We start from the raw sequence: 55,613 nt of genomic DNA, 5'->3' as shown, positions 1-55,613 counted from the left end.
GGGAGTTATTGCTTGCAGGTGATTGTGTACCTGCCATATGTCCCCTAGTTTCGTGCGGGCAAGGGGGGAACCGGAGGAGCTACCCATGAACAAGCGTGAGCTGGTCGACGCGATCTCTGAGCGGCTCGGCAGCAAGAAGGCCGCAGTCGAGGCAGTCGATGCCCTGCTGGACACGATCCAGGCGACCGTGGCCAAGGGCGAGAAGGTCGCCATCACCGGATTCGGCTCGTTCGAGAAGGCCGACCGGCCTGCTCGTACGGCTCGTAACCCGGCAACCGGCAAGTCCATCGAGGTTCCCGCGACATCGGTGCCCAAGTTCAAGGCGGGCGCCGACTTCAAGAACCTGGTCGCCGGCAAGTAGCACCGCAACACCTACGGCGCCCGATGCACGTGCCCTGTGCACGCGCATCGGGCGCCGTCGTGTTCCCGGCCCCGGCCCGTCGCCCCCGCCGGGCGGCCTGGCGGGCGCCGGCGGACCGCTCGCGGAGCTCGTGAGTAGTCTCGGGGGCATGCAGGGAACGGTTCGCACGTACGACGCCGCGACACGGTCCGGCAGTGTCTTCCTCGACGACGGCACCCGGCTGGACTTCCAGGCCCCGGCGTTCGACGCCGGAGGGCTGCGGCTGCTCCGCCTCGGGCAGCGGGTCAACCTCGCGGTGGCGGAGGGCGAGATCATCGCCATCACCCTGTCCACGTTCCCGCTCCCTCCCGCCCCCGCTCCGTGATCGCGGAGTTCGTGCCGGGCAGGGACCAGCGGGGATCGGCGGGCGGGCGCGGACTGTCAGCCCGTGCACAGGGCGGGCAGCCGGGCCGCGACGGCGGCCGTACGGGGTCCCAGGCCGAGCGCGAGGGCCGCCCGCAGATCCTCGAGGGTGTCCACGTCCCGCCGTACGCTGGCGATGTCCGCCAGCGACGCGAGCTCGCGGGCCCCCTGCGCGCGGTGCGCGAGCCGGGAGTCGGTGCCGAACGCGGGGGAGAAGCCGGTGCCCGGCCGGGCCGCGTACAGTGTGGTGCCCACGCCGAGGGCGTCGGGGACGAACGACAGCGGAGCCCGCGCCGCGGCGTCCAGCACCCGGGTCAGCTCGGCGGGACGCAGCGCGGGCAGGTCGGCGGACAGGGCGCCGACACCCGCGTCGGGAAACGTCCGGCGGGCGACCGCGGCGCCGTGGCGGAGGGCGGGGTTGAGGCCGCAGTCCGGTTCGTCGGGCACGACCATCGCTCCGAGCGCGGCCAGCTCGCGGGCGGCGAGGGGATCGTCGGTGACGACGAGCACTCCCCGGACCCGGTCGGCGCGGAGCGCGGCCGCCACCGTGTCGGCGGCGACGGCGAGGGCCAGTGCCTCCCGGTGCGGCCCGGCGGCGGGTGCCATGCGGGATTTGGCCCTGGCCAGCATCTTGACCGGGACCACCAGTGACCACGAGAGCGGGGGAGTACTGGACATCGCAGCTCGACACTATGCGCACGTAACCGCGACACTTGAGGACACCCCCTCGCTGAGGGGTGTGGTGAGCGCTCGGTGACACGGGCGTCATGAGCCCGGGCAGGTCCGTCCGGGCGTTCTAGGGAGGAGGGGGCATGGCACACGGGTACTCGCCGGGCTGGCGCAGGTTCTCGATCGCCGTCCTGCGCCCGCTGCTGTTCGGGATGCTCAAGCGCGACTGGCGCGGCAAGGGGAACATCCCGCGGGCGGGTGGTGTGATCGTCGCGGCCAACCACATCTCGGAGGCCGACCCCCTCGCCCTGGCCCACTTCGTGTACGAGTCCGGCCGGTATCCCGTCTATCTCGCCAAGTCCACCCTCTTCGACGTCCGGTACCTGCGGCCGATCCTGCGCGGCACCGGCCAGATCCCCGTCTACCGCGACAGCTCCGACGCCTCGCTGGCGCTCCGGGACGCGGAGGCGGCCCTGCTGGCCGGCGAATGCCTGATGTTCTATCCCGAGGGCACCTGTACCCGGGATCCCGACCTGTGGCCGATGACCGGGCAGACCGGGGCGGCCAGGCTCGCCCTGGCCACCGGGGCCAAGGTCGTCCCGATGGCCAGCTGGGGCGCGCACGAGCTGCTGCCCTACACCAAGGTCGAGCGGCGCGGGCTGGCCGCCGGGCTGAAGAAGGGCTTCCACCCCTTCCCGCGCAAGACCATGCGCGTGATCGCCGGCCCCCCGCTGGACCTGTCGGCCTACGCGGGCTCCCCGCCGACGGCGGAGGCACTGCGGGACGCGACCGCCGAGATCATGCGGGCCATCGCCGAGCTCGTCGGTGAGCTCCGCGGTGAGCGGCCCCCGGCGGAGCTGTACGACCATCACAAGGCCATCGAGCAGCGACGACACAGAGACGAGGAGGCGCAGGCCTCGTGACCTTGCGAGCGGCGGTAATGGGAGCGGGTTCGTGGGGGACCGTGTTCGCCAAGGTGCTGGCCGACGCGGGCTGCGACGTCACCGTATGGGGACGCCGGCCCGAGATCGTCGAGTCGATCAACGAGCGGAGGGAGAACCCCGACTACCTGCCCGGGGTGGAGCTGCCCGCGGGTGTGCGGGCCACCACCGACCCGGGTGCGGCCCTCGACGGGGTGGAGTTCGTCGCGCTGGCCGTGCCGTCGCAGACGCTGCGGGCCAACCTGGCCGAGTGGACGCTGCCCGGCGACGCGGTCCTCATCAGCCTGATGAAGGGGATCGAGCTGGGCACCTGCCGGCGGATGTCGGAGGTCGTCCAGGAGGTCGGCGGCGTGCCCGAGAGCCGCATCGCGGTGCTGTGCGGGCCCAACCTGGCCCGCGAGATCGCCGCGGGCCAGCCCGGTGCGGCGGTGGCCGCCTGCGCCGACGAGGAGACGGCCCGGCGCGTCCAGATGGCCTGCATGACCCCGTACTTCCGGGTCTACACCAACCCCGACGTGGTCGGCTGCGAGCTGGGCGGCACGGTGAAGAACGTCGTCGCGCTGTGCGTCGGCATCGCCGTCGGGCTCGGGTTCGGGGACAGCACCCGGGCGCTGCTGATCACCCGGGGCCTGGCCGAGATCGCCCGGCTGGGCGCGGCGCTCGGAGCCGACGAGCACACCTTCGCCGGGCTGGCCGGGCTGGGCGACCTGGTGGCGACCTGCAGTTCGCCGCTGTCGCGCAACCGTACCTTCGGGGAGAACCTCGGCCGGGGCATGACCCTGGAGCAGGTCATCGCGGTCACCAAGCAGACCGCCGAGGGCGTGAAGTCCTCCGAGGCCGTGCTCGAGCTCGCCCGCAAGCACAACGTGGAGATGCCGATCACCGAGATGGTGGCGGCCGTCATGCACCACGGGATGTCCATCGAAGAGGCGATGCTCAAGCTCATGTCGCGCACCCCCAAGCCGGAGCGCTACGGGGTGTGAGGCGGCCGGTCCCCCGCCGCGGGGGCCGGTGGGAGATCAGGCCTCGTCACGGGCGTGTCTGCGCATGGGTGGTTCGCGTAGTTCAAACGGTAGGGTCGTTCATCATGTTCGAGCGCCTTGCTGAGCCCAGCACCAAGATTCGCGTCGCCGTCGTGTTCGGCGGGCGCAGTTCCGAGCACGCCATCTCCTGCGTCACCGCAGGTAGCGTGATGGCAGCCATCGACCGGGACCGCTACGAGGTCATCCCGGTCGGTATCGCCCGTGACGGCCGCTGGGTGCTCGCCTCCGGCGATCAGCGCCTGGCCATCGAGGACGGCCGGCTGCCGGAGGTCTCCGGGGACGGCGCCGCGCTGGCGCTGCCCTTCGACCCGTCGGCCCGCGGGCTGGTGGCCCTGGAGCCGGGGGCCGTCCCCCGTGCCCTCGGCGAGGTCGATGTCGTGCTGCCCCTGCTGCACGGCCCCTACGGCGAGGACGGCACCATCCAGGGCATGTTCGACCTGGCCGGGATCCGCTATGTGGGCGCCGGAGTGCTGTCCAGCGCCGTCGGCATGGACAAGGCCTTCATGAAGATGGTCTGGCAGGCGCGCGGGCTGCCGGTCGGGCCGTACGTGATCGTCACCGAGCGGGAATGGCGGCGCGAGCGCAGGCGGAAGCTGGACGAGATCAAGACACTCGGCCGCCCGGTCTTCGTCAAGCCTGCCCGCGCCGGGTCCAGCATGGGCATCACCCGCGTCGACGGCGACTCCGACGAGGTGCTGGAGGCGGCGGTCGAGGCCGCCCGCGAGCACGACCCCAAGGTCATCGTCGAGGCGGGCATCGACGGGCGCGAGATCGAGTGCGGCGTCCTGCAGGGCCTGGACGACGGCCCGCCGGAGGCCAGCCTGCCCGCCGAGATCATCATGGCCGGGAAGCACGACTTCTACGACTTCGAGACCAAGTACCTCGACGGGGCCACCTCGCTGGCGATCCCGGCGAAGCTGCCCGACGCGGTGATCGAGGAGATCCGCCGGCTCGCCGTACGGGCCTTCGAGGCGCTCGACGGGGAGGGCCTCAGCCGGGTCGACTTCTTCTACACCAGCGACTCGCGGCTGCTGCTCAACGAGATCAACACCATGCCCGGGTTCACCCCGACCTCGGCGTTCCCCCAGATGTGGGCCGCCACCGGCGTGGACTACCCGGCGCTGGTCGACCGCCTCATCCAGACGGCGCTGCAGCGGCCGCTGGGCCTGCGCTAGCCGTACCGCCCGCCGAGAAGGCCGGGACCGGGTTCGTACCGGTCCCGGCCCCGGCGTATGTCCGGGCGGTGACGGCTCGCGCCTCCCGATCCGGCGTTGGATGTCCTCGGGCGGATGAAAGTTCGCGGATGGCCCGATCAGGCCACATTCCCATCCATTTGGCGAGCAGCTTCGAAATGCGGGCGACAGCGGTGTCCGGGCATGGACACCCACCGACTCGCCAAAGGAAGCCACGATGTCACCACTCGCATCGGCCCGGTTCCGGGCCACCGCGCTGGTCGCCGCGGGCGTCGCGCTCGTCGCCGGGGGACTCACCGGAGCCACCGCCGGCCTGGCCCCGGGCCACGCCGGCGCCTCCAGCCACCGCGAGGCGCCGCTCATCTCCGGGCAGCCGCAGTACGACAACACCGACGTCTACGCCTTCGTCAGCCCCGACAAGCCGGACACCACCACGCTGGTCGCGAACTGGATCCCGTTCGAGGACCCGGCCGGGGGGCCGAACTTCTACAAGTTCGCCACCGACGCCCGCTACGACATCAACATCGACAGCGACGGCGACTCGCAGACCGACCTGACCTACCGCTGGACCTTCAAGGACAACTACCGCAACCAGAAGACCTTCCTCTACAACACCGGCCCGGTGAAGAGCCTGGACGATCCCAACCTCAACTTCTTCCAGACCTACGACCTGACGCTGATCCACCGGGTGAACGGCACCGCGACGTCGCTGCGGACGCTCGCGCAGAACGTGCCGGTCGCCCCCTCCAACGTCGGCAAGGCCTCGATGCCCGACTACGGGACGTTGCGGGCCCAGGCGCTCAAGCAGCTCAGCACCGGCGGCCAGGTCTTCGCCGGCCAGGCCGAGGACCCGTTCTTCCTCGACCTGCGGGTCTTCGACCTGCTGTACGGCGGTGACCTGTCGGAGGTCGGCAACGACACGTTGCGCGGCTACAACGTCAACACCGTCGCGCTCCAGGTTCCCACCAAGGTCCTCGCGCCGAACCAGCCGATCATCGGGGTCTGGTCGAGCACCCAGCGGCGCACCGCCGCCGGCTGGTCCACGCAGGTGTCCCGGCTGGGCATGCCGCTGGTCAACGAGGTCGTCATCCCGCTCAAGGACAAGGACAAGTTCAACGCCTCCATCCCCTGGCACGACGCCCAGTTCGGCCAGTACGTCACCGACCCCGAGCTGCCCAAGCTCATCCAGGGCGTCTACAAGATCCCCGCACCCCCGGCACCGCGCAACGACCTGGTCCAGGTCTTCCTGACCGGGGTTCCCGGGCTGAACCAGCCGCCGAACGTGCGGCCGGCCGAGCTGATGCGGCTCAACACCTCGATCCCGCCGAGCAAGGACCCCAAGCGGCTCGGTGTGCTCGCGGGTGACAAGGCGGGCTACCCGAACGGCCGCCGGCTCGCCGACGACGTGGTCGACATCTCGCTGCAGGTCGTCGAGGGCAAGCTGCTGGGCAAGAAGACCGACCTCGGCGACGGCGTGGACGTCAACGACCAGCGTTTCGGCACCACGTTCCCGTACGTCGCGCTGCCGAACTCCGGCTCGGGTGTGCGTGGCGCGACCAAGCCGGCCTCGTTCAAGAGCGGCGCCGGTGGGATCAACGCCGGTCCGGTGGCCGACAACCGGGCCGCGGGCGGGTCCCCGATCCTGCCGATCCTCGCCATCGGCGCGGGCGCGGTCTTCCTCGGCGGCAGCGGCGCCATCTGGTGGCGGCGGCGCCGGTCCCTGTCCAGCTGATCCCCATCCCCCCGGCCCGGCCGCGCGCTTCGACCAGGCGCGGCCGGCGCCGACACCACGGAGGTGAAACACCATGGGCCACCTGACGCGGGGACGCCCCGCCAGGCCCCGGCCGACCGTGCGGCGCCGCGTGACGCGGCGCCTGCCGGCCGCCGGCCTGGTGGTCGCGCTGGCCGCCGGGCTGACGCTGATCGCCACCGCGACGCTCGGCGCGAAACCCGGCCCGCCGGCGGGGACCGGGCCGGTCACCGCCGCCGCGTTCCAGCAGGCGGCGGCCACGAGCGCCGGTGCCGAGCGGCTGCAACGGCATCTGCGCGAGCAGCCGCGCGACCACACCGGCTGGGCGACGCTCGGGCTGGTCTACGTCGAGCGGGCCCGGCTGACCGCCGACCCGGCGTACTACCCCAAGGCCGCCGCCGCCCTCGACCGGGCCCTGCGGCTGCGCCCCGTGGACAACGACGCCGCCCACGCGGGGCTGGCCGCGCTCGCCGCCGCCCGCCACGACTTCGGCACGGCCCTGGCCGAGGCCGACCGGGCGCTGGCCGTCAACCCCTACGGTGCCCGCGCGCTGGCCGTGCGCGTCGACGCCCTCGTCGAGCTCGGGCGTTACCCCGAGGCGATGCGCGCGGCCCGGCACGCCGACTCCGTCGCACCGGGGATCCCGGTGTTCACCCGGCTGGCCTACGTGAACGAGCTGTACGGGCGGACCGCCGAGGCCCGCCGGGTCCTGCGGCTCGCCGCCGAGTCGGCCACCGACCCGGGCGACCTCGCGTACGTCCACACCCAGCTCGGCGACCTCGCCTGGAACCAGGGCGACTACCCCGCGGCGGACCGCGACTTCGCCGCCGCGCTGCGGGCCGACCCCGCCTACCTGGCTGCGCTCGACGGTCGGGCCCGGGTCCGGGAGGCCCGCGGCGACGTTGCGGGCGCACTCGCGGACCGGCGGACCGTGGTGGCGAAACTGCCGCTGCCGGGCTACCTGACCGGGCTCGGTGACCTGCTGCAGGCGCAGGGGAGGACAGAGGAGGCCCGCGCGCAGTACGCCGTCGCCGGCGTCTGGGCCCGGCTGGCCAGGACCGGCGGCGTGGCGACCGATCTGGAGACCGCGCTGTTCGCGGCCGACCACGGCGACCGGGCGGAGTCGCTGCGCGCGGCGCGGGCCGAGTGGGCCAGGCGGCACAGCGTGCACGTCGCCGACGCGCTCGCCTGGGCACTGCACGTCAACGGCCGCGACGCGGAGGCCCTCGGCTACGCGCGCCGGGCGGCCGCCGGGCCCGGTACCGGCTACCGCAACGCGGCCTTCCTCTACCACCTGGGCATGATCGAGAAGGCGCTCGGCAGGCGGACCGACGCCCGGCGCGACCTGACGGCGGCGCTCCGCCGCAACCCGCACTTCTCACCCCTGTACGTCCCCCAGGCGAAGAGCGCCCTGGCCGCCTTGGGAGCCGGATCATGATCGGATCGGTGGTGATGGCGGGGGTGCTCGCCGGTACGGCGCTCGCGCCGCAGCATCCGCTGGGCAACTTCACGGTGAACCGCTACGACGGGCTCGTGGTCGCGCCGCACGAACTGCGGATCGACCACGTCCAGGACCTCGCCGAGATCCCGGCGGCGCAGGTCGCGCAGGACGGGGCCGGCCTGACGGCGTGGGGCGCCAGGACCTGTGGCCAGGTGGCCGCGGCCTTCCAGATCACGGTGGACGGGCGGGCCGCCGCCGCGACGGTGCGCGCCTCGTCCGCCCGGATCCGGCCGGGACAGGCCGGGCTGCCCACAGTGCGGCTGGAGTGCGGGATCGGCGCGCCGCTCGCGGTGGCCCCCGGCGGTTCGGTCGTCGTGTTCCGCGACCCCGGGGCGGCGGATCGGATCGGCTGGCACGAGATCACCGCGAACGGCGACCGGATGACCGTGGACGCCGGGGGCGTGCCCCGGTCGTCGCGGAGCGGCCGGCTGACCGCCTACCCGCAGGACCTGCTGGACTCGCCGCTCGACCAGCGTGCCGCGACGCTCAAGGTGACGCCCGGCGGGCCGCCGCTGGCGGCCGGTCCCGGCGGTCCCGGCGCGGCGGGCGGCTCCGGCGGGGGCGCGCAGCGGGTGCTGCCGCGCGGCGTGGACCGGCTCACCGAGGCCTTCACCGGCCTGGTCGGCCGCCGCGACCTGACCCCGGGCTTCGCGCTGCTGGCCCTGCTCATCGCGGTGGCCCTCGGGGCGGTGCACGCCCTGGCGCCCGGGCACGGCAAGACCATCATGGCGGCGCAGGCGGTGAGCCGCGGCCGCCGCTCGCTGCGGGACGTCCTCGTCCTGGGCCTCACCGTCACCCTGACCCACACCGCGGGAGTGCTCGTCCTCGGACTGCTGGTGGCGAGCGGGTCCGCCCTGGCGACCCCGGCGGTGTTCCCCTGGCTCGGTGCCGCCAGCGGTGCACTGGTCACGGTGGCCGGGCTGTCCCTGCTGCGCCGCGCCCTCCGCCATGGCCACGGTCACGGGCATGGGCACGGCCACGGTCATGCGCACGGGCACGGCCACGGCCATGCGCACGGGCATGGGCATGGGCACGGCCATGCGCACGGCCATGGGCACGGTACGGAATCGAAAGGCGGGGAGGGGGGAGCACCCGATCCGGGGGTACCGAGACGCGGGACGGTGCTGCTCATGGGGTTCGCCGGTGGCCTGCTGCCGAGCCCTTCCGCGGTCGTGGTGCTGCTCGGCGCCGGTGCGCTCGGGCACGCCTGGTTCGGGGTGCTGCTCGTGCTGGCCTACGGGATCGGGCTCGCGCTCACCCTGACCTCGATCGGCGTGTTCATCACCGGCTCGGGTCGCTGGCTCGCCGTACGGCTGCCCACGATGCGGTTCCGGGCGGGCCGGACCGCCACGGCACTGCTTCCGGCGGGTTCGGCGGCCCTGGTCATGCTGCTCGGCCTCGGCCTGGCGATGCGCAGCCTGACGACGGCGCTCGGGTGACTGGCCCCCGTTTCCAGAAAGGGTTCCCCAGGATGCTGAGCCGTGCGTACGATCCCGGAAAGGCGACCCGCGGGGGGCCAGCGATGCCAGTGCCGCGCAAGCCCGGATCGGCGCAGCGTGCGACGACCCGGGCCGCGGATCTCGACGCCCTGCTCGGCCGGGTCGCCGACGGCGACACCCGGGCGTTCGAGCAGCTCTACGACGAGACCGCGGCCGGCGTCTTCGGCATGGCGGTCCGCGTGCTGCGCGACCGCGCCCAGGCCGAGGAGGTCGCGCAGGAGGTCCTGGTCGAGGTCTGGCGGACGGCCGCCCGCTACGATCCGGCCCGCGGCGGTGCGATGTCCTGGATCATGACGCTCGCGCATCGCCGCGCTGTCGACCGGGTGCGTGCCGCCCAGGCGTCGGCCGACCGGGAGGACCGGGCGGCCCGGCGGGACGCGCCCGCCCCGTCCGACTCGGTCGCCGACCTCGTCCTGGACCGGCTGGACCGGCAGCGCGTGCGGGACTGCCTCGGCAACCTCACCGGCCCGCAACGCGAGTCCATCACGCTGGCCTATTACGACGGGTACACCTACCGTGAGGTCGCGGAGCGGGTCGGCAGCCCGCTCGGCACCATCAAGGCCCGTATGCGCGACGGCCTGATCCGGCTCCGGGACTGCCTGGGGGAGGTGTGATGAGCGACGACGACCACGCCCTCGCGGGTCCGTACGCGCTCGGCGCGCTCGCCGACGAGACGGAACGGCTCGCGTTCGAGGAGCATCTCGCCCGCTGTGAGGTGTGCGCCGAGGAGGTGGGCGGGCTGCTGGCCACGTCCGCGGTGCTCGGCCGCGCGGTCGCGCTCCCCCCGCCGGCCGCCCTGCGCGATCGGGTCCTCGCCGAGATCGGCCGGGTCCCGCAGGCCCCGCGGGCATCGGCCCGGCCCGCCCCGGCTTCGCCCGGTCAGGCCCCGCCCGACTCCGCGCACCGTCCCGCTCGACCCGAAACCGCGCGGCCGGGCGGCACCGGCCCGGCGCGGCGTCCGGTCCGGCGGCTGGTCCGGCTGCCGTCGGGACGGTCCCGGCTCGCCGCTGCGGGGCTGGCCGCCGGCCTGCTGGTGGCGGTGGGCGCCGGGGCCGTCGCGGTCCGCGCCCAGCAGCGGCTGGACGAGGTGCGGGCCGCCGACCGGTCCATCGCTGCGGTGCTGTCCGCTCCGGACGCCCGTACCAGGACCGGGGCGGCGCCGGGCGGCGGCACCGTCACCATGGTGGTGTCGGCCTCCCGGCAGCGGGTCGTCGTCGCGTCGACCGGGCTGCTCGCGCTGCCGGCTTCGAAGACCTACGAGCTGTGGACGATGGGCGCGTCCGGGGTCCGGCCGGCCGGGCTGTTGCGCGCGGATGCCACCGGTCACATCCGTCCTTCGGTGGCGAGCGTGCCTCCCGGAGCCGACCGGGTGGGCATGACCGTGGAGCCCGCCGGTGGCTCGCCGCAGCCCACCACCCAGCCGATCGTCGTGCTGACGATCTAGGTGACCGCCCGTGGCCGCCGCGTGGTCCCGGGCCCGGGACAGACCTGACGGGAGTGTGGTCCATGAACGGCCGGCTGGAGGGACAGCCCGTCCATGACGTACGGCCGCAGCCGCTCACTGAGGACGATCCGGTGGCCGTCGGGCCCTACGAGATCGTCGGGCGGCTGGGCGAGGGCGGGATGGGCTCGGTCTACCTGGGCCGGTCACCCGTGGGGGTCGCCGCCGCGGTCAAGCTCATCCGCCCGGAGCTGGCCCAGGACGAGGGGTTCCGGCGGCGCTTCGCCGCGGAGGTGGACAACGCCCAGCGGGTCGCGTCGTTCTGCACGGCCGCGGTGCTCGGGCACGGGCGACACGGCGACCGCCCCTATCTGGCCACCGAGTACATCGAGGGCCCGACGCTGCGGGCCTACGTCGCCGAGCAGGGCGCGTTGCCGCCGAGCACGCTGCAGAGCTTCGCGGTCGGGGTGGCCGCCGCGCTCACCGCGATCCACGCGGCCGGCCTGGTCCATCGTGATCTCAAGCCCTCCAACGTGATCCTGTCGGTCACCGGCCCGCGCGTCATCGACTTCGGCATCGCGAGGGCACTGGACGACTCGTCCTCGATGCTGACCGCCTCCGGGGAGGTGGTCGGCAGCCCGGGCTGGCTCGCTCCTGAACAACTGCTGCGGGACGTGACGCATCCCGCGGCGGACATCTACACCTGGGGATGCCTGGTCGCCTACGCGGGGAGGGCACGGCACCCGTACGGCTCGGGTGACGTGGCGGCGATGTCCAGCCGGGCGCTGCACGCGGAGCCGGCGCTGGACGGGCTGCCCGAGCCGATCGCGCGGCTCGTCGAGACCGCGATGGCCAAGGATCCCCGGCTGCGGCCCACGGCCCGGCAGTTGCTGCTCACGCTGGTCGGAGGCTCGGTGCCGGCCGCCGACGCGGTCTCCGGCCCGCCCTCCGAGGCGGACCCCACGGCTCTCCTGGCCGCCGCGACCCGGCTCGACCTCGCGCCCCCGGCGGGCTTCGCTCCCGCACCGGACGAGCCGGGACTCACCGCGGTCGCGCCCTCTCCCGACCCCGTCGAGCCCGGCCGCGGCCGCAGGCTCCTGCTCGGTGGGCTGATCTTCGTGCTGGGTCTGGCCCTGCTGGTGGCCGGAGCCCTGGCGCTGCCCCGCTGACCGCGACCGCCCGCTCAAATAAACGGTTAGATGTATCGTGAGGGCATGTCACGCCCGACTTCCACGCCCCGGATCCGCGACGCGGAAGCCACCAAGGCCCGGCTTCTGCAGGCCGCGACCGACGAGTTCGCCGCCTACGGCATCGCCGGTGCCCGGGTGGACCGCATCGGGGCGGCGGCGAAGGCCAACAAGGCGCTGATCTACTCCTACTTCGGCAACAAGGACCAGCTCTTCGACGTGGTCATGGACACCCATGTCGCGAGGGTCCTCGACCAGGTGCCCTTCACCGCCGAGGATCTGCCCGGTTACGCCGGCCGGCTCTTCGACTTCCTCGCAGCCAACCCCCACCAGCTGCGGCTGGCCACCTGGCAGCGGCTCGAACGCGCCGGCACCGGCCACGATCCGGCGGGGCTGAGCGCGTCCATGCGCCGCAAGACCGAAGCGATCGCCCAGGCCCAGGCCCGGGGGCTGGTGGAGCCGGCCTTCGCCCCGGAGGACCTGGTGGCCTTCACGCTGGCCCTCGCCAACGCCTGGATGCCGACCAGCCCCACGGCGCCCACCGGGCTCGGTGAGGATCAGTACGACGCGCGCCGCGCCGCGGTCGTCGAGGCCGTACGCCGCCTCACCACGCCCCCGCCGCGCTGACCGGCGGTTTTCCGAGCTACGCGCCGGCCGGGAAGTCGGTGGACCGGCTGACCTCCGCCCACTGCCCGGCCTCCGCGGCGCGGGCGGCGGAGGATTCGCATGCGATCCGGACCGCGTCCGAGCCGAGCAGGAGGCGCAGCGGCGGCTCGTCGAGCCGGACGAGGCCGACGATGACCGCGGCCGCGCGGGCCGGATCTCCCGGTTGCCTGCCGTCGGTGGCCAGCCGGTAGTCGTTGATCGCGCCGACGGTCTGCGCGTAGTCGTCGCCCACCGGGGCGATGCGCATGGAGGACCCGCCCCAGTCGGTGCGGAACGCGCCGGGCTCGATGATGGTGACCTTGATGCCCAGCGGCCTGACCTCGTTGGCGAGGACCTCGGAGAAGCCCTCGACCGCGTACTTCGCGGTCTGGTAGGCGCCCATGCCGGGGGTGCCGCCGACGCGCCCGCCGATGGAGGAGAACTGCAGGAAGTGACCGGAGCGGCGCCCGCGCAGCACCGGCAGGGCGGCCTTGGTGACGTTGACGACGCCGAACAGGTTCGTCTCGATCTGCGCCCGGAAGTCCTCGTCCGTGGTCTCCTCGATCGCCGCGCTGTCGGCGTAGCCGGCGTTGTTGGCGACCACGTCGAGCGCGCCGAACTCGTCGACGGCGGTCCGGACCGCCGCGCGGGCGGCCTCGGGGTCGGTGACGTCGAGTGCCACCGCACGCACGCGGTCGCCGTACTTCTGCACGAGGGGATCCAGCTGCTCCGGGCGGCGGGCGGTCGCGACGACCGTGTCCCCGCTCTCCAGCACGGCCTGGGCGAGCTCCCGGCCGAGGCCGCGGGAACTGCCGGTGATGAGCCAGGTCTTCGTCATGAGATACCTCGGGACTTCGAAGGGTTGCCGTGCTCCGCAGCCTACAGTATCTAACTGTTTATTTGGTTAGCTGCTCGGTGAGCGGAGAATTACGCACCCTTAAGGGCCGCGAAACCGGACCGAAACAGGCCCGGCGGCACTATCTCCGTAGCTGTTCTCCTAGAAGGGACCTCCGTTGGTGCTGTCACTAGCCGCGCCGCCTGCCTCATCCGCGTGGCTGCGTCCGACCGTTCCCCAGCGGGACGCCCGCGCCGTGCCAGGCCACAACCGCTGGCATCCCGACATCCCGGCCGTCGCCGAGGTGATCTCCGGTGGGTCGGTACGGATGGAATGCCAGAGCCGCTGGGATCTCGACGAGCGCGATCCCAATGCCGACGCGATCCTGTGTGGCCCGCTCTCGGTCGTGGGAGCGCAGCCGGGCGATGTGATCGTGGTCGACATTCTGGCTCTCGGCCGCTCCGACGGCCGCTACGCGGGCGCCGCACATCCCGGCATCATCGGCTGCGCCCCCGGCGCCGAGTCCCTGAGGTCGGAGGAGACCGGGCTGGAACGGGCCGGGCTGGTGGAGTCCAGCTGGGTGGCGAACGGGCGGGGCGGAGAGACCGGCCCGATCGAGGACGGTTCGGACGGGGTGCTGCTCGGTCATGTCCGGCCGGGCCTGGCCGCGTACGAGCCCCTCGCCGCGCAGGCCGTACGGTCGGTGGAACGCGGACGTCAGATCGGCGGCTGCTCCATCGCCCGGCTCACCGCCGGATCGCGGATCATGCTGCCGGTGCACGCGCTCGGCGCCAAGCTCTCGGTCGGTGACCTGCACTTTCCCGAGGTGGAAACCGGGGACTGCCTCGACTCCGCCCGGGCCGGCTGGATCGACCTGCGGATCAACCTCACCAAACGCGGCGTCGAGCGTTTCCGGATCACCGGTCCGATGCTGATGCCCGACCCCAACCGGGCGGCCTAGTCCGGCACGCCCTGGGGCCGTTCGGGCCACGCCCACGACCTCGAACCAGGTCGCCTTGCCGGTCGGGGTCGGGAAGGTGCCGTGATCATCAGCCCCGCCCTCGTCTTCCCCCACGCGACCTGGCGCCGCTTCACCACCCAGGTCAAGACCGGGGCGGCCTGACCCCTAGCGCGATCCGCGGTGGGCCGGCCCCACCTCGCGAATGCCTATCCGTCTGTTCCAGAGCGGCCGGTCGGTGCCGTCTTCGAATCGCATTGCCCTGACCACCGATACGCGGCCGGGGGCGTGTGGTCGGAAGGTCGCCCGGGTTTCGAGCGGTGGGGTTGTCGTGACCACTGGTAGGCGGCTCGGGGTCGTGTGGTCCGGAGGTCGCCCGGGTGTTGATCGGCGCGTTCGCCGTGACCACCGATACGCGGCTTGGGGTCGCGTGGTCGCTCGGGTTCGTGTGGTCGCTCGGGTTCGGCCGTGTGGGTTTGCCGTGACCACCGATATGCGGCCTCGGGGCGCTCGGCCGGCAGGCCGCGCCAGGGTGGTCACGGCAAAGCGATGGGAGAACAGCACCCGCCCCGCCACCGGGCGCGAGAGCATGCACCACGACCTTGGCAGGGCCGTGGCCTTGATCTTTAAGGGTCAGTTCCAGTGCGCGGGTCGCTTGTAGACCAGCCCTGAAGGGCCCGGGACAGAGTCCGGCAGTTGCGACTGGCGAAGCGTCGCCTCGTCCAGGTGGCGTACTCCGTCGCACGCCCTGCGCAGCGCGTCCGACCTGCGCCCGGGCGGGAAGACGGTGATGATCCTTCGCTGCGGGGTGAGCCGCCGCATCGCCCGGATCCCCGGGCACAGATCGCTGTCGGCCGAGATCAGGACGGCGGTGTCGAAGAGATCGTTGACGCTGTCCTCGACCAGTGCCACCGCGATCGACACGTCCGTCTCCTTCTCCTCGTAACTCGTCCAGGTCGCACCACAAGATCGGCAATAGGGATGCTTTTGCTGGAAGCGGCCCAGGGTGACGTCGACGGTCGGACGCGTCCTCAGTGCTCTCAGGTAAAGCTTCTGGCGTGCGGCCGACTCCGGGTCATTGCGGACCGGAGCACTGAAGTAGCGGGCGGCGACGAGCGACTGTGGCGGCCGGATCAGCCGATGGCCCAGTGCTTCGAGGTCGAGCCACAGATATTTGCGGCCCCAGCGCCCGTGGATGCCGTGGTAGAGGTTGAAGCCGTCCACGTAGACCGCGACGCGGGTGGATTCTGAGTTCTGGTTGTTGGACACGGAGACCCTGGCCTATCCTGGTTGCATACCCCGCCAGGGACTACCCTCCCTGGCCCGACGGCCCCTCTTCGGAGGGGCCGTCCCATTTACCGGGCCTTTACTCTGCCAGAATCCTGTAGCAGAGTAGTCACGTTCCGTGATATTCCCGCTCGAAGGCTGCGGCATGGAGGCTCACTACGGGCCGAGGCCGAACGGACGGGCTCAGTGCTGCTTCTTCTCGTGCTTGGCGATGTACCGCTCGACCTGGGTGTTGAGCTTGGCGCCGAGCGGCCAGCCGATGTAGTGGGTGAGGAAGATGACGATCTCCCGGAGCTCGTCCGCGTCGAGTTCGCCGTTGTCCAGGGCCGCTGGGAGCTGGAGGTCCAGGACGTCGTTGAGCCCCTGACCGGCCAGCACTCCGATCAGCAGCAGTCGGCGTTCCCGCATGCTCAGACCGGGCCGGGTCCAGATGTCGCCGAACAGATGGTCCACGGTGATGCCGAAGAAGTCGCCCGGCGAGTCCCCGACCTCCCACCCGTACACCCGGCCCATCATCTCCAGGCCGCGCTCGCGCTGCTCATCGCCCACAGCGGCTTCCCTTCCGGAACATGGTCGGACGACCTCCAGGCGTGATCATGCAATCAATCGACGAACGATTGCATGATCACGGCGGGGGAGTGGGTTCGGGGGTGGGGGCTAGGCCTAGGCCGGTGGCGAACAGGTCGAGGGACATCCGGGCGAACGGGGTGTCGACGCCGAGCCCCTCCGCCATCTCGAGTGCCAGGGTCAGGTCCTTCTCGCCGAGGGCCTGCACGTGGCGCATGATCTCGTACAGCGGGTCCTGCGGGTCCAGCGGCTCGGTGCTCGACCGGAGCATGATCGACCCGGGTCCGCCCGTGATGGCGTCGGAGTGCCGCACCACCCGGCCCAGCTTGCGCAGCGAGACACCGGCGGCCTCGGCCAGCCGCTGCGCCTCGGCCGCGGCCGTGAAGGCGGCGAACTGCAGCAGGTTGCGGGCCAGTTTGAGGTGGGTGCCAGCTCCGACCGGGCCCACGTGCAGGACCAGACCGGCCCAGGCGCCGAACGGTTCCCGGCAGCGCTCGAAGGCCTCAACGGTGCCGCCGACCATGACCGCGAGGCTGCCGGCGGTCGCGCCGACGAAGCTGCCGCTGACCGGTGCGTCGACGACGTGGACGCCGTACGGTTGCGCCCGCGCGGCGAGCCGGATCGCCGTCTCGGCCCGGATGGTGGAGTGGATCGCGAGCACGGTGCCCGGCCGGGCCGCGGGGATGAGCTCCCCGGCCACCTCGTCGACCTGGTCGTCGTCGCGCACCATCACCGAGATGAGCTGGGCGGCACGGGCCACCTCGGCCGGGCCCGCGGCGCTCTTCGCGCCCAGGTCCACCAGCGGGGCCACCGCCTCGGCCCGGGTGTCGTACACGATCAGGCCGTACTCGCCCTTCGTCAGATGCGTCGCCATCGGCGCACCCATCTGGCCGAGCCCGATCCACCCGACGGTCCGAGCGCGTTCGGCCTCCGGGGGGCCGCCGTCACCGGGGGAAGCTCCGTCGATCACGCGCGGAACACCTCGCCGCCGTCGACGTTGAAGATCTGGCCGGTGATCCAGGAGGCCTCGTCCGAGAGCAGGAACAGGCACATCCCCACCAGGTCCTGCGGCGTGCCCATCCGCTTGATCGCCAGCTTGTCCTTCACGATCTTCTGCGACATGCCACCCGGGACGACCGTGCGATTGGCCTCGGTGTCGATCGGGCCGGGGGCGATCGCGTTGACCCGGATGCCCAGCGAACCCAGCTCGTGGGCGAGCTGCTGGGTGATGCCGTTGACGCCGACCTTGGCCAGCCCGTAGAAGCCGGCGTACTGCCAGGCGGCGGTGGAGGACTGATTGATGATCACACCGCCGCCCCGCTCCTGCATCGCCGGGTAGCAGGCCCGCGCGCAGAGCAGTGCGCCGTCCATGTTGACCGACATGAACTTCCGGTAGTAGTCCCAGTCCACGGTGAACAGGAAGTCCAGCTTCATCGTGCCGAAGATGGCGGCGTTGTTGACCAGGAAGTCGATGCCGCCGTAGTGCTCGACGGCCGCCGCCGCCAGTGCCCGCACCGAGGCGGGGTCGGAGACGTCGGTGTGGACGTACAGTCCCTTGATCTCATCGGCGACCGCCGCGCCCTTGTCGCTGAGGTCGGCCACCACGACGCTCGCGCCCTCGGCGGCGAGCGCCCGCGCGTAGGCCTCGCCGATGCCCTGTGCGGCGCCGGTCACGATCGCGACCTTGCCCTCGAACCTCATGGGGACTCCCTCCGCGATCGACTGGTCTCCAGGTCTTCCACGAGCCCGGCCATGTCCGGCGAGGACCGGGAAGGCCCGGAATCAAGCAAGCGGCCGATTGTTCTGGACACATGTCCAGACTACCGTTCACGCCAGGACGCAGCGCAAGGACCAAGCTGGAGAAATCGCCCCGAGGTCATGCGCGTACCACCTTGATGGGCAGGGTGGCGAAGCCGCGGACGTTGACCGAGTGCACCCGTACGGCGTTCGCGGCGTCGATCTCGTACGCCCTGACCTGGCGGGCGAACTCGGTCAGCGCGATGCGGGCCTCCAGCCGGGCCAGGTTGGCGCCGAGGCAGAAGTGCCGCCCCCCGCCGAAACTGATCAGCTGCGAGGTGTCCCGGTCGAGGTCGTAGACGTCGGGGTCGGTGAAGACCCGGGGATCACGGTTGGCGGAGCCGACGAGCAGCAGCATCCGGTCGCCCGCCGGCACGGTCTGCCCGTACAGCTCGGTGTCCTTGGTGACCGTGCGGGCGAGCATCTGGCTGGAGGTGTCGTAGCGAAGGGTCTCCTCCACCCAGTCGGGCACCCGGCCCGGGTCGTCGAGCGGCTTGGCGAGCTGGTCCGGATGCCGCCAGCCCCAGTAGAGGGAGTTGGCCAGCAGCTTGGTGGTGGTCTCGTTGCCCGCCACCACCATCAGGAAGAGGAAGGCGATGATCTCCTGCTCGTCGAGCCGGTCGCCGTCGGCCTCCGCCGCCAGCAGCGCGGAGGTCAGGTCCTGCGTCGCGTTCGCCTTCCGCGCGGCGACCATGTCCTGGTAGTAGCCGACCAGGGTCAGGGCGGCGTCCATGCCCGCGGGCGGGACGTCGTTGAGCCCCTCCTCGCGGTGCACGACCAGGTCGGCCAGCCGGCGCACCTCGTCCCGATCGGGCTCGGGAACGCCCATCATCTCGGAGATGACGTCCATCGGCAGTCTGCCGGCGAAGTCCCCGATCGCGTCGAACTCGCCGGCTTCCAGTGCCGGCTCCAGATAACGCCTGGTCAGGGCGAGGATGCCGGCCTCCAGGTCGCGCACCCGCCGGGGGGTGAAGCCCTTCGAGACCAGTGTCCGCATCCGGGTGTGCGTGGGCGGGTCGAGTGCCAGGAAGGACATCGTCCGGTGCGCCTTCGGGCTCCAGGCGCTGGGGTCCAGGGTGACCCCGTTGATGTTGGAGTACCGCTCGTGATCCCGGAAGGCGCCCGCCACGTCGGCGTGGCGGGAGAGCGCCCAGAAGCCGAGGTCGGTGTTGCGGTAGAGCGGTGCCTCCTCGCGGAGGCGGTGGTACGTGGGGTACGGGTCCTCGTGGATCACGTAGTCGTACGGGTTGTAGGAGACCTGGGGGGAGGGGTCCACGGCGGCTACCTCACGATCAGTCGAGCCACTTCGGAGAGCTGGCCCGCGATGGCGGTGTACGAGGTGTGACCCATACCGGCATGGACCATGGCACCGGTGTAGATCATTTCCAGCCCCGCGAGCACCCGGGGCTCGGGGTCCGCGCCGAGGGCGTCCAGCAGCCGGTGGCGGATGGCCACTCCGATGCGCGACCGCAGTTCCTGTACGTCGGGGTCGGAGCCGAGCATGGCGGTCGTGCAGGCCGCCGCCAGGGCGGGCTCGTCCGAGAGCAGCAGGGTGATCTCGCGCAGCACGGCGACCACCCGGTCGGCGGGCGGGTCATCATCGGCGGGGACCGGCGGGAGCGCCGTCAGCCGCCGCCAGAACACCTCGGTGATGAGGTGGTTCTTCGAGGCGAAATAGGTGTACGCCGTGGCGGCGGCGACTCCGGCCCGCCGGGCGACGTTGCGGACGGTCAGGCCGTCGTAGCCGGACTCGCGCAGCTCCTCGACGGCGGCGTCGGTCAGCCGGCGGACGGTATCGGCCTGCCGGTCGGTCAGCCGCCGCCGGGTGGGCTCGGTCATCACGCCGATCGATTTTCCGGACACATGTCCAGACGTTAGTTCAGGTGGTCGGGCGGCGCAAGGACGCGAGGTACGAAAGCGGCCTAGCCCGATCTGGTTCATCGCATGGCCGCTCCCTGGTGTCGCCGGCGCGGTCCCGTCGCTTCGGCGGCACCTGGGCGCGGGTACGGTGCCGTCCGCGAGGGACGACGACAGTACACGCCCGGCCAAGCTGTTCTGTCAATATTTTATCTGTTATTTGCTTTCTAGTCTGGCAGCCCGCCGCGACCGGCTCGGCGACGCCGCGGTCGTGACCAGGATGTTCGCTCGCCGATGCCCGTGCCGCGGGGCGGTTCCGGGTGGCCCGTAGCGGATCGGGGTCCGTTGACGGCGCTCCGCCCCGGCGTCTACCGTGTCGGCACTGCGGTCCCGCCCGGTGCGAAACCGGGCGAGACGCGGGCAGGGCGCGGGTCACCGGTTGCAGTATCGCGATTATTCATGATCGAGAGGCGGCCATGACCGACCCGACCTTGCAGACCCTGCCGGCCCCGCAGACGGGGCTCACCCCGCCCTGGTCCGTGCTCCCCGCGGGGCTGGCCGACGTATTGCGTCCGGAGGCGTGGGCGGTCGCCCAGGAGATCCTCGCGCAGCTCGGCACCGAGACCTCCGCGCTCGGCGCGCCGGCCGAAGGCGGCCTCGACGGCTCGCTCGCCGAGCAGCTCGTGCACCGGCTCGTCGATCTGATCGAGACCCCCGCCGACCCGCGCGCCCCCGCCTGCGACGGCCAGCGATGCGCGGGCGGTGCGGCTCCGTGCGGCCCGGCCTGTGCCGATGCCGGGGCGCTGTGCGCGGCCGGCCGCCTCGACCAGCGCGCCGGCCGTACGCCGGAGGCGGTCCGCCGTGACTACCGGATCGCCGCCCGGGTGTGCTGGCGGCGGTTCGCCGACGCCGCCCGCCGGGCCGGGCTGGACGTCGAGACCGTGCACGCCCTGGCGGAGGCGGTCTTCGTCTACTTCGACGGGCTGGCCGTGCACGGCCTGCGCGGCTATGCCCAGGCGCGGGACCGGGACGGCGACAGCCTGGACCGCCGCCGGCGCCGGCTGCTGTCGGCGCTGCTGGCCGAACAGCCGGGCGTCGCGTCCGAATCCCTCGCCAGGCTGGCGGGCGAGGCGCAGTGGCGGCTGCCCCGCACCGTCGCGGTCATCGCCCTCGACGCCCGATGGGGAGAGACGCACGCCGTCTCACCGCTGGTCGGCACCGACGTCCTGATGGACCTCGACCGCCGCGATCCCTGCCTGGTGGTGCCGGACGCCGACGGCCCCGGCCGCTTCGAGGCGCTGCGCCGTGCCTTCGACGGCACGGCCCTGGTGGCGATGGGCCCCAGTGTCCCGCTCGCGGAGGTCCCGCTCTCGCTGGTGCTCGCCCGTCAGGCCATCGGGCTGGCCCGCCGGGGCGTGCTGCCCGCCTCCGAGCTGATCCGCTGTGACCTGCACCTGCACACACTCATGATCTTCGGTGCCGAGGGCATCGTCCGGTTGCTCACCCGGCAGAGGTTCGCGCCGCTGGCCGGGCTCAAGCCCATGCAGCGGCAGCGGCTCACCGAGACCCTGCTGATCTGGCTCAGCACCGGCGGCAGCGCGCCCGACCTCGCCGATCGCCTGCACGTCCACCCGCAGACCGTCCGCTACCGGCTGCACCGGATCCAGAAACTGTTCGGCGACCTGCTCCGCGACCCCGTATGGAGGTTCCAGATGGAGATCGTGCTGTACGCCGAGGCGCTCGCCGCCCGCCAGGCCGAGCCTGTGGAGGGCGCCGGGCGGATGCTCGGCCCCGCGGCGCAGGCCCCTGCCCGGAGACGCGGAGGCCGGCCCGCCCCGGGACCGTCAGACCGGCTCCGCGCGTGACCGCCCGTCAGCGCCCGCCACCGGCCGCGACTGCGCGGCGAAAGCGGGCAGGACCCACCGGCGCAGGAACGGCCGGGGATCGCCGGGGACGGCGGGCCGCCCCGGCTCGGGAAGGAAGGAGTGCAGCAGCCGCAGCAGGTATTCCGCGAGGCCCGCCATGTCGTCCGGCCCGTATCCGTGCTCCCGCCAGTCAACCGGGAACCGCTCCAGCGTCGCCCGGGCAAAGGCCACCGAGAGCGGGGAGAACAGATCCTCGATCACCCCCGGGTCCGCACTGACCTCCATCAGCACCCCGACGAACGGCTCCCGGGGCAGCTCCTCGATGGTGAACGCCATCGCCTCGATCAGCGCCTCGCCGGGGTCCGTGACGGGGGCGATCTGATCGACCAGCCGGTCCAGGAACTCGCCGGCGGCGGTCAGCGTGGTGGCTTTCAGCAGGTCGCCGATGTTGCGGAAGTAGCGGTAGACGGTGGCCCGGGTCACGCCCAGCTCCGCGGCGACGTCGCTGAAGCCGGTGTGCCGCAGGCCCTGCCGTTCGACGCAGCGCTTGGTGGCGGCGATGATCCGTTGGCACGCGTCCTTGTCAGAGGCAGGCGGATCACCCTGCCACCCATGCGTCCGCATCCGCTCATTTCACCAGAGGCCGGGCGGCCACGGCCAGCCACGGGCACGACCCTGACCACCATCGACCTCCATATCTGGATAATTGATACTTGATGGACTGATGGACCTCGATTACGGTGCTTGCCTAGCCCACGGACAGTGCCGTCACGGTCGGGCTGCCGGGCGGGAGGCGGGAGATCTCATGCGCGAGTTCCACGGCAGGGTCGCGGTGGTGACGGGTGCGGGCAGCGGCATCGGGCGAGCGCTGGCGCTCAGGTTCGCCGCCGAGGGCATGAGCCTGGCCCTGGCCGACATCGAGGAAGGCCCCCTGGAGGGGACCCGGAAGACCGCGGCCGAGATCGGCGCCGAGGTCATCGCCCAGGTCACCGACGTGGGCGCGGAGGACTCGGTGACGGCGTTCGCCGAGCGCACGTTCGCCGAGCTGGGCGCGGTGCACCTGCTGTGCAACAACGCGGGCGTCTTCATGGGAGGCCGGCTCTGGACCCGCCCGGCCGCGGACTTCGAATGGGTCCTGCGGGTGAACCTGTGGGGCGTCCTGCACGGCGTGCGGGCCTTCGTGCCGCGCATGATCGAGCAGGACACCGAGGGGCACGTCGTCAACACCTGCTCGGTCGCGGGACTCTTCGCCGGCCCCGGCGCCGCCCCCTACACGGTGTCCAAGTGGGCCGCCTTCGCCGCGAGCCTCAGCCTGGCGCAGGAGCTGGCCCTGAGCGGATCGAGGCTGCGGGTCTCCGCGCTGTGTCCCGGCGGGGTGACGACCCGCATCCACGAGTCCGAGCGCACCCGGCCCGCGTCGCTCGGTACGGAGCCGGGCGAGGACTCGGCCTTCATGGAACAGATGATCGCGACCACCGTCGAACGGGGCATCTCCCCGGACATGGTGGCCGACCAGGTGGTGGAGGCGGTGCGGAGCGAGCGCTTCCTGGTCCTCACCCACCCCGCGTACGCCCCGGGACTGGCCGAGCAGGCCGAGGCCCTGGTGGCGGGCGGGCTGCCGCGCATGCCCGACTTCGAATGGACAGGATGAGCACATGCCCGCAGCCCAGCCGGCCCCGCCCGCGCGCCGGAAACGCCCCGGCGGGCTCGACTCGCCGATCGTGCCCAGGATCCTCAAGGTGGCGTCACGGCTGAACGTCGCCGTCTACCGCGCCACGGGCGGCCGGGTCGGCGGCAAGTGGCGGATCGGCAGTGCCTTCCCCCGCGGGGTGCCGGTCTGCCTGGTCACCACCAGGGGCCGCAAGACGGGGATCGCCCGTACCCTGCCGCTGCTGTTCCTCTCCGACGGCGACCGGGTGATCCTGGTCGCCTCGCAGGGCGGGCTGCCCCGGCACCCGCTCTGGTACCGCAACATGGAGGCGGACCCGGAGATCACCGTGCAGGTCCGGCGCGAGGTCCGGCGGATGCGGGCCCGTACCGCCGGCGCCGCCGAACGGGCGGAGCTGTGGCCGCGGCTGGTCGCGATGTACCCCGACTTCGAGACCTACCGGTCCTGGACCGACCGGGAGATCCCCGTCGTCATCTGCGAGCCGTGGCCCGCCGCCGCTCCAGGGTGACGCGGGAGCGACGGCGGGGACCGGCGGCGCCCCGCGGGCTCAGCGCAGCCGCCAGTCGATGCGGCGCCCCGAGCTGAAGTCCTGCTGGCCGTCGGCGAGCAGCTTGTCGTCGATGGCCAGCGTGAACAGCGTCCTGCCGACGTCGAGTGCCTGCCGGTAGCCGAGCTCCTGGGCGTACCACACGGCCCGCACGGTGGTCTGGACGGCGAGCGGGGGCTGGGACGCGATGATCTCCGCGGCCCGGCGGGCCGCCTCGTGCAGCTCGCCGGCGGGGACGACCTCCTGCACCAGCCCCACCTCGTACGCGCGCCGGGCGCTCATCCGCTCGTGCGAGCCCATCAGCGACATGCGCATGACCTCCCCGAGCGGCATGCGCTGCAGCATCGCCATGGGTTCGAAGACCGCGGCCATCCCGTAGGTGGTGTGCGGGTCGAAGAAGGTCGCGTGCTCGGCCGCGATGATGAACTCCACCTCGCCCAGCAGGTAGAACGCGCCACCGCAGGCGATGCCGTTGACGGCTGCGATCACGGGCTTCCACAGGTCGCCCGCGGTCTTGGGCGGCAGCAGGTCGCCGGGCTCGTTGTGATGCAGCGGGGTGCCGCCGCGCTGGCCGATGTCGGTGGGCCGGTCGGGGTCGCCCACCGCCGCCGCGGTGCGGTCCAGGCCGGAGCAGAAAGCCTTGTCGCCGGCGCCGGTGAGGACGATCACCCGTACGTCGTCGTTGTCCCGCAGCTCGCGCCAGCACTCGTGCACTTCGTGGAGCATCCGCAGGTCGAAGGCGTTGTGCACCTCGGGCCGGTTGAGGGTCACCCACGCGACGCCGTTGCGCTCCTCGTACTTCAGGGTCTGGTAGCGGGACATGCGAGTACGTCCTCCAGTGGCGTTCGCCGGGCCGCCCGGGCACGCCGGGCTCGCGGTGGGTCGGATCGCGGGTGGTCAGATGAGGTCGAGGGTGCCGAGTTCGCGGATCGCCGCGCAGGATCTGGTGGTCATGGTCAGGAACATCCGGTCGCCGCGCTCGGTCCGGGCACCGTACGCGCAGCCGAGCACGGTGATCAGCGGCCCCTGCAGCGCCGCGAAGCGGTAGTCCTCGAAGCACTCGCCGGGATCGTAGCCCTCGACACCGTACGCGGTGAGGGCCGAGTGGTAGGTCTCGACGAGGGACCGCTCGTGAGCCCTTCGCTCCGCGGGCGTCAGGCCGGTGCCGAGGAAGTACGCCAGGTCGCGTACCGGGTGCCCGATGCTGAGCGTCTGCCAGTCGACCGCCACCACACCCGGTTCATCTCCGGGCGGGAAGAGCAGGTTGTCCAGCCGGTAGTCGCCGTGCACCAGGCCGAACCGCTCGGGCCGCCCCAGTACCCAGGCGGCGACCCGGTCCGCGACGTCGTGCAGGGTCCGCACGTCCGCGTCGGAGAGCTCGCCGGCGAAGCGCTCGACGAAGGTGTCGGTGGCCGGCCGGTAGACCTCGCCCAGGGTCCTGGCGTCCTCCTCACCGACGGCGCTCATCCAGGGCAGCTCCAGCAGCGCCGGATCGCACCAGCGGGGGCCGTGCAGGCCCGCCAGGTTGACCACGGCGTCGGCGGCCTGCCGGGGCGTGCACCCCGCGAGCTGGTCGCCCTGCGCGGACGGCGAGAGGTCCTCCAGCAGCAGCACGAAGGTGGTGCCGTCGTCGGCCATGGCGCTGTAGTGGCAGGCCGGAGTCCGTACGGCGACGGTGCCGGCCAGCTCGCGGTAGAACGAGACCTCGGCGCGGTAGGCGGGCCCGAGGAAGGAACGGGCGGCCGGGTCCGCGGCGGCCAGCTTGGCGATGAGCCGCGCGGGCGTCCCCGCCCCGTCGAGGGTGAGCCGGTAGCAGGCGCCGATCTGGCCCGAGCCGACCGCCTCCCAGGTGACCGAGGTCACCGGCGTGCCGAGGGCCGTGCTCAGCCACTCCGGGGTGAGGTGCTCCGGGGCGTCGATCACGGTGGTGGTCGTCATGGCCGGCTCCGTCCCGGGTTGAGGTCGGGGGAGTCGCTCAGGCCGCTCGGCCGGACCTTGCGGTAGGCCTCGACCACGGGCGCCACCTCGGCGGGGGTGACCCCGTGCAGGATCACCCCGTCGGCGCCCGCACCGAACTGGTCGACGATCCGGCCGGCGCAGCGTTCCGGGCCGCCGGTCGCCGAGGCGGCCAGCCACTCGTCGGGGAGCAGCCCTGCCAGCCGCTCGAGCTGTTCGGTCGTGGCGATCGCGTCGAAGGCCCCGGGGAAGCCGGCCACCAGTTCGTCGGCGCGGAAGCGTTCCAGCACCGCGGGATCCCAGCCGTTCACGCGTACCAGCAGGTCACCGTACCCCTGCAGGTAGGTGGCCAGCCGGCCGACCAGTTTCCGCAGCCGCAGCTCCTCGTCGATGTGGTCGCCGACGGTGGCCAGCACCGACCACACCCGCACCTGCGCGGGGTCGCGTCCGGCCAGCTCCGCGCCGCGCCGGACGGAGGCCACCGCCCGGGCCAGCGTCTCGTCGGTGAAGAACGTGTGCAGCACCACCCCGTCGGCCACGCCGCCGGCGAACTCCAGGGTCCGCTCGCCCATCGCCGTGAGCATGATCGGGATGTCCTCGTCGAACGCGGAGTCCTGGTTGAGGTAGGGGAAGCGGCCCGCCGGGCCGTCGTGGCCCACGATCGCCTCGCCGTGCCAGAGCCGGCGCATGATGCCGATGAAGTCGGCCAGCTGGGCCTGGGTGACCCGGGGCAGGCCCATCACGTCGAACAGCATGTCGAAGCCGCGGCCGAGGCCGAGCGCGAACCGCCCGCCGGTCAGCCGGTGCATCGTCGTCGCGAACGTCGCGGTGAGCAGCGGATGCCGGGTGTTGTGGTTGGTCGCCGCGGTCGCGACGCCGAGCCGTTCGCTCACCGCCCCCGCGGCTCCCGACAGGGTCGCGGCCTCCTTGGTGTTGAACCGTTCGGAGAGGAAGACCGCGCCCAGGCCGAGCCGTTCCCCCTCGCGCACCTCCGCGATGAGGTCACGGGGTGTTCCCGAATGCCCGGCGAGCCCGTAGAAACCGAGTTCTCGGAGGTCGTCCACGTGGTCGCTCCCTTCTCAAGCCGTCACACGCGGTGCGGGGGTGAACCGGACCTTGAGGCTCTCGTAGCCGGAGACGAAGTTGGCGGGCCGGTGGGCGGGCTCGGTCTGCTCCACCGGCTCGATGTCGGGCAGCCGGGCCAGCAGCCGTTCGAACATCACCTTGAGTTCGAGCCGGGCGAGGCTGTTGCCCAGGCAGAAGTGCGGGCCGTTGCCGAAGGCGATGTGGTCGTTGGGGGTGCGCTCGACGTCGAAGCGGAAGGGATCGGGGAAGACGTCCTCGTCCCGGTTGGCGGACGGGTAGAGCAGCAGCACGTTGTCGCCCTCGCGGATCCGCTGCCCGCGGAGCTCGTAGTCCCGGGTCGCGGTGCGGTTCATGTTCTTGATCGGGGAGACCCAGCGGAGCATCTCCTCGACGGCGGTGGGGATCTTGGCGGGATCGTCGATCAGCTTCCGCCGCTGGTCGGGGTGGACGCACAGCTGGTACATCCCGCCCGAGATCACGTGCCGGGTGGTCTCGTCGCCCCCGATCAGGATGAGCAGCGACTCCTGCACCAGCGAGTCGTGGTCGAGCCGGTCGCCGTCCACCTCGGCGTGGACCAGGACGCTCAGCAGGTCGTCCCGGGGGCAGCCGCGCCGGTCCTCGATCGCCCGGCCGGCGTACTCGGTGAAGCCGCCGAACGCCTCACCGGCCTTCACCAGCAGGTCCAGGTCGTCGCCGCCGGTCAGCGCGCTGACCATGTCGTCGGACCAGGTCAGCAGGGTGCTGCGGTCCGTGGGCGCGACGCCGAGGGCGTCGCCGATCACGATCAGCGGCAGCACCGCCGCGACGTCGCTCACGAAGTCGCACTCGCCGCGCTCGCACACCTCGTCGATGATCTCGTCGCACACGCGCCGCAGGTAGCCCTCCTGGTCGGCGACCCGGCGCGGGGTGAATCCGCTGCTGACCAGCTTGCGCCGCATCTTGTGCCCCGGATCGTCCATGTCGATCATCATCGGCATGGGACCGGTGTCGGCCCGGATCCCCTGCGCGCTGGAGAAGACCTCGGGCAGACGCGAGACCCGTCTCAGATCCGCGTGCTTGGAGATGCCCCAGGCGCCGCTGTGCTCGTCGTGGTACACGGGGGCGTTCTCGCGCATCCAGCGCAACTCGTCGTGGGGATCGCGGCCCCAGAACTCACCGCTGATCAGGTTGATGGCCTGGTTGGTGGGGTGATCGGGCATCGCCGGTCGTTCCTTCCCGGTCGGTCGGCAGATCCGTGGCTGGCGGGGGCGTGGCGGGGCGTCGCGGCCCGGCCGTTCAGACCGTGGCGGACCGCTCCACCAGCAACGGCAGGCTGGACAGCCCGCGGACGTTGCTGGAGTAGTGCCGCTCCACCCCGTGTTCGTCGAAGGTGAAGTCCGGGAACCTCTTGAGCAGCTCCTCGAACGCCACCCGCGTCTCCAGCCGGGCCAGGGAGGCGCCGAGGCACAGGTGCCGGCCGAAGCCGAAGCTGACGTGGCGGTCGATGTCGCGGTGGATGTCGAACAGTTCCGGGTCGGGGTACTTGCGCTCGTCGTGGATGGCTGAGCCGGTGATCAGGATGACCCGCTGCCCGGCCGGGACGACCCGGCCGTGGAGTTCCACGTCGCGCAGCGTCCAGCGGCCCTGGTAGTGCGAGGGCGGGTCCCAGCGCAGCATCTCCTCCACGGCGTTCGGGATCAGCGACGGGTCCGCCACCAGTTCGCGCCGCTGGTCGGGGTACCAGCTGAGCGCGATGACCCCGTTGGGGATGAGCTTGGCGACCGTCTCGTGGCCCGCGAAGGCCAGCTCCAGGAACCGGGAGGCCAGCTCGCTGTCCTTGAGGGAGCGGAGGTTGCCGTCCTCGTCCTCCACCTCGGTGTTCATGAGCAGGGTGATCACGTCGTCGCCGGGGTCGCTCCGCCGGGCCTTGACCAGCTCGGCGAGCAGCGCCCACAGTTCCGCGCTGGCCTCGTAGGTGTCGGGCGACGTGGTCATGTCCTCGGTCCGCACCGCGATCCGGTCGCTGAGCTCGTGGATCCGCTCACGGACCTCCACCGGGATGCCGATCAGCTCACTGATGACGTCCAGCGGAAGCCGGAAGGAGAAGTCCTGTACGAGGTCGAACCGGTCGGCGTCGCGCACCTTGTCGAGCAGGTCGGCGGCGGTCCGGCGGATGAAGGGCTCCAGCAGGGCGATCCTGCGGGGCGTGAACATCCGGGCGACGATCTTGCGGTGCAGGGTGTGCTCGGGGGGATCCTTGACGATCAGGAAGGGGGCTCCCTGGTCGGCGCCCTCGATGGTCACCCCGTGCGCGCTGGAGAAGACGTCGGTGTCGAGGTGCGCGGCGATCACGTCGTCGTACCGCGAGAGCGCCCAGAAGCCGACCTCCTCGTTGTGGTACACGGGGGCCTCGTCGCGCAGGCGCCGGTAGACGGGGAAGGGGTTGTGCACGGTCTCCCGGACGAAGGGGTTGTACTCGACCATGGGGCGCTCCTTGCTCGGGACGGGTCGACGGGTCAGCCGGCGGTGGGAGAGGCGGGGGAACCGGCCGCGGATCGGTCGACGGCGTTGTCGAAGGCCCCCACGACGGGGGACGGGGAACGGATGACCAGGTGGTCGAGTCCCACTCCGGGATGGTCGGCGGCGGAGGCGATCACCCCGAGGAGGACCTCGGCCGCGTCCTCGGGGGACATGAACTCCTCCTGCGCGAGGCCGCGTACGCTCCAGTCGGTCAAGGCCCTGGTCAGCAGCCCGGGCTCGAAGTCGGCGCCGAAGCCGGTCGGGAACGTGGCCCCGACCGTGACCTGGGTGAAGCGGATCTGCGGGTGCTCGACGCGCCAGGCCTCGATCAGGCGGTCCAGGGCCGCCTTGCTGGTGGCGTACGCCCCCAGTGCCGTGCGCGGCTGCCGTACGGTCTCCGAGGACAGCGACATCACGATCGCCCTCGGGGCCAGCACCGGCGCGCAGGCCTGGAGGAGCTGATGGGTGCCCACGACGTTGGTCTCGAACACCCGCTGCCAGTCCTCCGCGCCGGTGTCGGCGATCATGCCCAGCGTGGCGACGCCGACGCAGCCCACGAGCACGTCGATCCCGCCGAGCCGGTCCCGGGCGAACTCGGCGAGCCGGGCGCAGTCCTCCGTCCGCCGGACGTCGGCGGCGACGGGCTCGCCGCCGCCCGCCTCGGCGCACGTCTCGTCCAGGCGGTCCTTCCGGCGGGCGGACACCAGGACCCGTGCGCCCTCCTTGACCGCGCGTACGGCCATGGCCCGGCCGATGCCCGCGGAGGCACCCGCCACGACGACCCGCTTGCCGGCCAGAGATCTGCTGCTCATGGACTGGTCATGGTCCTTTCCTGGGTTCCGGCGTCAGATCGGCGCGGACCTGCTCAGCCGGCCTCGGCGATGGTCTTGATCTCCAGATACTCCTCGAAACCGGCCACGCCGCTCTCCCTGCCGACCCCGCTCTGCCGGTAGCCGCCGAACGGCGCGTCGGCACCGTAGAACAGGCCGCCGTTGACCGAGATGGTGCCGGTGCGCACCCGGTCGGCCACCGCGCGGGCGCGTTCCGCCGAGGCGCTGATCACCATGCCGGACAGGCCGTAGCGCGAGTTGTTGGCGATCCGGACCGCGTCGTCGTCGCCGTCGTGGGCCAGGACGGCGATGACCGGCCCGAAGATCTCCTCCTGGGCGACGGTCGCGTCGGGGTGCACGTCCGCCAGCACCGTCGGCTCGACGTGGTAGCCGGTGGGCAGGCCCGCCGGGATGCCGCCGCCGAGGACGACCCGGGCCCCCTCGGCCACGCCGCGCTCGATGTGGCCCAGGACCCGGCGCCGCTGGACCTCGCTGATCAGCGGGCCCATCAGCACACCGGGGTCGGTGGGGTCACCGCACGGCCAGCCGCGCAGCGTGTCCACCAGCATCTCGAGGCCCTCCTCGTAGCGTGCGCGCGGCAGCACCAGGCGGGTGAGGATGGCACAGCCCTGCCCGGCGTGCGTGGTGATCTGGAACGCGGCGTTGCCGACCACGGCCTTCATGTTCGCGTCGTCCAGCGCCAGCAGCGCGGACTTGCCGCCGAGCTCCAGGAAGACCTTCTTGAGGTTCGCGGCGCCGGCCGTCATCACCTTGCGGCCGGTCGTGGTCGAGCCGGTGAACGAGATCATGTCGACGCGACCGTCCTCGGCGAGCGACTGGCCGATCTCGTGCCGGGAGGAGGTCACGACGTTCAGCACCCCGGGCGGCAGGTCGGTCTCCTCCGCGGCCAGGCGGCCGAGCATCGTGGCCGTCCACGGGGTGTCCGGCGCGGGCTTCAGCACGACGGTGTTGCCCGCCGCGAGGGCCGGGCTGACCTTGGCCAGGTTGATCTGCATCGGGAAGTTCCAGGGCGTGATGGCGCCGATCACCCCTATCGGCTCCCGCTGGAGGTAGCGGTGGGAGCGGATGCCGTACGGCTCGGCGACACCGAGGTCGGTGATCCACGAATAGCCTTCGGCCAGCTCCGCCACCCAGCCCAGCCCCTCGACGGGGGTGTCGAGCTGGGCGCCGTGGGTGAGCGTCACCGGAGACCCGGTCTCGGCCACGATGGTCGAGCGCAGCTCGTCGGCGTGCTTGACCAGCGCCTGCTGGAGCTGCCGCAGGCACCGGACCCGGAACGCCGGGTCGGTGGACCAGCCGCCGTCGTCGAAGGCCCGGCGCGCGGCGGCGATCGCGGTGTCGAGGTCGGCGGCCGTCCCGTCTGCGGTGACACCGATCACCTCTTCGGTCGCCGGATTGACGTTGGGGAAGGTGCCCCCGTCGGCGGCCGTCACCAGCCGGCCGTCGATCAGCATCCGTTCGGTGCGCCCGACGCCCGACATGAGACCTCCAGAGGTTGCGCAGCCGCTGTCGCCGACCGGGACCGAGGCGGCGTCGAGCCTTTGATCTGAGACTTGATGATGTATATTATCGCCAATTTTCCCCATCACCAACGGTGGGCCCCCCACCGCTGTCGCCCGGTCCGTGACCGGGTCCGAGGCGGTCTCCGGCAGGCCGGCCTCACCGGGCGAGGGCCTGCCGGGCGATGACCACCTGCTGGACCTGGCTGGTGCCCTCGTAGATCCGGAACAGCCGGGCGTCCCGGTAGAACCGCTCGACGGCGACTCCGCGCATGTAGCCCGCACCGCCGTGCACCTGGACGGCCCGGTCGGCCACCCGGCCCACCATCTCGCTGGCGAAGTACTTCGCGCAGGACGGGCCCATCCGGGTGTCGGTCCCGTCGTCGAAGGCCGCCGAGGCCGCCAGCACGAGCGACCGGCCCGCGTACACCTCGGTCTGCGAGTCCGCGATCAGTCCCTGGACGAGCTGGAACTCGGCGATCGGGCGACCGGACTGCCTGCGCTCCAGCGCGTAGGAGACGGTCTCCTCCAGCAGCCGCTGCGCCATGCCGACGCAGAGGGCGGCGATGTGCAGCCGGCCGTGCGCGAGGCAGCGCATCGCGGTGAGGTAGCCGTTGCCCCGGCCCACGGCGCCCCCGACCAGCGCCTCGTCGGGCACCATGACGTCGTCGAGGTGGACCTCGGCGGTCCAGGCGCCGTGCTGGCCCATCTTCTGGTCGCGCGGGCCGACGGTGAGGCCCGGCGCGTCCCGGGGCACCAGGAAGACCGAGATGTCACGGGAGGCCTTCTCGGTCTCGCCGTGCCGGGCGAACACCATGAACAGGTCGGCCACCGGCGCGTTGGTGATGTAGCGCTTGCTGCCGGACAGCACGTGGCCGCCGTCCACCCGCCGGGCGGAGGTCCTGAGCCCGGACGGGTCGGAGCCCGCCTCGTCCTCGGTCAGCGCGAACGACGCCGTCCACTCGCCGGACGCCAGCCGGGGCAGGTACGCCTTCCGCTGCTCCTCGGTGCCGCCCTCCAGCAGCACGTGCCCGGCGATGCCGTTGTTGGTGCCGAACAGCGACCGGAAGGCGGGCGTGGTGTGGCCGAGCTCCATGACCAGGCGGGCCTCCTGCGCCATCGACAGGCCCAGCCCGCCGTACGCCTCCGGGATCGCGAAGCCGTACAGCCCCATCCGGGCCGCGGCCTCCCTGAGCTCCCCGGGCATCTCGTCGGTCTCGTCGATCCGCGCCTCGAGCGGCACCACCCGCTCGCGCACCAGCGTGCGCACCGCGTCGATGATCCCTCCGACATCGGCGTCGTCCACCTGGACCCCTTCCGTACCTCGCTCTGCACTGTCATCGCCGGGCCGGTCAGCCGCGGGGGACCTCGCGCCACGGCCGGCCCTCCCAGGGGTCGGGCTCCTTGGGCAGCCCGAGCACGCGTTCGGCGAGGATGTTCTTGTTGACCTCCGACGTCCCGCCCTCGATGGTGTTGGCCCGGCTGCGCAGCATCCCGCGCACCTGCGCCGGCATCGACTCGGCGTAGCCGCCGGGCTCGCCCTCCCAGGCGGTGGCCGACAGCCCGAGCATCTCCGCCGCCGCGGCCTGGATGCGCTGGTTGAGCTCGGAGCCGTGCACCTTGCCGACCGAGCTCTCCGGGCCCGGCGGAAGGCCCGCCTTCAGCCCCGCGCGCACGCGGGCGTTGGTCCAGCCCCTGATCTGCTCCTCGCACCACAGGCGGACCAGCCGGTGCCGGGTGGCGGTGTCCTCCCAGCCGCGCGGCAGTCCCAGCTCGGTGCGCTCGCGGGCCAGCCGGATCAGCCGCCGCGTGCCGGAGCCGCCGATCCGGTCGACGCCGCCGGAGCCCGAGCCGGACACCATCTGGCGTTCACCGCTCAGCGTGGCCCGCGCGACCCGCCAGCCCGCACCGACCTCGCCGACGCGCTGGGAGTCGGGCACGAGCGCGCCGTCGAGGAAGACCTCGTTGAAGTCGACCTCCCCGCCGAGGTGGCGCAGCGGCCGGACGTCCACGCCCGGCTGGCGCATGTCGATGAGGAAGTAGGTGATGCCCTTGCGCTTGGGCACGTCGGGATCCGTACGGGCGAGCAGCACGCCGAAGTCGGCCAGGTGCGCCCAGGTCGTCCACACCTTCTGCCCGGTGATGCGCCACCCGTCGCCGTCGCGCTCGGCCCGGGCCGCCAGCGAGGCCAGATCGCTGCCCGCGCCCGGCTCGCTGAACAGCTGGCACCACACCTCCTCGTTCGAGACGATCCTGGGCAGGAAGCGCAGCCGTTGCTCGTGCGTGCCGTGCTCGAACAGCGCCGGGGCGGCCAGGTTCAGGCCGAGCGGGTTGAGCCGGGGCAGGTGGTAGGGCGCCAGCGCGCGCTCGGCGGCCCGGGCCAGCGGGCGGGCCCAGCCCAGCCCGCCGTAGACGGCCGGCCACTGGGGCACGACCAGGCCGCTGCGCGCGAACGCGGGATACCACGCCCGGTACTCGTCCGGAGTGCGCACGGACCGCACTGCACTCGGGCCGCCCCGCTCGGCGGCCGTCCGCCAGGCCGCCGGGAGCTCCGTCGAGAGCCAGCGGCGGACGGCGTCCGCCACGTCCTCTTCCGTCCGGCAGCCGGTCAAGGGCAGGTCCCCGCTCAACGCCGTCCTCCTCTCGCCTCGGTCAGGCCCACCTCGAGCGAGCGCCACAGCGCGCGTTTGAGACCGCTGACCACCTGCGGATCGTTCGTCGCGATCAGCTCGCCGAGCCGCTGCGCGGCCGGTCGCAGCTCCCCGGGCTCGACCACCTCGCTCACCCAGCCCAGCCGCCGCGCGTCGTCGGCGGTGATCCGTTCGTGCGCACCGGTCAGCGCCATCCGGGCCACCGCGGTGAACGACGCGCGCCGGGCCAGCCCGATCGTTTCGAAGGCGCTCACCTGCCCCACGCTGACGTGCGGGTCCAGGAACGAGGCCGTGGTGGAGGCGAGCACCAGGTCGGAGTCGGCCACGAAGTGCAGGCCGCCCCCGGCGCACACGCCGTTGACGGCCGTGATGATCGGCTTCGTGACGCCCAGATGCCATCCGGTCAGCCGCAGCTCGGCCCGCCTGGTACGGCGCGACATCTCCCTCAGCGCCTCGGGCCGCCTGCTGAGCTGCCGCACGTCCAGACCGGTCTGGAAGGCGCGGCCGGCTCCGGTGACCACGATCGCCCGTACGCCGGGGTCCGCTTCGAGGTCCGCCCAGGCGCGGGGGAGCTCGTCCATCATCTCGGCGTCCATCGCGTTGCCGACCTCGGGCCGGGCGAAGGTCAGCCAGCCCACCGGCCCGCGCCGCTCGACCAGCAGTGTCGTGCCGGAGGGCCCCGTGGAGCCGGTGCTCTCGCCGTCCGCCGATGAGCCGGTCATCGCCGCGCCTCCTCGGTGCCGTCCGGATATCCGCCGCCTTGAAGCTCTATCATAGTAATGATAGAGATGTAAGCGCTTCGAGCACCGACCGACACGACGGCGGCCCCGCTGCCGACAGACGGGATGGACGACTTGGCGACCGCCGGCACGATCACGGACGAGGGCGTCGCGCTGCTGCGCACCCGGATCGGCGTCCCGCAGCTGTATCCGGCACCGCCGCACTACCGCCGCCCGGGCGAGGACGCCTTCCGGCACGTCGCGCGCTCGTACGGCGACGACAACCCGCTGTGGTGCGACCCCGCCTATGCCGAGGGCACCCGGTGGAAGGGCGCGCTGGCGCCGCCGGCCCTGGTGGGCGGCGACAGTCTCATCGGCGAGGACGCGCTGACCGAGGAAGAGGTGGCCCGGCAGCGCGAGCTGCGCGGCGACCCGCTGCGCGGAGTGCACGCCTTCTACGCGGCCAGCGAGCGCGAATGGTGGGCCCCGCTCACCGCCGGCCACCGGATCTTCCGGCGTACGGCGCTGGTGGGCGTCGTCGACAAGCCCAGCGAGTTCGGCGGCCGCGGCGTGCAGGAGTGGACCGCCCAGGCCTTCCGGACCGACGACGGCACCCTGCTCGGCGCGCAGTACCGCATGATGTACCGCACCGAGCGGGAGAAGGCCCGCGAGCGCAAGAAGTACGACGCGGTCACCATCGAGCCGTGGGACGAGGCGGCGATCGCCGGTCTGGACGCGCAGTACGCCGCGGAGGGGCCGCGCGGCGCCGAGCCGAGATGGTGGGAGGACGTCGAGGTCGGCGACCCGGTCGGCCCGCTGGTGAAGGGCCCGCTGACCGTCACCGACATGGTCTGCTGGCACGTCGGCATGGGCATGGGGATGTACGACGTCGCGCCGCTGCGCCTGGCGTACCGGAACCGGCAGCGGATCCCGCGCTTCTACCACCGCGACGAGCTGGGCGTGCCGGACGCCATGCAGCGGGTGCACTGGGATCCCGCGTTCGCCCGCAGGTCGGGCAACCCCACGACGTTCGACTACGGGCGGATGCGCGAGACCTGGCTGATCCACGCCTGCACCGACTGGATGGGCGACGACGCCTGGCTGTGGCGGTTGCGGGTGGAGTTCCGCAGGTTCAACTACGTCGGCGACGTGCAGTGGGCAGAGGGCGAGGTCACCCGCCGCTACCTCGCCGAGGGCGGCCGGCCCGCGGTCGACCTCGACCTGCGCACCCGCAACCAGCGAGGCGAGATCACCTCTCCGGCGAGCGCGACCGTACTGCTGCCCAGCAGAGAGCACGGGGCGGTCCGGCTGCCCGGCCCGCCTGGCCGCGCCACGACGCTGGAGGCGGCGTTCGACGCCACCATCGGCCGGTTCGCCCAGGAGCGGGCGTGACCGGCGCGGCCCGCCCGGCCGGCGGCGCCGATGAGCTGCGCCTGCTGCGGGAGACCGTGCGCGAGGCCCTCGACGACCTGTCCCCGCCCGCGGAGGTCCGGCGGCAGATGGAGACCGCGGGAGGCTGGGACCCGAAGACCTGGCGCCGGCTCTGCGGCGAGCTGGGCCTGGCCGGGCTCGCCGTCCCCGAGGAGTACGGCGGGAGCGGCTTCTCCCCGGTGGAGCTCGGCGTGGTGTTCGAGGAGGCCGGACGGTCGCTGCTGTGCGCTCCGCTGCTGGCCACGGCGGCGCTGGCGGTGCCGCTGCTGCTGACCCTGGACGACGAGCCGGCCCGGCGCAGGTTCCTGCCCGGACTGTGCGACGGCTCGCTCGTCGGCACCGTGGTCACCTCCGACCGGACCGGCCGGCTCCTGCCCAATGGTTCCTGCGCCGAGGTGTCCGAGCGCGACGGCCGGCCGCTGTTGCACGGGGCCGGCGGGTTCGTCGTGGACGGCGCCCGGGCGGATCTGATCCTGGTCCCGGCCCGGACCGGCGAGGGCCTGGCCGTGTTCGCGGTGGAGGCGGGCGCTCCCGGCCTCACCGTGACCCCGCTCGTCACGCTCGACCCCACGCGCAAACAGGCCAGTCTGACGTTCGAGGGTGTGCCCGCGACCCGGCTGGGCGCCGCGGACGCCACCGGCGCCTTCGGCCGTGCCCTCGACATCGCCCGCGCACTGCTCGCCGGTGAACAGGCCGGTGGCGCCGGTCGCTGCCTGGAGACCACGGTGGAGTACGCCAGGTCGCGCGTCCAGTTCGGCCGTCCGATCGGCAGCTTCCAGGCGGTCAAGCAGAAGGCGGCGGATCTGCTCATCCGGGTGGAGTCGGCACGCTCCGCCGCCGCCGCGGCCGCGCAGGCCGCGGCGGAGAGCCTCGCCCGCGACGGCGCCGCGAAGGACACCTCCCTCGCCGGCGACCTCCCCGACCTGCCGGATCTGGCGGTGGTGGCGGCGGTCGCCAAGGCGTACTGCTCCGAGGCGTTCGTGGCGGTCGCGGCGGAGACGATCCAGCTGCACGGCGGGATCGGCTTCACCTGGGAGCACGACGCGCATCTGTACTTCAAGCGCGCGTGGACGAGCGCGGAACTGCTCGGCGGCCCCGACGAGCACGTCGAGAGCCTGGTCCGGTATCTCGCCGAGCTGTGAACCGTACCGACCCGGGCCCGGCCGCCCGCCCCTCCGGCCCCCGGCCGCACGCCTCCGGCTCCCGGCCGCGCGCCGGCCGGTGCTGCGGGGGGCGGGCGTGCAAGGTCACCACGGCCTCCGGCCGTCCGGACGCCGCTTCGCGAATGGCCACCGTCGGATCGGAGCCGGCCCGCCGGCCGGGTCCGGACTAGAGGAGGAGCGATGTCCGAGCGCACCGAGAGGCCGCCCGGCGGTCTCGCCGGGGGAGGCCTGGCGGCCTTCCTGACCGGGCATCCCGGAAGCCCCGAGACCCCCGTGCTGCACTGGAAGGACGGCGCGCTGACGCTGGGCGAACTGACCACGGCCGCCCGTGCCCTGGCCGGCCGGCTCGGCCCGGTCGCCCGCGCTCCGGTCGCCTGCGTCGTGGACGGCGGAGCGAGCGCGGTCACCGCGATGTTCGCGACCTGGCTCGCCGGTGGCGTCTGCGTCCCGGTCAACTCCCGCCTCAGCGACGCGGAGGTGCGCGACCACCTCCTCGCGGCCGGGCCCGCCGCGGTCGTGGTGGGCCCCGCACACCTCGACCGCGTCCCCCGGCACCTCAACCGCCTGGTGGAGCGGGAGCCACGGTCGTGGCTCCCGGAGCCCGCCACGGCGACCTGGGCCGGAGCTTCGTTTCCCGAGGACGCCGCCCTCGTCATGCGGACCTCCGGCACCACCGGAGCGGCCAAGCCGATCGTGCTGCGGCACGACGGCGTACGAGACGGCATCGACACGGTGATCGCCCGGTTGCGCGGCGGATCGGCGCGGAGTGCGGCCCGGCCGCCGATGCCCAACCTGATCCCCAGCTCGCTCGCGCTGTGGGCGGGGATCTGGAACACGCTCTTCTCGTTCCGCCTGGGCGCCCCGGCGGTGCTGCTCGACCGGTTCGACACGAGGGACTACGCGGAGGTGGTCCGGAGGTTCGGGATCAGATCGACGATTCTCGCGCCCGCCATGATGACGATGCTGTCGGAGGACCCGCGGGTCACCGACCTCTCGCCGCTGAAGTTCGTCCGGTCGATCACCGCGCCCCTCACCCCCGGCCAGGCCCGCCGGTTCCACGAGCGGTTCGGCGTGGACGTGCTGAACTGCTACGGGCAGACCGAGCTCGGCGGCGAGGTCGTCGGATGGACCGCCGCCGACATCCGGGAGTTCGGCGACGCCAAGCTCGGCGCGGTGGGCCGGCCGCACCCCGGGGTGACCGTCCGCGTCCTCGACGAGCGGCGGGAGGAGGTGCCGGCCGGCGAGCCGGGCGAGATCTGGATCCGCTCGCCGTTCGCCATGCAGGGTGCCGAGCTCGCCTCCGACCGGGTGGTGGACGGCTTCCTGCGCACCGGCGACCTGGGCCGGCTCGATGCCGACGGCTTCCTGTGGATCGAGGGCCGGGTCTCCGACATGATCAATCGCGGCGGCATGAAGATCGTTCCGCAGGAGGTGGAGGAGGTGCTGCGGCGCCACCCGCAGGTCGCCGACGCCTGTGTGGCGGGGGTACCCGACGAGCGCCTCGGCGAGGTGCCGATGGCCTGGATCCAGCCGGTGCCGGGAGAGCGGCCGGACGAGTCGTCGGTGCGGGCCTTCGCGCGCGAGGCCCTCGCGGGCTACAAGGTGCCGGTGGCCGTGCGGGTCGTGGACGGCTTCCCGCGCACCGAGATCGGCAAGGTGCTGCGACGTGCGCTCGTCGCAGGTCACAACGGGACGCTGTCCCCTGAGGGAATGGACTCTCCATGAACTACGAGACCCTCGAGGTCGAGCGTCGCGGTCATGTCGGCTGGCTGGTGTTCAACCGGCCCGACCGCCGCAACGCCATGAACAACGCGATGCGCGACGAACTGCGGCTGGCCTGGACGGAGCTGGCCGACGACCCGCGGGTACGGGTCATCGTCAACGCCGCGCGGGGCCGTGCCTTCCAGACCGGAGCCGACGTCCTCGAGCTGGCGACCGACGGCCAGGGCATGGAGCGCTACCGCCGGTCGGTGGAGGCGTGGGACCTCGGTTTCACCTCCTGGCATCTGAAGATCGACAAGCCGGTGATCGCGGCCGTCAACGGCATCTGCGCCGGTGCCGGCCTGCACTTCGTGGCCGACGCCGACATCGTGCTGGCCGCCTCGGACGCCGCCTTCACCGACCCCCACGTCTCGGTCGGCCAGGTCAGCGCGATCGAGACGATCGGCCTGATGCGCAAGATGCCGGCCGAGGCGGTGCTGCGGATGGCCCTGGTCGGCCGGCACGAGCGGATGAGCGCCGCCCGCGCCTACGAGCTGGGGATGGTCAGCGAGGTCGTCGATCCCCCCGAACGGCTGCACGAGGCCGCGCAGGAGCTGGCCGAGAAGATCGCCCTCAACTCGCCCGCGGCGCTGGCCGCCACCAAGCGGGCGCTGTGGGGCGCGCTGGAACAGGGGCTCACCGACGCCTGCAGGGCTGGCGCCGCGGAGCTGACCTCCCTCTGGGGCCACCCGGACCAGACCGAGGGCCCGGCCGCCTTCGCCGAGAAGCGCGAGGCCCGCTGGAAGACCGACTGACCGCGATGACACGGCCTGGCGGGAGAGGACCTAAGGTATCGATCTGATTACTTCACGTGACCTTCCCGTCACTCGGGCGATCGGGTGACTCTAGCGTCACAGCGTGCTATTGGGCCGCGCTGCCCCTGGAGATCTGGGAGCACCTGGAGAAGCTCATGAAGACCGAAAGCCGTGAATACCTCAGCGAGTGGGCGCGCAGCAACGTCGCCAAGGGCGAGGCCAAGGGCAAGGCCGAAGGTAAGGCGGAGGGCAAGGCGGAGGCGATCTTCACCGTGCTGTCGGCCCGTGGTCTCGAGGTGCCCGCCGACGTGCGGGCCGAGATCGGCGCCTGCACGGACCTGGCTCGGCTCGACGCCTGGATCAAGTCCGCCGTCACCGTGGGATCCGCCCGCGAGCTGCTCGACCTCGACACCTGAGCCCGGTTCCCGATACGGGTGATCCGGCGGGGCGTACCGGGGCGTACCGGGGCGTACCGGGGGGCCCGTGGTGGGTCAGCGGCCGCCGAAGTCGGGGGAGCGGCGCTCGACGAAGGCCTTCATGCCCTCGCGGAAGTCGGGGCTGCGGGAGCTGAGCTCCATCGCGTACGCCTCGTCGGCGAGGTGACGGCGCAGGTCGTTGTCGGGCGAGGCGTTGAGCAGCGACTTGGTCAGCCCGATCGCGACGGTGGCGGAGGCCGCGAGGTCCGCGGTGAGGGCCTCGGCGGTCTTGAGGACGTCCCCGTCGTCCACCGCCCGGTGCGCGATGCCCCATTCGGCGGCCTCGGTGCCGCTGAACTTGCGGTCGAGCATCAGCAGCTCGCGGGCCCGGGCCGGGCCGACGACCCGGGGGAGCAGCCAGGTGCTGCCCGAGTCGGGGGTGAAGCCGCGGCGCAGGAACGGGTACCAGAAGACGGCGTCGCGTGCGGTGACGGTGAAGTCGGCGGCCAGCGCGAGCTGGGCCCCGATGCCCACGGCCCAGCCCCGTACCGCGCAGACGACCGGTAGCTGCAGCTCCAGCAGCAGCGGGATCAGCCGATTGGCCTGGGTGGGCAGGCGGCGCTGGATGCTGCCGGTCCGCGGTCTGGCCTCCCCGGCGGAACCCCTGGCGTTGCGGCCCACGATGTCGAACCCGCTGCAGAAGTCGGTGCCGGCGCCGGTGAGCAGTACGGCGCGTACGTGGTCGTCGGTGCTCGCGGTCTCCAGGTGGCCGATGAGCGCCGCCATCGACGTGTCGTCGAGGGCGTTGCGGTGCCCGGGACGGTCCAGGGTCAGCCGCAGCACGGCACCGGTCACCTCGGCGCCCAGCCCGTCCACCGGCTCGTAACGGCTTCCCATCAGCACTCCCTCGCCGAACTCCCGCCGGACCCGCTCGTCCACGCCACCCGGGCGGACTCGCCCCCCGAGGTAACTTTAATATAATAAACAAAGCCAACAGGAGTCCGTCGACGGGAGACGCCAGGTGACCGAGGAAGCCGAGCCGCTTGGCTCGCGGCTGCTGTCCGGACTGCGCGTGGTGGAGTGCTCGATGCTCGGCCCGGGCGCGGTGTCCACCCCGCTGGCCGATCTCGGCGCGGACGTGATCAAGGTGGAGCCGCCGGCCGGTGACTACATCCGCTCCATGAGCTGGCCCATCATCGAGGGCGACTCCCTGCTGCACCTGCACATCAGCCGGGGCAAGCGCAGCATCACGCTGGACCTGCGCACCGAGGAGGGCCGCGAGACGTTCCTCGCCCTCGTCGCCGTGGCCGACGTGGTTGTCGAGGCGATGCGGCCGGGCGGTCTCGACCGGCGGGGCCTGGGGTACGAGCGGCTCCGGGAGGTCAATCCCCAGGTCGTCATGTTCACCATCACCGGGTACGGCATGACGGGTCCCTACCGTGACCTGCCCAGCCACGGCATCGCCTACGACGCCTGGGCGGGTACGGTCGCGCCCGCTCCCGGCCCCGGCGGGTTTCCGTCGATCCCCGACCACACGTCGATCGGCATCACCGCGGGACCGCTGTTCGGCACCGCGGCCGTCCTCGCGGGGGTCCTGCGCGCCCGGGAGACCGGCACGGGCTGTCATCTGGAGGTGGCCCAGTCCGACGCGGCCGCCGCCTTCGACTGGCTGCGCAGCGAGAGCCACCGCGCCTACCGGCGCCCGGAGTCGGAGGTGACCGGCAACCCGTCGGACGGCTACGAGCGGCGCCCGCCGGGCACCGCCGGCATGGCCGACGGGGTGCGGTACCAGTTCTACGAGTCCAGCGACGGGCACATCCTCTTCATGGCCTCCGAGCGCAAGTTCTGGCAGAACTTCTGTGCCGCCGTCGGCCGCGACGACCTGTTCGAGGCGCGTCCCGGGGCCAGGCTGGCCGACCATGCCCGGGGCGACCTGGAGTTGCGCCACGAGCTCGCGGCGATCTTCCGGCAGCGGACCTCCGCCGAGTGGGTCAAGATCGGGATGGAGCACGACGTGCCGATCGGCCCGGTCAACACCCCGGCCGACCTCGGCGACGACCCGCAGTTCGCCGACCGCATGCCCTGGCAGCCCGCCGACCGGCTGGTGGCCGACCAGCTGCCGTTCCCGGTGCGGGTGGTGGGGGAGCCGCCGCCCGCCGCGACCCGGCCGGCGCCGGCCGCCGGCGAGCACGGCGAGGAGATCCTCCGCGAGGTCCTCGGCTACGACGCCGACCGGATCGCCGGCCTGCGCGCGGCCGGTGCCCTCGGACCCGGCCGGGCCGCCGGATCGCCTTGAGTCGGGTGGGTCCGCGGCGTCATGAGGCCCGCGAGGTCCGGCCCACGTCGCCTGCCGGCGCTCCGGTGCCGGCCTGTTCGTCGTCCGGGTGCCAGGGGCGGAGCCGCGGCCACCAGCCCGGTACCGCCCGCCGGTACCTCTCGTAGGAGCCGCCGAAGCGGCGGGTGAGCGCGGGCTCCTCGTACCAGTGCACGAAGGAGCCGACCGCGACGCCCACGAGCAGGGCGTACGGCAGGAGGACGGGCCTGCCGAGCAACATGGATTGACCGATGATCGTGGCCAGCACCGCGAGGTACATCGGGTTGCGCACGTACCGGTAGAGCCCGCCGACGACCAGCCGCTCGGTGGGTGCGGGCGGCGCCGGAGTCCCGCGGCCCTCGCCGGTGAACCGGATGAACGCATGGACGAGCGCGGCCACTCCGGCGAGGACCAGGCCGGCGCCGAGCACCTGTCCCGGAATCCAGTACGGCGGATGGTGCGCCGCCCAACCGGTCAGCCACCAGGGGACCACTCCCGCCACCACGCCGGGTGCGAGCAGGAAGAATCCGGCGCTTCCCGCGACCGCCTGTGCCGTGCGCATGTCTCGTACCTCTCCGACCATACGGCACCGTATGGTCTACCGTACGGTAGCGTATGGTCATGGCAGAGAGCGGCGCAACCCCCAGACGTCGGCTGGCTCCGCAGGATTGGGCCACGGCCGCGCTCGACGCGATCGCCGAGGGTGGGCTGGCCGCGGTCGCCGTCGAACCCCTCGCAATCCGGCTCGGCACCACGAAGGGCAGCTTCTACTGGCATTTCGCGAACCGTGAGGCGCTGCTGGAGGCGGCCTTGGCGCGGTGGGAGGAACTGCACACGATCGAGGTCAACGCCGAGGTGGAAGCCGCCGTAGCGGACCCGGCACGGCGGCTGCGGCTGCTCATCGAACGGGTGACCGCGCTGGCCGACGGGGACCGTGCCGGTGTCGTGCTGCACGCCGCCGCCGACCACCCCGCCGTCGCCCGGGTGCTCGCCCGGGTGGCGCGGCGGCGCGTCGACTTCCTCGCCGGCCTGTTCTCCCAGCTCGGGTTGCCGGCCGTACGGGCTCGCCAGCGTGCGCTGCTCGCCTACAGCGCCTACCTCGGTCATGCCCAGCTGGCACAGTCCCTTCCGGGGCTGATGCCCGAGGGCAAGAGGGCACGGCAGGAGTACCTCGACCACATCGTCGGGGTGCTCACCGCCCCCTGATCCGGTCCGGCGGAGGGACCGGGCATTCGAGGCCCGATCGCAGGAGGCGGTACTCGCCCCGGCAGGTCATTCCCTCCGCGGGGGCTCGGTGGCCGACAGCCGGTCGCGCAGCACGGTCTTCAGCACCTTGCCCGCGGCGTTGACCGGCAGGTCGGGTACGACGTGGACCTGGCGCGGCACCTTGTAGTTGGCCATGTTCTCCCGGCTCCAGGACAGCAGCTCGGCCTCGTCGATCCGCTGGTTCTTGCGGGGCACGACGAAGGCGGCGCCGACCTCGCCCATCCGGGCGTCCGGTACCCCGATCACCGCGGCCTGGGCCACGGCGGGGTGCCGGCTCAGCACGGTCTCGATCTCCGCGGGATAGGCGTTGAACCCCCCGACGATGTACATGTCCTTGATCCGATCGGTGATCTTGATGCGGCCGGACTCGTCGATGACCCCGATGTCGCCGGTGTGCAGCCAGCCGTCGGCGTCGATGGTCGCGGCGGTCTCGGACTCCTCGTCGAAGTAGCCCTTCATGACGGTGTAGCCGCGGACGAGCACTTCGCCCTCGGTGCCGGGGGGCACGGGCCGGCCGGCCCGGTCGGCGACGACGACCTCCAGGCCGGGGAGCGGCCGCCCGGCGGTGGCCGCCACGGTCTCCAGCGGGTCGTCGTAACGGCACATGGACACGATGGCGCACGACTCCGTCAGCCCGTAGCCGGTCACGATGTGCTCGAAGCCGAGTTCCTCCTTGATGCGGTAGAGGATGGTCGGCGGCACGTTGGCCGCCCCGGTCACCGCCAGCCGCAGGCTCGCCACCCCCTCGGCGCTGAAGCCGGGGTGCTCCAGCATCGTCTGGTAGAGCGTGGGCGTCCCGGGCAGCACGGTGACCGCCTCGCGGCGGACCACCTCCAGCACATGCGGTACGTCCAGGGTCCGCTCGGGCAGGATCGTCGCGCCCACCATGATCGAGACCAGCCAGCCGGCCTTGTAGCCGAAGCCGTGGAAGAACGGATTGACGATGAGGTAGCGGTCGCCCTCCCGCAGGCCCACCACCCGGCCCCAGACCGCGTACGCGCGCAGCGTCTGCCCGTGGGTGCACATCGCGCCCTTGGGGTTGCCCGTGGTCCCCGAGGTGAACAGCATGTCCGAGAGATCGTCCGGGCCGAGGGCGGCCGAGCGCGCGGCCACCTCGGCGGGCGCGACCTTCTCGCCGGCGGCACGGAAGTCCTCCCAGGTGGTCAGGCCGTCGCGCGGGGCGCCGCCCAGCGTGACGACCTGCTCCAGCGCCGGGAGATCTGCGTACGGCCGGCCGCCGCCCGGCCCGCCGGCCGCCGCGGCCAGTGCCGCGGGATAGTCGCGGCCGAGGAACTCGGTCACCGTGCACAGGACGCGGGCCGCGCTCTTGGCCAGCACGAAGGCCGCCTCGCCGCCCTGGAAGCGGGTGTTGAGCGGTACGAGCACCCCGCCCGCGCGCTGCAGGCCGAGCGCGGCGATGATCCAGCGGGCCGAGTTGGGCGCCCAGATCGCCACCCGGTCGCCCTTGGCCAGTCCCATCGCCAGGAAGGCCCGCGCGGCCGCCGTCACCTCGGCGTCCAGTGCCCGGTAGGTGAGGCGCGACTCGCCGTCCACGATCGCCTCGGCCTCCGGGAGCCGCCGGGCGGTGTCCGTGAGCATCCCGCTGGTCGTGCCCCAGCGCAGGTCCGCCCGGGGGTCGTCCGGTCCGGCGGGGCCGGGGTCCTGGCCGGGTCGGGGGTTCGAAGCCACCGTTGCCTCCGGAGTGGGGATCTGAGCTGGAGTGCCCTGCCGTTCAATCTTGAATAACATATATACTCTGCAGGGTCGATGAGCCGTGTTCCCCCGCAAGCCGTCGTGTTACCGCCGAGGAGGCAACCGTGGCCCGTTTGCTCGAGGGCAAGATCGCCATAGTGACCGGCGCCGGTCACGGGATCGGCCGAGGGCATGCGCTGGAACTCGCCCGGCACGGCGCCAGGGTCGTCGTCAACGACCTCGGCACGACCGTGCGGGGAGAGGGAGCCGGGCGGGACGCCGACGACGTCGTCCAGCTGATCACCAAGCGTGGCGGCACCGCGATCGCGGACTACGGGGACATCGCCGACGACGACCAGGCTCAGGCACTGGTCGACCGGGCCGTCGGCGAGTTCGGCCGCCTGGACATCCTGGTGAACAACGCCGGCATCGCCCGGGACAAGGTCATCTGGAACATGCCCGCCGAGGACTTCGACCTGGTGATGCGGGTGCACGTGCGCGGTACCTGGCTGATGTCGCAGCTGGCGGCCCGGCACTGGCGGGGCAGGGCGCAGGCCGGCGAGGAGTTCACCGGGCGCATCATCAACACCACGTCCGGAGCCGGCCTGTCCGGCAACTTCGGACAGACCAACTACGCCACAGCCAAGGCCGCGATCGTCGGGCTGACCCTGACGACCAGTCTGGAGCTCTACAAGTTCGGGGTGACCGTCAACGCCGTGGGACCGGGCGGGATGACCCGGCTGACCGCGACGATGGGCAAGGACCTGAAGGCCTTCGAACCCGACGAGCTGGGCGAGGACGAGTATCACCCGATGGACCCGGCCGGCAGCTCGCCACTGGTCGCCTGGCTGGCCAGCGACGAGGCGCAGCAGGTGACCGGGCAGGTCATCCGAGCGATCAACGACAAGATCCACCTGATGAAGGGCTGGCACGAGGCCGCCACCATCTCCAGCGGTGAGAGGCGGTGGGACGCCACGACGCTGGGCATGCGGATCGCGACCGACCTCTTCGGCACCCGGGCGCCCGGTCTGCGCTGACCGGCCGGGCCCGCACCCGCGCCGTACCCGCCGGGCCGCCCACGCCCGGCCCCCCGCCACGTCAAGCCCCCGCGATGCCAGGCCCCCGACACGCCGAAGGAGTCACCGGTGGATCTGCAGGACACCGCCGAGCAGGCGGCCTTCCGGGCCGAGGCGCGAGCGTGGCTGGCCGGCAACGCGCCCGCCTTCGCGGGCTCGGTGCGGCACCGGCTGCACTTCGAGACCGCCGGGTCGGCCGAGGAGTACGAGAAGGCCGAGAGCGCGAGCGTCCGCGCCGCGCAGGCCTGGCAGGCCCGGCTGCACGAGGGCGGATGGGCGGGGATCTCCTGGCCGGTGGCGTTCGGCGGCCGGGGCGGGACCCCCGCCGAGGAGGCCGTCTTCGCCGAGGAGGCCGCGGCGTTCGACGTCTCCACCGGCCCGCTGCTCATCGGGCTGTCGATGGTCGGGCCCACCCTGATGCGGCACGGGACCCCCGAGCAGCGGATGGAGCACCTGCCGCCGCTGCTGCGCGGCGAGCGGGTCTGGTGCCAGCTCTACAGCGAGCCGGAGGCCGGCTCGGATCTCGCGGCGCTGCGCACCCGGGCGGTCCGGGACGGCGCCGACTGGATCGTCAGCGGGCAGAAGGTGTGGACCTCCAGCGCGAGAGTGGCCGGCTGGGCGATCCTGCTGGCCCGTACCGACCCGGACGTGCCCAAGCACCAGGGCATCACCTACTTCCTGGTGGACATGCGGACCCCCGGCATCGAGGTACGGCCGCTCCGGCAGATGAACGGGTCCTACCACTTCAACGAGGTCTTCCTCGACGAGGTCCGCGTCCCGGCGGCCAACGTGGTCGGCGAGGCCGGCGGGGGATGGAAGGTCGTCCACACGACGCTGGCCAGCGAGCGGGCCATGATCGGTGGGGGCGGCGGCGCGAAGGCGGCGGCGCTGCTGGCGCTCGCGAGCTCCCAGGGGCGGCTCGCCGATCCCGTCGTCCGGCAGGGGCTGGCCCGGGTGCACACGCTGGACGAGATCCTGCGCTTCCTCGGGCTGCGGATGCGCGCCGCGCTGGGCAAGGGCGTGCCGCCCGGCCCGGAGGCATCGATCATGAAGCTGCTGGTGGCCCGCCGTGCCCATGAGGCCGCCGAGCTGGGCCTGGTCATCGAGGGCGCCGGCGGCCTGCTGCTCGGTGACGACGCGCCCGCGGACGGGGAGTGGCAGCAGCAGTTGCTGAGCGCCCAGGGCCTGCGCATCGGCGGCGGCACCGACTCCATCCAGCGCAACGCCATCGCGGAGCGGATCCTCGGGCTGCCCCGGGAGCGGGCCGCCGACCGCGACGTACCTTTCCGCGAGCTGATCACGCGGCGACCCGAGGGGGAGTGAGCGATGTCCATTCCGGTGGGACAGCCGATCATCGACACGATGATCGGGTTCCCGATGCGGGACCCGGCCAAGACCTACGACTTCATCACCCGGCAGACCAAGGACGCCGAGTCCAAGCACGACCTGAAGATGCCGGCCGGCTACATGTTCAAGGACGTCCCCGGCGACGCAGACCTCCCGGCGGACCCGGTCGCGGTGACGCTGGGCCAGATGGACCGGCACGGCATCGCGGTCGGGCTGGTGGGGATCAGGAGCGAGGACGGCCGGCGGGCGGTCACCGGGCACCCGGACCGGTTCGCCGGCTGCCTGTCGATCGACCCCAACCAGGTCATGGACGCCGTGCGCGAGATCACCGCGATGCACGCGGAGTACGGCATCAAGGCCGTGGACGTCTTCCCGGCCGGCGCCTTCCCGCAGGTGGCGATCAACGACAAGAAGATGTACCCGATCTACGCCAAGTGCGTGGAGCTGGGTCTGCCGATCTTCGTGTGCGCCGGGGTGCCCGGCCCCCGGGTACGGCTGGACCCGCAGCGCGTGGAGTACCTCGACGAGGTCATGTTCGACTTCCCGGAGCTCGTGCTGGTCACCCGGCACGGCTGCGAGCCCTGGACCGCCCTCGCCGTCAAGCTCATGCTCAAGTGGCCGAACCTGCATTACTCCACCAGCGCGTTCGCCCCCAAGTACTACCCCAGGGACATCGTGGACTTCGCGAACTCCCGGGGCGCCGACAAGATCATCTACGCGGGTTACTACCCGATGGGGCTGACCCTGGACCGGATCATGACCGAGCTTCCCGGCGTGCCGTTCAAGGACTCGGTGTGGCCCAAGTTCCTGTACGACAACGCCGCACGCGTGCTGGAGATCGGCTCACCCCGAGCGGCGGATGAGCCCGCCACGTCCTGACGTCCCGGCCACCCCGAAGGCACACCGAGAAGACCGCCCGCACACCCAGCCGCGGACGTCCGCGGACCCTGCCCCCGGGAGGCTGCCATGGCCGAAGAGACACTCGTCGACGAGTCCGCCGGGGACGGGCTGCCCGCCGGGAGGTTCGGGACATCCGCGGAGGCGGTCACGCTGACCTGGCGCGGCGACGAGCTGCTGGACGACGAGCTGCGCGCGATGCTGACCGGGCCCGGCGGGCCGTTCGAGCGGCGGATCGAGCCGGTGCTGGGCGCGCCGGCGGAGGTCTTCGTCCAGCGGGCTCCGCACGTGCCCGCGCTGCTGGCGGACGCGGCGCGGCGCACGCCCGACGACCCGTACCTGGTCTTCGCCGGCGACCCCGGTGAGACCCTCACCTTCGCGCAGGTGCTTCGGCTGGTCGCGGCCTACGCCGAGGTGCTCTCCACGCGGTACGGCGTCGGCAGGGGAGACCGGGTGGCGGTGGCGGCGGCCAACTCCCGCGACCACGTGCTCACGTTCTGGGCGACGCTGTCGCTGGGCGCCGTGATGGTGGGCCTGAACGGCTGGTGGACCCCGGCCGAGCTGGACCACGGCATCGAGCTGACCGAGCCGCTCGTGGTCTTCGGAGCGGGCAAGCCGCTGGCCCGGCTGAGGGAGACCCGGGCCGCGGCCCGGGTCGTCGTCGCGTCCTTCGAGGAGGTGCGCGAGGCGGCCACCGCGCTGGCCGACCCGCCGGGGAGCCTGCCGAGGGTGGAGATCGGCGAGGACGACCCGGCCGCGATCATGTTCACCAGCGGCACCACCGGCCGGCCCAAGGGAGCCACCCTCTCCCATCGCAACTTCGTGCACTTCGGGCTGTTCGGCGGGCTCGGCGGCGCGGTCGCGACGCTGACCGGCCCCGCCGGGCGGCGCCAGGTGCCGCCCGGCGTGCAGCGCGCCTCGATCTGCTCCAACCCGATGTTCCACGTGTCCGGGGCGTGCGTGGTCCTGGTCAACGGCCCCACCTTCGGTATCAAGCTGGTCTTCCCGCCCGAGGGGCGCTGGGACGAGGAGGTGGCGCTGCGGCTGACGCACGAGCACCGGCTCACCCAGTGGAGTGGGGTGCCGACCCATTTCTGGCGCATGCTCACCCACCCTCGGTTCGAGTCGTACGAGACCGCGCAGGTGACCACCATAGGCAGCGGCGGCTCCACCTTCGCTCCGGAGCTGCTGCGCCTGATCGGGGAGAGGATGCCCGGGGTGCAGGTCACCAACGGCTACGGGATGACCGAGACGACCGGCACCGGGACCTTCCTCAACGGCCGGGAGATGGACGGTCACCCGGCGTCGGTCGGCGCAGCGGCGCCCACGATCGCGGTACAGGTGCGCGACCCGGACGGCGGGCCGCTGCTGCCGGGAGAGGTGGGGGAGATCTGGATCAGCGGTGCCGGGGTCTTCCTCGGCTACTGGCAGGACCCCGGCGCCACCGCGGAGGTGCTGACCGAGGACCGCTGGTACCGGTCCGGCGACTACGGGCGCATCGTCGACGGGGTGCTCTACCTGGAGAGCCGGATGCGGGACATGATCATCCGGGGTGGGGAGAACATCTATCCCATCGAGATCGAGTACCGCCTCGTGGAACACGCCGGCATCGCCGACGCGTGCGTCATCGGCGTGCCGCACACCGTGCTCGGCCAGGAGGTCAAGGCACTGGTCGTGCCGCGGGAGGGGGCGAGCCTGACCGAGCGCGAGGTGCGCGACTGGGTGGCGGCCGCGCTGGCCGCGTTCAAGGTGCCGTCCTACGTGGAGTTCCGCACCGAACTGCCCTACAACGAGACCGGCAAGGTCATGAAGCGCAGGCTGGAGCTGGAGGCGGAGACGGCCGCGGGCTGACCTGGCGTTTCACCGCCCGGCACCGATGCGCTCGACCAGCAGGTCCCGATGGTGGTCGGAGCCGCCGAACAGCAGTTGCGAGCTCTTGGCCCGCCGGAAGTACAGGTGGGCGGGGTGCTCCCAGGTGACGCCGATGCCGCCGAGGACCTGGATGGTCTCCGTCACGACCCGCATGTAGGCGTCGGTGCAGTGCGCCTTGGCGAGGCAGGCCGCCGCGGGCAGTTCCGCGCCGCCCCCGGCCGCCGCCCACAGGGCGTAGTGGGCGGCCGACCGGGCCGACTCGACGTCGACGAACATGTCGGCACAGGCGTGCTTGACGGCCTGGAACGCGCCGATCGGCCGGCCGAACTGCACCCGGGTCTTGGCGTGCTCGACCGCCATCTCCATCACCCGCTGCGCGCCGCCGACCGACTCGGCGGCCAGCGCGACGGCCGCGTGGTCCAGCACCTCGGCCAGGATCCGCGGGGCGTCGGCGCCGCCCCCGACCGGATGGGCCGGGGTGTCGGCGAACTCCAGCCGGGCCAGCCGGCGGGTGGCGTCGAGGGTGTTCAGCGCCGTCCGGGAGAGTCCCTCGGCGTCTCCGGAGACCGCGTAGAGGCCGGTCCCCTGGTCGCCGCTCGCGGTGACCAGCACCAGGTCGGCCAGCCGTCCGTCCAGGACGAACTCCTTGGTCCCGCGCAGCAGCCACCGGCCGCCCGAACGCCGGACGGTGACCTCCCGGGCCGGGGCGTTCCACTCGCGGCCGGGCTCGCTGAAGGCCAGGGCGGCGACGGTGACCCCGCAGGCGATCCCGGGCAGCAGCTCCCTGGCCGCACCCCGGTCGCCGGCGGCGAGGATCGCGCGGGCGGCCAGGACGCAGGTGGCCAGGTACGGGGCGCACAGCAGCGCACGCCCCATCTCCTCGATCACCACTCCGGCCTCCAGCGCCCCGAACCCGGCACCGCCGTACTCCTCGGGAATGGCCAGTCCCTGCAGGCCCAGCTCGCCGCCCATCCGGCTCCAGACCGCCGGCTCGTACCCGCTCGCGGACTCCATCAGGCGGCGTACCTCGGCCTCGGGCGAGGCCTTCAGCAGGAAGGCCCGCACCGTGCGGCGCAGCTCCTGCTGCTCCTCGCTGAAGGTGAAGTCCATGGTGTCTCCTCAGGCGGGCGGGAACGAGCGGGCAGGGAGCACGGAGGTCCGGGGACGCCTGTCTCAGCCCTCGCCCTGCTTGAGCAGCGGCGACTGCGTGTTGGACGGCCACGTCGGCCGGTGGTAGCCGCGGAAGTGCAGCTCACCGCCGCGCAGTTCGCGGATGGTGAGGAAGTCGCCCTTGTAGCCGCGGTGGTCGTACTCGGCGAAGGTGAGGTAGCACCCCGGGCCGCCGTTGGTGCACGGCATCCACTTGATCTTCTCCAGGCCGGCCTTGACCTCCTCGGGGGTGGCGATGCGGGCGTTGCCGATGCCGAGGATCGCGGCGCGGGCGGTGTCGTAGGACAGCGCCACGACCACGTTGCGCGAGACCCGGCCGAACCGCGCGTCGAAGCGCTCCAGCATCGCCTCGTAGTTGGGGTTCGCGCCGTCCTCGCCGAGCTGGTCGACGCCGTGCCAGCCCTCCAGGCCCTCCGCCCACTTGTTGGAGTTGGAGTAGAACATGAACGCCGTGCCCATGAAGCGCGGCGGATCCCAGTCGAGCGCCTTGAACGCCTCGGCGAAGCGGAAGGTCGAGTAGCCGTAGCCCATGTAGACGATCGACTCGGCGCCCTGCTCCCGCATGGTGGCCAGGTGCTGCTGGAAGTTCCGCGGGTTCGGCCCGAGCTGCACCTCTTTGACGATCTCCAGGTCGTACTGCCGCGCGGCGGTGCGGAAGTAGTCCGCGTACAGGTCGCCGGAGGAGCCCTGCTCCCAGAAGAAGCCGACCTTGCGGTGGTCGTTCTGGAAGCACCAGTTGGCCGCCATCGCCCCCTCGGTGGGGATGTCGCCGTTGGCGACGGTGAAGCAGTACTCGCCGAAGAACCGGGTCGTCCCGGTCCAGCCCAGGCAGGCGACCCCGGTGGAGTTGACGGTCTCGCAGAGGTTGACCGAGTTGTCGGAGATGAAGGGGCCGATGACGACGACGCAACCCGCGTCCACCAGCTGCCGGTAGCCCTTGCGCACCTTCAGGTAGTTCTCCCGGGGCAGGCCGCGGGCGTCGACGGTCACGATCTCGACGGGCCGGTCGTAGACGCCCTCGTTGAGCGCGTCCTCGACGGCCAGGATGATCGGGTCCATCAGGTCGGCCAGCAGCTGGCCGAGGTCCATGTCGATGAGGACGCCGATCTTCACCGGCTCGAACGGGTCGCCCTGGCCGGTCACCCCCCGGGTCGGCGGGTAGATGACGATCGATTCGACCGCCTTCTCGCCGATCCGGCCGCTGCCCTGGTACCAGCGCTCGTTCTTGTAGTCACCGCCGGCCGCGGTGTCGGTGCCGGAACGTACCGTGGAGACAGCCCGGTCGGTCTGGGCGATGCCGTGGTCCACCGGGGCGGGGAACATACGGTCCGCGTAGCGCGGGCTGTCCTGCTCGGTCATCCGGAGCCTCCTTCGCGCCGGCGTCGCCGGCGCCACGTCACAGAGACACGTCGTGGACGTGTCCCGCCAACTTATATATAAAATCCACACTACAGACAAGCCGCCCGGCGAGGCGCGACGGGCAGGCCGGGCCCGGACCGCTCTGGGCGAGGTACGGAAGGGCGGGACGATGGCCGAAGCCACGGATGCCGTGCAGGGCGTGGACACCGGGCGGATCCGGGACGAGCTCGAGATCCGCAACGTGCTCGCCCGGATCGCCCGGCTCTCCGACATGGGCGACCTCGACGACTACGCCGCGCAGTTCACCGGCGACGCCCACTGGGAGATGCCCGGGGCGCCGCCCAAGCACGGCCGGGCGGAGATCCGCGCGGCGGGTGCGGCCCGCCGGGCCGAGGGGCTCACCGGTCCGGGCAGCCAGACCCGGCACGTGGTCGGCACCGTGACGGTGACGGTCGACGGCGACCAGGCCGTGGCGGAGTCGTACTGGCAGTTCTACGCCGACACCGCCACCGCTCCGGCGCTGCGCTCCATGGGGCACTACCGCGACACCTTCCGCCGGACGGCACGCGGCTGGCGGCTGGCCCGCCGCGAGATCACCAGCGGCTGACGCGCGCGGTGGCCGGCCGCGCTACATGTGCCTGCCGCCGGTGACCTCCAGCACCGTGCCGGTCATGTAGCTGGACAGATCGCTGGCCAGGAAGAGCGCGACCTTGCCGATCTCCTCGGGCTCGGCGGCGCGGCCCATCGGGACGCCGTCCAGCTTCTCCTGCCAGATCTCCGGCCGCAGCGCCTCGGTCATGGCGGTGCGGACCAGGCCGGGCTGGATCGCGTTGACCCGGACCCCGAGATGGGCGAGCTCCTTGGCCCCCGCCTTGGTCATCCCGACGATGCCGGCCTTGGCGGCGCTGTAGTTGGTCTGTCCAGGCAGGCCCACCTTGCCGGAGATCGAGGAGATGTTGACGATCGCACCGCGACCCTGCTCGCGCATCCGCAGCGAGCCGTACTTCATGCCCAGCCAGGTGCCGTACAGGTGCACGTCCATGACCTGGCGGAACTGCTCGGTGGTCATCTTGCGCAGGGTGGCGTCCCGGGTGATGCCCGCGTTGTTCACCAGCACGTCCACCGAGCCGAGGACCCGGGCGCACTCGGCGACGAGCCGCTCCACGTCCGCTTCGTCGGTCACGTCGCAGCGCACCGGGATGACCTCGGCGCCGGTCGCGGCGAACTCCTTGGCCGTGGCGGTCACCGCCTCCTCGTTGATGTCGGCCAGCACCAGGCGCGCCCCGTGGCCGGCGAAGACCCGGGCGATGGCGAGCCCGATCCCCTGGGCGGCTCCGGTCACGATGGCGGCCTGTCCATCCAGCAGTCTCATCCGCTGTCCACCCTTCCTGTCGGATATTCGTGGTCCTGCGCTCCCTACGGGGAGGGGCGCTCGCCGGAGTAGCGCCGGCGCAGCTCGGCCTTGAGCACCTTGCCGGTGGCGTTGCGGGGCAGCGCGTCGAGCACCTCCAGCCGTTCGGGCCACCGCCGTACGGGGACGTCGCGGCGGCGCAGGAAGCCGGTGAGCTGCGCCAGCGTGGGCGGGGGGTCCTTCCCGGACGGGACGATCACGGCACAGGCCAGCTCACCCCGCACTGGCTCCGCCAGCCCGATCACCGCGACGTCCGCCACCCCGGGATGCGCCAGCACCTCCTCCTCCACCGCCCTGGCGCTGATCGTCTCGCCCTTGCGGATGATGACGTCCTTGAGGCGGCCGGTGATGGTGACGTTGCCGTGCTCGTCGAGGGTGCCGAGGTCGCCGGTGCGCAGATAGCCCTCG

54 protein-coding genes (1 of these 54 only partly in view) are annotated in these 55,613 nt (G+C 72.4%); 28 read left to right on the top strand and 26 right to left on the bottom strand.

Going from position 1 to position 55,613, the window contains the following annotated elements:
• Positions 1 to 85 precede the first annotated feature (85 nt).
• Positions 86 to 361 carry an HU family DNA-binding protein gene (locus ACRYCC_RS37105; RefSeq protein ID WP_433818739.1) on the top strand — a complete coding sequence of 92 codons (276 nt, stop codon included), beginning with the start codon at positions 86 to 88 and terminating at the stop codon, positions 359 to 361.
• A gap of 148 nt (positions 362 to 509) precedes the next feature.
• A complete protein-coding gene (locus tag ACRYCC_RS37100) occupies positions 510 to 725 on the top strand; it encodes a hypothetical protein (protein ID WP_433818738.1) in 216 nt (71 codons plus the stop codon).
• Between the two features lie 56 nt (positions 726 to 781).
• Here ACRYCC_RS37100 and cofC read toward each other — a convergent pair whose 3' ends face one another.
• Positions 782 to 1,441, bottom strand: a complete 660-nt coding sequence (gene cofC, locus ACRYCC_RS37095; RefSeq protein WP_433818737.1) for a 2-phospho-L-lactate guanylyltransferase — start codon at positions 1,439 to 1,441, stop codon at positions 782 to 784.
• A gap of 134 nt (positions 1,442 to 1,575) precedes the next feature.
• Between cofC and ACRYCC_RS37090 the strand changes: the two genes are divergently transcribed.
• The 10 genes from ACRYCC_RS37090 to ACRYCC_RS37045 all read left to right on the top strand — a co-directional run bounded on the left by ACRYCC_RS37090 (position 1,576) and on the right by ACRYCC_RS37045 (position 12,614).
• Positions 1,576 to 2,355: a lysophospholipid acyltransferase family protein gene (locus ACRYCC_RS37090; protein ID WP_433818736.1), complete on the top strand. Its 780-nt coding sequence runs from the start codon at positions 1,576 to 1,578 to the stop codon at positions 2,353 to 2,355.
• A gap of 17 nt (positions 2,356 to 2,372) precedes the next feature.
• Positions 2,373 to 3,356: an NAD(P)H-dependent glycerol-3-phosphate dehydrogenase gene (locus ACRYCC_RS37085; protein ID WP_433818866.1), complete on the top strand. Its 984-nt coding sequence runs from the start codon at positions 2,373 to 2,375 to the stop codon at positions 3,354 to 3,356.
• 104 nt (positions 3,357 to 3,460) lie between these two features.
• Entirely contained in the window at positions 3,461 to 4,591 is a 1,131-nt protein-coding gene (locus ACRYCC_RS37080) for a D-alanine--D-alanine ligase family protein (protein ID WP_433818735.1), read from the top strand.
• 235 nt (positions 4,592 to 4,826) lie between these two features.
• A complete protein-coding gene (locus ACRYCC_RS37075) occupies positions 4,827 to 6,341 on the top strand; it encodes a DUF4331 domain-containing protein (RefSeq protein WP_433818734.1) in 1,515 nt (504 codons plus the stop codon).
• A gap of 73 nt (positions 6,342 to 6,414) precedes the next feature.
• Complete coding sequence (locus ACRYCC_RS37070) at positions 6,415 to 7,797, top strand: tetratricopeptide repeat protein (RefSeq protein ID WP_433818733.1); 1,383 nt, start codon at positions 6,415 to 6,417, stop codon at positions 7,795 to 7,797.
• Positions 7,794 to 9,299, top strand: a complete 1,506-nt coding sequence (locus ACRYCC_RS37065; protein WP_433818732.1) for a nickel/cobalt transporter — start codon at positions 7,794 to 7,796, stop codon at positions 9,297 to 9,299. The genes ACRYCC_RS37070 and ACRYCC_RS37065 overlap by 4 nt, the downstream gene beginning before the upstream one ends.
• A gap of 83 nt (positions 9,300 to 9,382) precedes the next feature.
• On the top strand, positions 9,383 to 9,973 hold the full coding sequence (gene sigK, locus ACRYCC_RS37060; RefSeq protein WP_433818731.1) for an ECF RNA polymerase sigma factor SigK: 591 nt from the start codon (positions 9,383 to 9,385) through the stop codon (positions 9,971 to 9,973).
• Positions 9,973 to 10,803: an anti-sigma factor gene (locus ACRYCC_RS37055; protein WP_433818730.1), complete on the top strand. Its 831-nt coding sequence runs from the start codon at positions 9,973 to 9,975 to the stop codon at positions 10,801 to 10,803. Before sigK ends, ACRYCC_RS37055 begins: the two co-directional genes overlap by 1 nt.
• A gap of 62 nt (positions 10,804 to 10,865) precedes the next feature.
• On the top strand, positions 10,866 to 11,969 hold the full coding sequence (locus ACRYCC_RS37050; protein WP_433818729.1) for a serine/threonine-protein kinase: 1,104 nt from the start codon (positions 10,866 to 10,868) through the stop codon (positions 11,967 to 11,969).
• Positions 11,970 to 12,014: 45 nt separating this feature from the next.
• Entirely contained in the window at positions 12,015 to 12,614 is a 600-nt protein-coding gene (locus ACRYCC_RS37045; RefSeq protein ID WP_433818728.1) for a TetR/AcrR family transcriptional regulator, read from the top strand.
• 16 nt (positions 12,615 to 12,630) lie between these two features.
• Here ACRYCC_RS37045 and ACRYCC_RS37040 read toward each other — a convergent pair whose 3' ends face one another.
• Positions 12,631 to 13,470 carry an oxidoreductase gene (locus tag ACRYCC_RS37040; RefSeq protein ID WP_433818727.1) on the bottom strand — a complete coding sequence of 280 codons (840 nt, stop codon included), beginning with the start codon at positions 13,468 to 13,470 and terminating at the stop codon, positions 12,631 to 12,633.
• A gap of 253 nt (positions 13,471 to 13,723) precedes the next feature.
• Between ACRYCC_RS37040 and ACRYCC_RS37035 the strand changes: the two genes are divergently transcribed.
• Positions 13,724 to 14,428, top strand: coding sequence for an acetamidase/formamidase family protein (locus ACRYCC_RS37035; RefSeq protein WP_433818726.1), 705 nt, complete (start codon positions 13,724 to 13,726; stop codon positions 14,426 to 14,428).
• Between the two features lie 630 nt (positions 14,429 to 15,058).
• Here ACRYCC_RS37035 and ACRYCC_RS37030 read toward each other — a convergent pair.
• The 6 genes from ACRYCC_RS37030 to ACRYCC_RS37005 all read right to left on the bottom strand — a co-directional run bounded on the left by ACRYCC_RS37030 (position 15,059) and on the right by ACRYCC_RS37005 (position 19,939).
• Positions 15,059 to 15,694, bottom strand: coding sequence for an NYN domain-containing protein (locus ACRYCC_RS37030; protein WP_433818725.1), 636 nt, complete (start codon positions 15,692 to 15,694; stop codon positions 15,059 to 15,061).
• 201 nt (positions 15,695 to 15,895) lie between these two features.
• Positions 15,896 to 16,261, bottom strand: coding sequence for a carboxymuconolactone decarboxylase family protein (locus ACRYCC_RS37025; RefSeq protein ID WP_433818724.1), 366 nt, complete (start codon positions 16,259 to 16,261; stop codon positions 15,896 to 15,898).
• 76 nt (positions 16,262 to 16,337) lie between these two features.
• Positions 16,338 to 17,249, bottom strand: a complete 912-nt coding sequence (locus tag ACRYCC_RS37020; protein WP_433818723.1) for an NAD(P)-dependent oxidoreductase — start codon at positions 17,247 to 17,249, stop codon at positions 16,338 to 16,340.
• On the bottom strand, positions 17,246 to 17,980 hold the full coding sequence (locus tag ACRYCC_RS37015) for an SDR family oxidoreductase (protein ID WP_433818722.1): 735 nt from the start codon (positions 17,978 to 17,980) through the stop codon (positions 17,246 to 17,248). Before ACRYCC_RS37015 ends, ACRYCC_RS37020 begins: the two co-directional genes overlap by 4 nt.
• 175 nt (positions 17,981 to 18,155) lie before the next feature.
• On the bottom strand, positions 18,156 to 19,352 hold the full coding sequence (locus tag ACRYCC_RS37010) for a cytochrome P450 (RefSeq protein ID WP_433818721.1): 1,197 nt from the start codon (positions 19,350 to 19,352) through the stop codon (positions 18,156 to 18,158).
• A gap of 5 nt (positions 19,353 to 19,357) precedes the next feature.
• The gene (locus ACRYCC_RS37005; protein WP_433818720.1) at positions 19,358 to 19,939 is read right to left on the bottom strand and encodes a TetR family transcriptional regulator; all 582 of its coding nucleotides are present in this window, start codon (positions 19,937 to 19,939) and stop codon (positions 19,358 to 19,360) included.
• Between the two features lie 470 nt (positions 19,940 to 20,409).
• Between ACRYCC_RS37005 and ACRYCC_RS37000 the strand changes: the two genes are divergently transcribed.
• Entirely contained in the window at positions 20,410 to 21,798 is a 1,389-nt protein-coding gene (locus ACRYCC_RS37000) for a PucR family transcriptional regulator (protein ID WP_433818719.1), read from the top strand.
• Here ACRYCC_RS37000 and ACRYCC_RS36995 read toward each other — a convergent pair.
• Positions 21,778 to 22,422 carry a TetR/AcrR family transcriptional regulator gene (locus ACRYCC_RS36995; RefSeq protein WP_433818718.1) on the bottom strand — a complete coding sequence of 215 codons (645 nt, stop codon included), beginning with the start codon at positions 22,420 to 22,422 and terminating at the stop codon, positions 21,778 to 21,780. The two genes, ACRYCC_RS37000 and ACRYCC_RS36995, sit on opposite strands and share 21 nt — an antisense overlap.
• Before the next feature lie 181 nt (positions 22,423 to 22,603).
• Here ACRYCC_RS36995 and ACRYCC_RS36990 point away from each other — a divergent pair, with 181 nt between their 5' ends.
• Entirely contained in the window at positions 22,604 to 23,449 is an 846-nt protein-coding gene (locus ACRYCC_RS36990) for an SDR family NAD(P)-dependent oxidoreductase (protein WP_433818717.1), read from the top strand.
• Positions 23,450 to 23,453: 4 nt separating this feature from the next.
• Entirely contained in the window at positions 23,454 to 23,975 is a 522-nt protein-coding gene (locus ACRYCC_RS36985) for a nitroreductase family deazaflavin-dependent oxidoreductase (RefSeq protein WP_433818716.1), read from the top strand.
• A gap of 39 nt (positions 23,976 to 24,014) precedes the next feature.
• On the opposite strand, the gene ACRYCC_RS36980 is transcribed toward ACRYCC_RS36985, so the two are convergent.
• From ACRYCC_RS36980 to ACRYCC_RS36935, 10 genes are all read right to left on the bottom strand, one after another.
• Positions 24,015 to 24,836 carry an enoyl-CoA hydratase/isomerase family protein gene (locus ACRYCC_RS36980; RefSeq protein WP_433818715.1) on the bottom strand — a complete coding sequence of 274 codons (822 nt, stop codon included), beginning with the start codon at positions 24,834 to 24,836 and terminating at the stop codon, positions 24,015 to 24,017.
• Positions 24,837 to 24,911: 75 nt separating this feature from the next.
• Positions 24,912 to 25,952, bottom strand: coding sequence for a phosphotransferase family protein (locus ACRYCC_RS36975; RefSeq protein WP_433818714.1), 1,041 nt, complete (start codon positions 25,950 to 25,952; stop codon positions 24,912 to 24,914).
• Positions 25,949 to 27,034, bottom strand: a complete 1,086-nt coding sequence (locus tag ACRYCC_RS36970) for a TIGR03857 family LLM class F420-dependent oxidoreductase (protein ID WP_433818713.1) — start codon at positions 27,032 to 27,034, stop codon at positions 25,949 to 25,951. The genes ACRYCC_RS36975 and ACRYCC_RS36970 overlap by 4 nt, the downstream gene beginning before the upstream one ends.
• 15 nt (positions 27,035 to 27,049) lie before the next feature.
• A complete protein-coding gene (locus ACRYCC_RS36965; protein ID WP_433818712.1) occupies positions 27,050 to 28,255 on the bottom strand; it encodes a cytochrome P450 in 1,206 nt (401 codons plus the stop codon).
• 76 nt (positions 28,256 to 28,331) lie between these two features.
• A complete protein-coding gene (locus ACRYCC_RS36960) occupies positions 28,332 to 29,519 on the bottom strand; it encodes a cytochrome P450 (RefSeq protein WP_433818711.1) in 1,188 nt (395 codons plus the stop codon).
• 32 nt (positions 29,520 to 29,551) lie between these two features.
• Entirely contained in the window at positions 29,552 to 30,367 is an 816-nt protein-coding gene (locus tag ACRYCC_RS36955) for an SDR family oxidoreductase (RefSeq protein ID WP_433818710.1), read from the bottom strand.
• A gap of 53 nt (positions 30,368 to 30,420) precedes the next feature.
• A complete protein-coding gene (locus tag ACRYCC_RS36950) occupies positions 30,421 to 31,887 on the bottom strand; it encodes an aldehyde dehydrogenase (protein ID WP_433818709.1) in 1,467 nt (488 codons plus the stop codon).
• A 178-nt stretch (positions 31,888 to 32,065) separates the two neighbouring features.
• Entirely contained in the window at positions 32,066 to 33,211 is a 1,146-nt protein-coding gene (locus ACRYCC_RS36945; RefSeq protein WP_433818708.1) for an acyl-CoA dehydrogenase family protein, read from the bottom strand.
• Between the two features lie 46 nt (positions 33,212 to 33,257).
• On the bottom strand, positions 33,258 to 34,535 hold the full coding sequence (locus ACRYCC_RS36940; RefSeq protein ID WP_433818707.1) for an acyl-CoA dehydrogenase family protein: 1,278 nt from the start codon (positions 34,533 to 34,535) through the stop codon (positions 33,258 to 33,260).
• The gene (locus ACRYCC_RS36935) at positions 34,532 to 35,278 is read right to left on the bottom strand and encodes an enoyl-CoA hydratase/isomerase family protein (RefSeq protein WP_433818706.1); all 747 of its coding nucleotides are present in this window, start codon (positions 35,276 to 35,278) and stop codon (positions 34,532 to 34,534) included. The genes ACRYCC_RS36940 and ACRYCC_RS36935 overlap by 4 nt, the downstream gene beginning before the upstream one ends.
• A 123-nt stretch (positions 35,279 to 35,401) precedes the next feature.
• Here ACRYCC_RS36935 and ACRYCC_RS36930 point away from each other — a divergent pair, with 123 nt between their 5' ends.
• From ACRYCC_RS36930 to ACRYCC_RS36910, 5 genes are all read left to right on the top strand, one after another.
• The gene (locus ACRYCC_RS36930; RefSeq protein ID WP_433818705.1) at positions 35,402 to 36,667 is read left to right on the top strand and encodes an FAS1-like dehydratase domain-containing protein; all 1,266 of its coding nucleotides are present in this window, start codon (positions 35,402 to 35,404) and stop codon (positions 36,665 to 36,667) included.
• The gene (locus ACRYCC_RS36925) at positions 36,664 to 37,848 is read left to right on the top strand and encodes an acyl-CoA dehydrogenase family protein (RefSeq protein WP_433818704.1); all 1,185 of its coding nucleotides are present in this window, start codon (positions 36,664 to 36,666) and stop codon (positions 37,846 to 37,848) included. Before ACRYCC_RS36930 ends, ACRYCC_RS36925 begins: the two co-directional genes overlap by 4 nt.
• A 201-nt stretch (positions 37,849 to 38,049) precedes the next feature.
• Complete coding sequence (locus ACRYCC_RS36920; protein ID WP_433818703.1) at positions 38,050 to 39,594, top strand: class I adenylate-forming enzyme family protein; 1,545 nt, start codon at positions 38,050 to 38,052, stop codon at positions 39,592 to 39,594.
• Positions 39,591 to 40,385: an enoyl-CoA hydratase/isomerase family protein gene (locus ACRYCC_RS36915; RefSeq protein WP_433818702.1), complete on the top strand. Its 795-nt coding sequence runs from the start codon at positions 39,591 to 39,593 to the stop codon at positions 40,383 to 40,385. Before ACRYCC_RS36920 ends, ACRYCC_RS36915 begins: the two co-directional genes overlap by 4 nt.
• A 155-nt stretch (positions 40,386 to 40,540) precedes the next feature.
• A complete protein-coding gene (locus ACRYCC_RS36910) occupies positions 40,541 to 40,801 on the top strand; it encodes an RpnC/YadD family protein (RefSeq protein ID WP_433818701.1) in 261 nt (86 codons plus the stop codon).
• Between the two features lie 75 nt (positions 40,802 to 40,876).
• Here the strand turns inward: ACRYCC_RS36910 and ACRYCC_RS36905 are convergent, their stop codons facing one another.
• Complete coding sequence (locus tag ACRYCC_RS36905; protein WP_433818700.1) at positions 40,877 to 41,740, bottom strand: enoyl-CoA hydratase/isomerase family protein; 864 nt, start codon at positions 41,738 to 41,740, stop codon at positions 40,877 to 40,879.
• Positions 41,741 to 41,822: 82 nt separating this feature from the next.
• Here ACRYCC_RS36905 and ACRYCC_RS36900 point away from each other — a divergent pair, with 82 nt between their 5' ends.
• Entirely contained in the window at positions 41,823 to 43,097 is a 1,275-nt protein-coding gene (locus ACRYCC_RS36900) for a CaiB/BaiF CoA transferase family protein (protein WP_433818699.1), read from the top strand.
• 19 nt (positions 43,098 to 43,116) lie between these two features.
• Here ACRYCC_RS36900 and ACRYCC_RS36895 read toward each other — a convergent pair whose 3' ends face one another.
• Positions 43,117 to 43,677, bottom strand: a complete 561-nt coding sequence (locus ACRYCC_RS36895; protein ID WP_433818698.1) for a methyltransferase family protein — start codon at positions 43,675 to 43,677, stop codon at positions 43,117 to 43,119.
• A 59-nt stretch (positions 43,678 to 43,736) separates the two neighbouring features.
• On the opposite strand from ACRYCC_RS36895, the gene ACRYCC_RS36890 reads away from it, so the two are divergent.
• Positions 43,737 to 44,321, top strand: coding sequence for a TetR/AcrR family transcriptional regulator (locus tag ACRYCC_RS36890; protein ID WP_433818697.1), 585 nt, complete (start codon positions 43,737 to 43,739; stop codon positions 44,319 to 44,321).
• 66 nt (positions 44,322 to 44,387) lie between these two features.
• On the opposite strand, the gene ACRYCC_RS36885 is transcribed toward ACRYCC_RS36890, so the two are convergent.
• Positions 44,388 to 46,070: a FadD3 family acyl-CoA ligase gene (locus tag ACRYCC_RS36885; RefSeq protein ID WP_433818696.1), complete on the bottom strand. Its 1,683-nt coding sequence runs from the start codon at positions 46,068 to 46,070 to the stop codon at positions 44,388 to 44,390.
• A 128-nt stretch (positions 46,071 to 46,198) separates the two neighbouring features.
• Between ACRYCC_RS36885 and ACRYCC_RS36880 the strand changes: the two genes are divergently transcribed.
• The 4 genes from ACRYCC_RS36880 (at position 46,199) to ACRYCC_RS36865 (ending at position 51,244) form a co-directional block, all read left to right on the top strand.
• Positions 46,199 to 47,110: an SDR family NAD(P)-dependent oxidoreductase gene (locus ACRYCC_RS36880; protein WP_433818695.1), complete on the top strand. Its 912-nt coding sequence runs from the start codon at positions 46,199 to 46,201 to the stop codon at positions 47,108 to 47,110.
• A 108-nt stretch (positions 47,111 to 47,218) separates the two neighbouring features.
• Positions 47,219 to 48,472 (top strand): acyl-CoA dehydrogenase family protein, encoded by a 1,254-nt coding sequence (locus ACRYCC_RS36875; protein ID WP_433818694.1) that lies wholly within the window; start codon positions 47,219 to 47,221, stop codon positions 48,470 to 48,472.
• A gap of 3 nt (positions 48,473 to 48,475) precedes the next feature.
• The gene (locus ACRYCC_RS36870) at positions 48,476 to 49,375 is read left to right on the top strand and encodes an amidohydrolase family protein (RefSeq protein ID WP_433818693.1); all 900 of its coding nucleotides are present in this window, start codon (positions 48,476 to 48,478) and stop codon (positions 49,373 to 49,375) included.
• A gap of 87 nt (positions 49,376 to 49,462) precedes the next feature.
• Complete coding sequence (locus ACRYCC_RS36865) at positions 49,463 to 51,244, top strand: class I adenylate-forming enzyme family protein (RefSeq protein WP_433818692.1); 1,782 nt, start codon at positions 49,463 to 49,465, stop codon at positions 51,242 to 51,244.
• 9 nt (positions 51,245 to 51,253) lie between these two features.
• On the opposite strand, the gene ACRYCC_RS36860 is transcribed toward ACRYCC_RS36865, so the two are convergent.
• Both ACRYCC_RS36860 and ACRYCC_RS36855 read right to left on the bottom strand, forming a co-directional pair.
• On the bottom strand, positions 51,254 to 52,375 hold the full coding sequence (locus ACRYCC_RS36860) for an acyl-CoA dehydrogenase family protein (RefSeq protein ID WP_433818691.1): 1,122 nt from the start codon (positions 52,373 to 52,375) through the stop codon (positions 51,254 to 51,256).
• Positions 52,376 to 52,438: 63 nt separating this feature from the next.
• Positions 52,439 to 53,794: an ABC transporter substrate-binding protein gene (locus tag ACRYCC_RS36855; protein ID WP_433818690.1), complete on the bottom strand. Its 1,356-nt coding sequence runs from the start codon at positions 53,792 to 53,794 to the stop codon at positions 52,439 to 52,441.
• 169 nt (positions 53,795 to 53,963) lie between these two features.
• Between ACRYCC_RS36855 and ACRYCC_RS36850 the strand changes: the two genes are divergently transcribed.
• Positions 53,964 to 54,401, top strand: a complete 438-nt coding sequence (locus ACRYCC_RS36850; protein ID WP_433818689.1) for a nuclear transport factor 2 family protein — start codon at positions 53,964 to 53,966, stop codon at positions 54,399 to 54,401.
• A 21-nt stretch (positions 54,402 to 54,422) separates the two neighbouring features.
• Here ACRYCC_RS36850 and fabG read toward each other — a convergent pair whose 3' ends face one another.
• Positions 54,423 to 55,166, bottom strand: coding sequence for a 3-oxoacyl-ACP reductase FabG (fabG, locus tag ACRYCC_RS36845; protein ID WP_433818688.1), 744 nt, complete (start codon positions 55,164 to 55,166; stop codon positions 54,423 to 54,425).
• A gap of 44 nt (positions 55,167 to 55,210) precedes the next feature.
• Positions 55,211 to 55,613 carry the 3' end of a class I adenylate-forming enzyme family protein gene (locus tag ACRYCC_RS36840; RefSeq protein ID WP_433818687.1) on the bottom strand. 1,169 nt of this gene lie beyond the right edge of the window, so the window shows 403 of its 1,572 coding nt (coding positions 1,170-1,572); the start codon falls outside the window, past its right edge — the gene reads right to left on this strand; the stop codon is at positions 55,211 to 55,213.

Origin of the sequence: Actinomadura scrupuli (assembly GCF_050971785.1) — a bacterium.
In the GTDB taxonomy this organism is placed as follows: domain Bacteria; phylum Actinomycetota; class Actinomycetes; order Streptosporangiales; family Streptosporangiaceae; genus Actinomadura_E; species Actinomadura_E scrupuli.
This window is presented reverse-complemented; position numbering and strand designations above follow the sequence as displayed.

Bases quoted from the DNA above. Each gene is read 5' to 3' on its own strand.
- ACRYCC_RS36960 (WP_433818711.1), bottom strand. From the start codon at position 29,519: ATGGTCGAGTACAACCCCTTCGTCCGGGAGACCGTGCACAACCCCTTC.
- ACRYCC_RS37070 (WP_433818733.1), top strand. From the start codon at position 6,415: ATGGGCCACCTGACGCGGGGACGCCCCGCCAGGCCCCGGCCGACCGTG.
- ACRYCC_RS37100 (WP_433818738.1), top strand. From the start codon at position 510: ATGCAGGGAACGGTTCGCACGTACGACGCCGCGACACGGTCCGGCAGT.
- ACRYCC_RS36980 (WP_433818715.1), bottom strand. From the start codon at position 24,836: ATGTCCCGCTACCAGACCCTGAAGTACGAGGAGCGCAACGGCGTCGCG.
- ACRYCC_RS37105 (WP_433818739.1), top strand. From the start codon at position 86: ATGAACAAGCGTGAGCTGGTCGACGCGATCTCTGAGCGGCTCGGCAGC.
- ACRYCC_RS36890 (WP_433818697.1), top strand. From the start codon at position 43,737: ATGGCAGAGAGCGGCGCAACCCCCAGACGTCGGCTGGCTCCGCAGGAT.
- ACRYCC_RS36965 (WP_433818712.1), bottom strand. From the start codon at position 28,255: ATGCCCGATCACCCCACCAACCAGGCCATCAACCTGATCAGCGGTGAG.
- ACRYCC_RS36985 (WP_433818716.1), top strand. From the start codon at position 23,454: ATGCCCGCAGCCCAGCCGGCCCCGCCCGCGCGCCGGAAACGCCCCGGC.
- ACRYCC_RS36930 (WP_433818705.1), top strand. From the start codon at position 35,402: ATGGACGACTTGGCGACCGCCGGCACGATCACGGACGAGGGCGTCGCG.
- ACRYCC_RS37050 (WP_433818729.1), top strand. From the start codon at position 10,866: ATGAACGGCCGGCTGGAGGGACAGCCCGTCCATGACGTACGGCCGCAG.
- ACRYCC_RS36995 (WP_433818718.1), bottom strand. From the start codon at position 22,422: ATGCGGACGCATGGGTGGCAGGGTGATCCGCCTGCCTCTGACAAGGAC.
- ACRYCC_RS37015 (WP_433818722.1), bottom strand. From the start codon at position 17,980: ATGAGGTTCGAGGGCAAGGTCGCGATCGTGACCGGCGCCGCACAGGGC.
- ACRYCC_RS37080 (WP_433818735.1), top strand. From the start codon at position 3,461: ATGTTCGAGCGCCTTGCTGAGCCCAGCACCAAGATTCGCGTCGCCGTC.
- ACRYCC_RS36865 (WP_433818692.1), top strand. From the start codon at position 49,463: ATGGCCGAAGAGACACTCGTCGACGAGTCCGCCGGGGACGGGCTGCCC.
- ACRYCC_RS37055 (WP_433818730.1), top strand. From the start codon at position 9,973: ATGAGCGACGACGACCACGCCCTCGCGGGTCCGTACGCGCTCGGCGCG.
- ACRYCC_RS36975 (WP_433818714.1), bottom strand. From the start codon at position 25,952: ATGACGACCACCACCGTGATCGACGCCCCGGAGCACCTCACCCCGGAG.
- ACRYCC_RS36870 (WP_433818693.1), top strand. From the start codon at position 48,476: ATGTCCATTCCGGTGGGACAGCCGATCATCGACACGATGATCGGGTTC.
- ACRYCC_RS36920 (WP_433818703.1), top strand. From the start codon at position 38,050: ATGTCCGAGCGCACCGAGAGGCCGCCCGGCGGTCTCGCCGGGGGAGGC.
- ACRYCC_RS36855 (WP_433818690.1), bottom strand. From the start codon at position 53,794: ATGACCGAGCAGGACAGCCCGCGCTACGCGGACCGTATGTTCCCCGCC.
- ACRYCC_RS36860 (WP_433818691.1), bottom strand. From the start codon at position 52,375: ATGGACTTCACCTTCAGCGAGGAGCAGCAGGAGCTGCGCCGCACGGTG.
- sigK (WP_433818731.1), top strand. From the start codon at position 9,383: ATGCCAGTGCCGCGCAAGCCCGGATCGGCGCAGCGTGCGACGACCCGG.
- ACRYCC_RS36850 (WP_433818689.1), top strand. From the start codon at position 53,964: ATGGCCGAAGCCACGGATGCCGTGCAGGGCGTGGACACCGGGCGGATC.
- fabG (WP_433818688.1), bottom strand. From the start codon at position 55,166: ATGAGACTGCTGGATGGACAGGCCGCCATCGTGACCGGAGCCGCCCAG.
- ACRYCC_RS36950 (WP_433818709.1), bottom strand. From the start codon at position 31,887: ATGTCGGGCGTCGGGCGCACCGAACGGATGCTGATCGACGGCCGGCTG.
- ACRYCC_RS36935 (WP_433818706.1), bottom strand. From the start codon at position 35,278: ATGACCGGCTCATCGGCGGACGGCGAGAGCACCGGCTCCACGGGGCCC.
- ACRYCC_RS37000 (WP_433818719.1), top strand. From the start codon at position 20,410: ATGACCGACCCGACCTTGCAGACCCTGCCGGCCCCGCAGACGGGGCTC.
- ACRYCC_RS36895 (WP_433818698.1), bottom strand. From the start codon at position 43,677: ATGCGCACGGCACAGGCGGTCGCGGGAAGCGCCGGATTCTTCCTGCTC.
- ACRYCC_RS37075 (WP_433818734.1), top strand. From the start codon at position 4,827: ATGTCACCACTCGCATCGGCCCGGTTCCGGGCCACCGCGCTGGTCGCC.
- ACRYCC_RS36990 (WP_433818717.1), top strand. From the start codon at position 22,604: ATGCGCGAGTTCCACGGCAGGGTCGCGGTGGTGACGGGTGCGGGCAGC.
- ACRYCC_RS37090 (WP_433818736.1), top strand. From the start codon at position 1,576: ATGGCACACGGGTACTCGCCGGGCTGGCGCAGGTTCTCGATCGCCGTC.
- cofC (WP_433818737.1), bottom strand. From the start codon at position 1,441: ATGTCCAGTACTCCCCCGCTCTCGTGGTCACTGGTGGTCCCGGTCAAG.
- ACRYCC_RS36955 (WP_433818710.1), bottom strand. From the start codon at position 30,367: ATGAGCAGCAGATCTCTGGCCGGCAAGCGGGTCGTCGTGGCGGGTGCC.
- ACRYCC_RS37045 (WP_433818728.1), top strand. From the start codon at position 12,015: ATGTCACGCCCGACTTCCACGCCCCGGATCCGCGACGCGGAAGCCACC.
- ACRYCC_RS36910 (WP_433818701.1), top strand. From the start codon at position 40,541: ATGAAGACCGAAAGCCGTGAATACCTCAGCGAGTGGGCGCGCAGCAAC.
- ACRYCC_RS37085 (WP_433818866.1), top strand. From the start codon at position 2,373: ATGGGAGCGGGTTCGTGGGGGACCGTGTTCGCCAAGGTGCTGGCCGAC.
- ACRYCC_RS37065 (WP_433818732.1), top strand. From the start codon at position 7,794: ATGATCGGATCGGTGGTGATGGCGGGGGTGCTCGCCGGTACGGCGCTC.
- ACRYCC_RS36915 (WP_433818702.1), top strand. From the start codon at position 39,591: ATGAACTACGAGACCCTCGAGGTCGAGCGTCGCGGTCATGTCGGCTGG.
- ACRYCC_RS37040 (WP_433818727.1), bottom strand. From the start codon at position 13,470: ATGACGAAGACCTGGCTCATCACCGGCAGTTCCCGCGGCCTCGGCCGG.